This window comes from Acidihalobacter sp. (genome assembly GCF_037381185.1).
Taxonomy (GTDB): domain Bacteria; phylum Pseudomonadota; class Gammaproteobacteria; order DSM-5130; family Acidihalobacteraceae; genus Acidihalobacter_A.
Window position 1 is genome coordinate 1 of the sequence record NZ_JARRQY010000026.1, and the last position, 55,433, is coordinate 55,433.

General features: G+C 64.4%; 55 protein-coding genes, 1 other RNA gene and 2 riboswitches. Of the genes, 32 read left to right on the top strand and 24 right to left on the bottom strand.

The window, feature by feature from the left end:
* Nucleotides 1-1,328: 1,328 nt before the first annotated feature.
* The 4 genes from ilvG (at nt 1,329) to P8014_RS10145 (ending at nt 7,437) form a co-directional block, all read left to right on the top strand.
* Nucleotides 1,329-2,987 carry an acetolactate synthase 2 catalytic subunit gene (ilvG, locus tag P8014_RS10130; protein WP_337817202.1) on the top strand — a complete coding sequence of 553 codons (1,659 nt, stop codon included), beginning with the start codon at nt 1,329-1,331 and terminating at the stop codon, nt 2,985-2,987.
* On the top strand, nt 2,984-3,253 hold the full coding sequence (locus P8014_RS10135; RefSeq protein WP_337817203.1) for an ACT domain-containing protein: 270 nt from the start codon (nt 2,984-2,986) through the stop codon (nt 3,251-3,253). The genes ilvG and P8014_RS10135 overlap by 4 nt, the downstream gene beginning before the upstream one ends.
* A gap of 139 nt (nt 3,254-3,392) precedes the next feature.
* Entirely contained in the window at nt 3,393-4,967 is a 1,575-nt protein-coding gene (locus tag P8014_RS10140; RefSeq protein WP_337817204.1) for a sensor domain-containing diguanylate cyclase, read from the top strand.
* 118 nt (nt 4,968-5,085) lie between these two features.
* Complete coding sequence (locus P8014_RS10145; protein WP_337817205.1) at nt 5,086-7,437, top strand: HDOD domain-containing protein; 2,352 nt, start codon at nt 5,086-5,088, stop codon at nt 7,435-7,437.
* A 14-nt stretch (nt 7,438-7,451) separates the two neighbouring features.
* Here the strand turns inward: P8014_RS10145 and P8014_RS10150 are convergent, their stop codons facing one another.
* Entirely contained in the window at nt 7,452-8,066 is a 615-nt protein-coding gene (locus tag P8014_RS10150; protein WP_337817206.1) for a 2OG-Fe(II) oxygenase, read from the bottom strand.
* Nucleotides 8,067-8,217: 151 nt separating this feature from the next.
* Between P8014_RS10150 and P8014_RS10155 the strand changes: the two genes are divergently transcribed.
* Nucleotides 8,218-8,667, top strand: coding sequence for a cytochrome c (locus P8014_RS10155; protein ID WP_337817207.1), 450 nt, complete (start codon nt 8,218-8,220; stop codon nt 8,665-8,667).
* A 54-nt stretch (nt 8,668-8,721) separates the two neighbouring features.
* Entirely contained in the window at nt 8,722-9,252 is a 531-nt protein-coding gene (locus P8014_RS10160) for a gamma carbonic anhydrase family protein (protein WP_337817208.1), read from the top strand.
* Nucleotides 9,253-9,263: 11 nt separating this feature from the next.
* Here the strand turns inward: P8014_RS10160 and P8014_RS10165 are convergent, their stop codons facing one another.
* Nucleotides 9,264-10,697, bottom strand: coding sequence for a PLP-dependent aminotransferase family protein (locus tag P8014_RS10165; RefSeq protein ID WP_337817209.1), 1,434 nt, complete (start codon nt 10,695-10,697; stop codon nt 9,264-9,266).
* Between the two features lie 125 nt (nt 10,698-10,822).
* Here P8014_RS10165 and P8014_RS10170 point away from each other — a divergent pair, with 125 nt between their 5' ends.
* The 3 genes from P8014_RS10170 to P8014_RS10180 all read left to right on the top strand — a co-directional run bounded on the left by P8014_RS10170 (nt 10,823) and on the right by P8014_RS10180 (nt 12,946).
* A complete protein-coding gene (locus tag P8014_RS10170) occupies nt 10,823-11,404 on the top strand; it encodes a pyridoxamine 5'-phosphate oxidase family protein (protein ID WP_337817210.1) in 582 nt (193 codons plus the stop codon).
* A gap of 36 nt (nt 11,405-11,440) precedes the next feature.
* Nucleotides 11,441-11,881 carry a GNAT family N-acetyltransferase gene (locus tag P8014_RS10175; protein WP_337817211.1) on the top strand — a complete coding sequence of 147 codons (441 nt, stop codon included), beginning with the start codon at nt 11,441-11,443 and terminating at the stop codon, nt 11,879-11,881.
* 309 nt (nt 11,882-12,190) lie between these two features.
* A complete protein-coding gene (locus P8014_RS10180; RefSeq protein WP_337817212.1) occupies nt 12,191-12,946 on the top strand; it encodes an alpha/beta fold hydrolase in 756 nt (251 codons plus the stop codon).
* 222 nt (nt 12,947-13,168) lie between these two features.
* Here the strand turns inward: P8014_RS10180 and P8014_RS10185 are convergent, their stop codons facing one another.
* The 3 genes from P8014_RS10185 to P8014_RS10195 form a co-directional block, all read right to left on the bottom strand.
* Nucleotides 13,169-14,470: a hypothetical protein gene (locus P8014_RS10185; protein ID WP_337817213.1), complete on the bottom strand. Its 1,302-nt coding sequence runs from the start codon at nt 14,468-14,470 to the stop codon at nt 13,169-13,171.
* Nucleotides 14,471-14,932: 462 nt separating this feature from the next.
* On the bottom strand, nt 14,933-15,625 hold the full coding sequence (locus P8014_RS10190) for a cytochrome b/b6 domain-containing protein (RefSeq protein ID WP_337817214.1): 693 nt from the start codon (nt 15,623-15,625) through the stop codon (nt 14,933-14,935).
* Between the two features lie 74 nt (nt 15,626-15,699).
* Nucleotides 15,700-17,550 (bottom strand): sigma-54-dependent Fis family transcriptional regulator, encoded by a 1,851-nt coding sequence (locus P8014_RS10195; RefSeq protein ID WP_337817215.1) that lies wholly within the window; start codon nt 17,548-17,550, stop codon nt 15,700-15,702.
* Between the two features lie 247 nt (nt 17,551-17,797).
* Between P8014_RS10195 and adh the strand changes: the two genes are divergently transcribed.
* The 5 genes from adh to P8014_RS10220 all read left to right on the top strand — a co-directional run bounded on the left by adh (nt 17,798) and on the right by P8014_RS10220 (nt 23,633).
* Complete coding sequence (gene adh / locus P8014_RS10200) at nt 17,798-19,324, top strand: aldehyde dehydrogenase (RefSeq protein WP_337817216.1); 1,527 nt, start codon at nt 17,798-17,800, stop codon at nt 19,322-19,324.
* Between the two features lie 79 nt (nt 19,325-19,403).
* A complete protein-coding gene (gene adhP / locus P8014_RS10205) occupies nt 19,404-20,432 on the top strand; it encodes an alcohol dehydrogenase AdhP (protein WP_337817217.1) in 1,029 nt (342 codons plus the stop codon).
* 62 nt (nt 20,433-20,494) lie between these two features.
* Nucleotides 20,495-20,881, top strand: a complete 387-nt coding sequence (locus P8014_RS10210; protein ID WP_337817218.1) for a DUF779 domain-containing protein — start codon at nt 20,495-20,497, stop codon at nt 20,879-20,881.
* A gap of 51 nt (nt 20,882-20,932) precedes the next feature.
* Complete coding sequence (locus P8014_RS10215; protein WP_337817219.1) at nt 20,933-22,249, top strand: Glu/Leu/Phe/Val dehydrogenase; 1,317 nt, start codon at nt 20,933-20,935, stop codon at nt 22,247-22,249.
* Between the two features lie 109 nt (nt 22,250-22,358).
* Nucleotides 22,359-23,633 carry a S41 family peptidase gene (locus P8014_RS10220; RefSeq protein ID WP_337817220.1) on the top strand — a complete coding sequence of 425 codons (1,275 nt, stop codon included), beginning with the start codon at nt 22,359-22,361 and terminating at the stop codon, nt 23,631-23,633.
* A gap of 4 nt (nt 23,634-23,637) precedes the next feature.
* On the opposite strand, the gene P8014_RS10225 is transcribed toward P8014_RS10220, so the two are convergent.
* Nucleotides 23,638-24,099 (bottom strand): copper chaperone PCu(A)C, encoded by a 462-nt coding sequence (locus P8014_RS10225; protein ID WP_337817221.1) that lies wholly within the window; start codon nt 24,097-24,099, stop codon nt 23,638-23,640.
* Between the two features lie 295 nt (nt 24,100-24,394).
* Nucleotides 24,395-24,485, top strand: a riboswitch (glycine riboswitch).
* Nucleotides 24,486-24,505: 20 nt separating this feature from the next.
* A riboswitch (glycine riboswitch) is annotated at nt 24,506-24,648 on the top strand.
* 110 nt (nt 24,649-24,758) lie between these two features.
* Between P8014_RS10225 and gcvT the strand changes: the two genes are divergently transcribed.
* The 7 genes from gcvT to ilvA all read left to right on the top strand — a co-directional run bounded on the left by gcvT (nt 24,759) and on the right by ilvA (nt 31,924).
* Nucleotides 24,759-25,844 carry a glycine cleavage system aminomethyltransferase GcvT gene (gcvT, locus tag P8014_RS10230; RefSeq protein WP_337817222.1) on the top strand — a complete coding sequence of 362 codons (1,086 nt, stop codon included), beginning with the start codon at nt 24,759-24,761 and terminating at the stop codon, nt 25,842-25,844.
* A 58-nt stretch (nt 25,845-25,902) separates the two neighbouring features.
* The gene (gene gcvH / locus P8014_RS10235; RefSeq protein ID WP_337817223.1) at nt 25,903-26,295 is read left to right on the top strand and encodes a glycine cleavage system protein GcvH; all 393 of its coding nucleotides are present in this window, start codon (nt 25,903-25,905) and stop codon (nt 26,293-26,295) included.
* 101 nt (nt 26,296-26,396) lie between these two features.
* Nucleotides 26,397-27,755: an aminomethyl-transferring glycine dehydrogenase subunit GcvPA gene (gcvPA, locus tag P8014_RS10240; RefSeq protein ID WP_337817224.1), complete on the top strand. Its 1,359-nt coding sequence runs from the start codon at nt 26,397-26,399 to the stop codon at nt 27,753-27,755.
* Between the two features lie 52 nt (nt 27,756-27,807).
* Complete coding sequence (gene tpx / locus P8014_RS10245; RefSeq protein ID WP_337817225.1) at nt 27,808-28,305, top strand: thiol peroxidase; 498 nt, start codon at nt 27,808-27,810, stop codon at nt 28,303-28,305.
* A 49-nt stretch (nt 28,306-28,354) separates the two neighbouring features.
* Nucleotides 28,355-29,836 carry an aminomethyl-transferring glycine dehydrogenase subunit GcvPB gene (gene gcvPB, locus P8014_RS10250; RefSeq protein WP_337817263.1) on the top strand — a complete coding sequence of 494 codons (1,482 nt, stop codon included), beginning with the start codon at nt 28,355-28,357 and terminating at the stop codon, nt 29,834-29,836.
* Between the two features lie 63 nt (nt 29,837-29,899).
* A complete protein-coding gene (locus P8014_RS10255) occupies nt 29,900-30,259 on the top strand; it encodes a diacylglycerol kinase (RefSeq protein WP_337817226.1) in 360 nt (119 codons plus the stop codon).
* A 153-nt stretch (nt 30,260-30,412) separates the two neighbouring features.
* Complete coding sequence (gene ilvA / locus P8014_RS10260; protein WP_337817227.1) at nt 30,413-31,924, top strand: threonine ammonia-lyase, biosynthetic; 1,512 nt, start codon at nt 30,413-30,415, stop codon at nt 31,922-31,924.
* A gap of 30 nt (nt 31,925-31,954) precedes the next feature.
* Here ilvA and P8014_RS10265 read toward each other — a convergent pair whose 3' ends face one another.
* The 5 genes from P8014_RS10265 to P8014_RS10285 all read right to left on the bottom strand — a co-directional run bounded on the left by P8014_RS10265 (nt 31,955) and on the right by P8014_RS10285 (nt 35,126).
* On the bottom strand, nt 31,955-32,290 hold the full coding sequence (locus tag P8014_RS10265; RefSeq protein WP_337817228.1) for a hypothetical protein: 336 nt from the start codon (nt 32,288-32,290) through the stop codon (nt 31,955-31,957).
* 59 nt (nt 32,291-32,349) lie between these two features.
* A complete protein-coding gene (locus P8014_RS10270) occupies nt 32,350-33,027 on the bottom strand; it encodes a glutathione S-transferase N-terminal domain-containing protein (protein WP_337817264.1) in 678 nt (225 codons plus the stop codon).
* Nucleotides 33,027-33,479: an EVE domain-containing protein gene (locus P8014_RS10275; RefSeq protein ID WP_337817229.1), complete on the bottom strand. Its 453-nt coding sequence runs from the start codon at nt 33,477-33,479 to the stop codon at nt 33,027-33,029. The genes P8014_RS10270 and P8014_RS10275 overlap by 1 nt, the downstream gene beginning before the upstream one ends.
* 70 nt (nt 33,480-33,549) lie before the next feature.
* Nucleotides 33,550-34,722 carry an MFS transporter gene (locus P8014_RS10280; RefSeq protein WP_337817230.1) on the bottom strand — a complete coding sequence of 391 codons (1,173 nt, stop codon included), beginning with the start codon at nt 34,720-34,722 and terminating at the stop codon, nt 33,550-33,552.
* Entirely contained in the window at nt 34,719-35,126 is a 408-nt protein-coding gene (locus P8014_RS10285) for a hypothetical protein (RefSeq protein WP_337817231.1), read from the bottom strand. Before P8014_RS10285 ends, P8014_RS10280 begins: the two co-directional genes overlap by 4 nt.
* Nucleotides 35,127-35,343: 217 nt before the next feature.
* On the opposite strand from P8014_RS10285, the gene P8014_RS10290 reads away from it, so the two are divergent.
* On the top strand, nt 35,344-36,330 hold the full coding sequence (locus P8014_RS10290; RefSeq protein WP_337817232.1) for a helix-turn-helix domain-containing protein: 987 nt from the start codon (nt 35,344-35,346) through the stop codon (nt 36,328-36,330).
* Between the two features lie 6 nt (nt 36,331-36,336).
* On the opposite strand, the gene P8014_RS10295 is transcribed toward P8014_RS10290, so the two are convergent.
* The 4 genes from P8014_RS10295 to P8014_RS10310 form a co-directional block, all read right to left on the bottom strand.
* Complete coding sequence (locus tag P8014_RS10295) at nt 36,337-36,924, bottom strand: 5-formyltetrahydrofolate cyclo-ligase (RefSeq protein WP_337817233.1); 588 nt, start codon at nt 36,922-36,924, stop codon at nt 36,337-36,339.
* A 41-nt stretch (nt 36,925-36,965) separates the two neighbouring features.
* A non-coding RNA gene (gene ssrS, locus P8014_RS10300) (6S RNA) lies at nt 36,966-37,150 on the bottom strand.
* Between the two features lie 84 nt (nt 37,151-37,234).
* Nucleotides 37,235-37,525: a cell division protein ZapA gene (locus P8014_RS10305; protein WP_337817234.1), complete on the bottom strand. Its 291-nt coding sequence runs from the start codon at nt 37,523-37,525 to the stop codon at nt 37,235-37,237.
* Complete coding sequence (locus tag P8014_RS10310; RefSeq protein ID WP_337817235.1) at nt 37,522-37,755, bottom strand: TIGR02449 family protein; 234 nt, start codon at nt 37,753-37,755, stop codon at nt 37,522-37,524. The genes P8014_RS10305 and P8014_RS10310 overlap by 4 nt, the downstream gene beginning before the upstream one ends.
* 139 nt (nt 37,756-37,894) lie before the next feature.
* On the opposite strand from P8014_RS10310, the gene P8014_RS10315 reads away from it, so the two are divergent.
* Genes P8014_RS10315 through P8014_RS10335 form a run of 5 tightly spaced genes read left to right on the top strand, consistent with a single transcriptional unit; the run spans nt 37,895 to nt 42,547 of the window.
* Nucleotides 37,895-38,173: a hypothetical protein gene (locus P8014_RS10315; RefSeq protein WP_337817236.1), complete on the top strand. Its 279-nt coding sequence runs from the start codon at nt 37,895-37,897 to the stop codon at nt 38,171-38,173.
* Nucleotide 38,174: 1 nt separating this feature from the next.
* Complete coding sequence (locus P8014_RS10320; protein ID WP_337817237.1) at nt 38,175-38,732, top strand: UPF0149 family protein; 558 nt, start codon at nt 38,175-38,177, stop codon at nt 38,730-38,732.
* Nucleotides 38,733-38,785: 53 nt separating this feature from the next.
* Nucleotides 38,786-40,099, top strand: a complete 1,314-nt coding sequence (gene pepP / locus P8014_RS10325; protein WP_337817238.1) for a Xaa-Pro aminopeptidase — start codon at nt 38,786-38,788, stop codon at nt 40,097-40,099.
* A 13-nt stretch (nt 40,100-40,112) separates the two neighbouring features.
* Nucleotides 40,113-41,336, top strand: coding sequence for a 2-octaprenyl-6-methoxyphenyl hydroxylase (ubiH, locus tag P8014_RS10330; RefSeq protein ID WP_337817239.1), 1,224 nt, complete (start codon nt 40,113-40,115; stop codon nt 41,334-41,336).
* On the top strand, nt 41,321-42,547 hold the full coding sequence (locus P8014_RS10335) for a UbiH/UbiF/VisC/COQ6 family ubiquinone biosynthesis hydroxylase (protein WP_337817240.1): 1,227 nt from the start codon (nt 41,321-41,323) through the stop codon (nt 42,545-42,547). Before ubiH ends, P8014_RS10335 begins: the two co-directional genes overlap by 16 nt.
* A 100-nt stretch (nt 42,548-42,647) precedes the next feature.
* Here P8014_RS10335 and P8014_RS10340 read toward each other — a convergent pair whose 3' ends face one another.
* From P8014_RS10340 to P8014_RS10350, 3 genes are all read right to left on the bottom strand, one after another.
* Nucleotides 42,648-42,887, bottom strand: coding sequence for a hypothetical protein (locus P8014_RS10340; RefSeq protein WP_337817241.1), 240 nt, complete (start codon nt 42,885-42,887; stop codon nt 42,648-42,650).
* A gap of 190 nt (nt 42,888-43,077) precedes the next feature.
* Nucleotides 43,078-44,304 (bottom strand): HDOD domain-containing protein, encoded by a 1,227-nt coding sequence (locus tag P8014_RS10345; protein ID WP_337817242.1) that lies wholly within the window; start codon nt 44,302-44,304, stop codon nt 43,078-43,080.
* A 127-nt stretch (nt 44,305-44,431) separates the two neighbouring features.
* Nucleotides 44,432-45,013, bottom strand: coding sequence for a hypothetical protein (locus tag P8014_RS10350; protein ID WP_337817243.1), 582 nt, complete (start codon nt 45,011-45,013; stop codon nt 44,432-44,434).
* Nucleotides 45,014-45,103: 90 nt separating this feature from the next.
* Between P8014_RS10350 and P8014_RS10355 the strand changes: the two genes are divergently transcribed.
* The 4 genes from P8014_RS10355 (at nt 45,104) to P8014_RS10370 (ending at nt 48,329) form a co-directional block, all read left to right on the top strand.
* Nucleotides 45,104-45,397 carry a FeoA domain-containing protein gene (locus P8014_RS10355; RefSeq protein ID WP_337817244.1) on the top strand — a complete coding sequence of 98 codons (294 nt, stop codon included), beginning with the start codon at nt 45,104-45,106 and terminating at the stop codon, nt 45,395-45,397.
* Nucleotides 45,394-45,648 carry a FeoA family protein gene (locus P8014_RS10360; RefSeq protein ID WP_337817245.1) on the top strand — a complete coding sequence of 85 codons (255 nt, stop codon included), beginning with the start codon at nt 45,394-45,396 and terminating at the stop codon, nt 45,646-45,648. The genes P8014_RS10355 and P8014_RS10360 overlap by 4 nt, the downstream gene beginning before the upstream one ends.
* A 63-nt stretch (nt 45,649-45,711) precedes the next feature.
* Complete coding sequence (feoB, locus tag P8014_RS10365) at nt 45,712-48,045, top strand: Fe(2+) transporter permease subunit FeoB (RefSeq protein WP_337817246.1); 2,334 nt, start codon at nt 45,712-45,714, stop codon at nt 48,043-48,045.
* Nucleotides 48,046-48,047: 2 nt separating this feature from the next.
* Complete coding sequence (locus P8014_RS10370) at nt 48,048-48,329, top strand: FeoC-like transcriptional regulator (protein WP_337817247.1); 282 nt, start codon at nt 48,048-48,050, stop codon at nt 48,327-48,329.
* Nucleotides 48,330-48,496: 167 nt separating this feature from the next.
* Here the strand turns inward: P8014_RS10370 and P8014_RS10375 are convergent, their stop codons facing one another.
* The 5 genes from P8014_RS10375 to P8014_RS10395 form a co-directional block, all read right to left on the bottom strand.
* Nucleotides 48,497-49,030, bottom strand: a complete 534-nt coding sequence (locus P8014_RS10375) for a phosphatase PAP2 family protein (RefSeq protein WP_337817248.1) — start codon at nt 49,028-49,030, stop codon at nt 48,497-48,499.
* Nucleotides 49,017-50,258: a glycosyltransferase family 1 protein gene (locus P8014_RS10380; RefSeq protein WP_337817249.1), complete on the bottom strand. Its 1,242-nt coding sequence runs from the start codon at nt 50,256-50,258 to the stop codon at nt 49,017-49,019. The genes P8014_RS10375 and P8014_RS10380 overlap by 14 nt, the downstream gene beginning before the upstream one ends.
* Nucleotides 50,255-51,040 carry a lysophospholipid acyltransferase family protein gene (locus P8014_RS10385; RefSeq protein ID WP_337817250.1) on the bottom strand — a complete coding sequence of 262 codons (786 nt, stop codon included), beginning with the start codon at nt 51,038-51,040 and terminating at the stop codon, nt 50,255-50,257. Before P8014_RS10385 ends, P8014_RS10380 begins: the two co-directional genes overlap by 4 nt.
* Nucleotides 51,015-51,842, bottom strand: a complete 828-nt coding sequence (locus P8014_RS10390) for a GNAT family N-acyltransferase (RefSeq protein ID WP_337817251.1) — start codon at nt 51,840-51,842, stop codon at nt 51,015-51,017. The genes P8014_RS10385 and P8014_RS10390 overlap by 26 nt, the downstream gene beginning before the upstream one ends.
* A gap of 93 nt (nt 51,843-51,935) precedes the next feature.
* A complete protein-coding gene (locus tag P8014_RS10395; RefSeq protein WP_337817252.1) occupies nt 51,936-52,346 on the bottom strand; it encodes a rhodanese-like domain-containing protein in 411 nt (136 codons plus the stop codon).
* A gap of 104 nt (nt 52,347-52,450) precedes the next feature.
* Between P8014_RS10395 and P8014_RS10400 the strand changes: the two genes are divergently transcribed.
* Nucleotides 52,451-53,218, top strand: coding sequence for an MBL fold metallo-hydrolase (locus P8014_RS10400; protein ID WP_337817253.1), 768 nt, complete (start codon nt 52,451-52,453; stop codon nt 53,216-53,218).
* An 18-nt stretch (nt 53,219-53,236) separates the two neighbouring features.
* Here the strand turns inward: P8014_RS10400 and P8014_RS10405 are convergent, their stop codons facing one another.
* Nucleotides 53,237-55,291: a thioredoxin domain-containing protein gene (locus tag P8014_RS10405; protein WP_337817254.1), complete on the bottom strand. Its 2,055-nt coding sequence runs from the start codon at nt 55,289-55,291 to the stop codon at nt 53,237-53,239.
* Between the last annotated feature and the right edge of the window lie 142 nt (nt 55,292-55,433).

Consider the following 55,433-nt stretch of genomic DNA (forward strand, 5'->3'; position numbering starts at 1 on the left):
TTTCTTTGAAATGCGCAAAGAAACCGGCGAAAGAAACGCACCCCCAAAGCACTTTGCACCTGTGCCATTCGCGACTGCAGTGGACTGGTGTGCGTTCAGGGCAAGGCGCGGCGCGAAGACAATGGCCCGAGCCCTTGGCAAGCGCCGCAACGCCGCCATGGGCGCACACCAGCCCACCCGAAGGGCGACACCAGGCTGTCCCGCCCCGGTGTTGCGTCGCTTGTGAAGGCAACAAGCCTTCCCTGCGCGACGCGCCTTGTGGCGAAACAGCTTGGAGTCGCTGCAGCCGCCAATGGCACAGGTGCAGAGTGCTGTGCTTGTCCCTGCCGGGCAACCTCGCGAACGCACGCCTGAACGGGGCCCGCAGCCATTCGCCTCCTGCGAAGGGCTGCTTGGCCGGCGTCCTGCCGGCCATCCCCGCCCAGGCGCACGTTCCCGAGGCAAGCGATCAAGGGGGACCGAACGTCAAAACACGGCTCCCGTAGGTTGGGGTGAGTGCAACGAACCCCAACATGATCTGCACTGCCCGCGTTGGGGTGCGCTTCGCTTATCCCAACCTACGCTTCGATCGCCGAATACGTAGCCCAAGCGTTTGGCGTGTATTCTGTTTTGACGTCTAGGTTCCCGTTTGGCCTTGCCTTGAGCGTGCGCCCCGGCGCGGGGTCGGGCGGCAGGGAGGCCGCCCGAGCAGGCTTTGCCAGAGGCAAGTGCCTGCGGTGCCCCGTGACGGGGTGGACGCTCGAGGTCTGCCCGTCACCCAAGTGGAATCAAAACTGGAAACACTGATTCGCGCCCGAAACGAGCTTCAGCGCCAACAATGGAAACAGGTTTCACTGGATAGCCAACGGAAATCACTATCCCGAGTCGCGCCCGAAATAGACCACCACGGTCAGAAAGTGCGTCGCCTTCGACCACGCAAGATCAAAACCAACAACCTCGAACGACGCTCGAAACTAGCTCGAGCTACAGAGGATGGACGACCTCGAGGTAGAGTCGCTTGCACGCCAGCGCTGCCGCACGCTAGTATCGACCCATCATTCGCTTAGAGTCGTCAGATCAAACCGTGAACCGCTTGTCCGCCCTGCTGGTAGTACTACTGGTAAACGTCGTGGTAGCTCCACGGCGCGGCGGGTCTATGCGTTAACTCTCTGACGATTTGAGATTTCACCGAAGACCCCCGCGCCGAAAGGCCCGGGGGTCTTCTTTTTTGCGCCATGCATATTTCGGAGATACACCCATGATGACCGTAGTACGACTGCTTCCGCTGGTAGGAACGCTTGCCACCCGCTGTCCACACCCCGCCGGCCGACCTGCAGGAGCACAACGCAATGAACGGTGCGCAATACCTCGCTGACACCCTGAGCCGGCACGGCGTTGATACGCTGTTCGGCTATCCCGGCGGCGCCATCATGCCGTTCTACGACGCGCTGCCCGATTCCCCCCTGCGTCACATTCTCACCCGCCACGAACAGGCCGCGGCGTTCGCCGCCAACGGCTATGCCCGCGCCAGCGGACGGCTTGGCGTGTGTGTCGCCACCTCCGGTCCCGGCGCTACCAATCTGCTGACCGGCGTGGCCGACGCCATGGCCGACTCCGTGCCCATGCTGGTGCTCACCGGACAGGTCGCCAGTGGCCTGATCGGCACCGACGCTTTCCAGGAAACCGACGTGCTGGGCCTGTCGCTCGGCGTTACCAAGCACAGTTATCTGGTGCGGGATGCAACCGAACTGCCCGAGGTGCTGCCCGAGGCCATACACCTGGCACGCAGCGGACGGCCGGGACCGGTGTGGATCGATATACCCAAGGATGTACTGCTGGCTGAAGTGCACGCCGGCCCGGCCCGGCCTCTGCCGGAATCCCCGAAGACGAGACCGGATGCCGCGGCGTTGGCGCGGGCCGGCGAACTGCTCACGGCAGCGCGCCGACCGCTGGTCTACGCCGGCGGCGGGGTGGTGTTGGCCGACGCGGTCAAGGCCTTGCGCACATTTTGCGCGCGCCGCGGCGTACCGCTGGTCAGCACGCTCAAGGGGCTGGGGGTGCTCGATCCGCAGGATCCGGCGAACCTCGGCATGCTGGGAATGCACGGCGCCCCCGGCGCCAATCGTGCCGTGCAGGACTGCGATCTGTTGCTGGTGGCCGGTGCGCGCTTCGACGATCGCGCGACCGGTCAACTGGAGCACTTCGCGCCGCGGGCGCGGGTGATCCATCTCGATGCCGATGCGGCCGAAGTCGGCAAGCTGCGCGGCGCCGACGTGGCGCTGCTCGGTGATATGGCAACGACCCTGGACGCGTTGGCTACGCTGCCGCTGCAGATCGACGAATGGTGCCGGGACTGCGCAGTTGCGCGAGAGCGGGAGGGGCATGCGCTGCCGCGCGCCGGTGTGGCCATCTCGCCGCATGGCTTGTTGCGCGCCTTGTCAGAGGCCGCGGATGCGCGCACGCGCATCGCCTGCGACGTGGGTCAGCACCAGATGTGGGTGGCGCAGCACTACGGTTTCCGTGAGCCGCGCCAGCACCTGACCAGCGGCGGCCTTGGCGCCATGGGCTTTGGGCTGCCGGCGGCGATCGGTGCGCAACTCGCCGATCCGGGGGCGCGGGTGATCAACGTCAGCGGTGACGGTTCATTTCTCATGAACGTGCAGGAACTGGCGACGCTCAAGCGCTACGACCTGCCGGTCAAGATGCTGCTGTTCGACAACCAGTTCCTGGGCATGGTGCGCCAGCAGCAGGAGCTGTTCTATGCCGGACGCTACAGCGAGGTCGACTTGTCCGACAACCCGGACTTCGTCGAGGTGGCGCGCGCTTTCGGTATTCCGGCCCTGCGCGCCAGCGGAATAGATGAGACCGATGCCGTGCTGGAGGCACTGCTGGATACGCCGGGCCCCATGCTCGTGCATGTGCCCGTGGCCAGGGAGGACAACGTCTGGCCCATCGTCGCGCCGGGGTGCGGCAATCACGAAATGATCGAGGAGGCGGCAGCATCATGACCCATGAACTGCAAATCATCGTCCGGCCGCAGGCCGGTGGCCTGGAACGCATACTGCGCACGCTGCGCGTGCGTGGTTTCGACGTGCAGCGTCTGCAGGCGGATTTCGACGTGACCCGCGAGCGCTTCCAACTCGGCGTCTGGGTGGCCGGAGACCGTGCGCTGGAGGTGTTGGAGCGGCAGTTGGCTCGGCTCGTCGAAGTCGAGACGGTGCTGGCGGTGCACCGCGGAGGCAGAGGCGAGGCGGTAGGTACGACTTCATCCTGAACGGGTAGCGCGAGCCGCGCTTGTGTGTCTTATGCTAAAAACGGACTTCGGTTGCTCGAAATGAGCCTCGGTCCTTCCATGTCGCCTACGCATGGAGGTGTGTGGGTGTGGGGGGCGTTATCGATGGAGAGTCGAGCGGATGGCATCAGGCGACGGTGGGCCCGCGCAGCGTGAGGCATTGTTTTCCGTTTGGGGTTTCTTTCGGGATGAAGATGCCGAGAACGCCTATCGTACGGCGAAGGCCGACCAGATCTACCAGCGTGCCCGGCTGACGCTGCTTGTCGGCGCCGTGCTGTTCGCGGCGGCTCTTCCTTACGATTACTGGGTCTTCGCCGGTCGGACCTCCTTCGCAATTTTGCTTGCAATGCGGCTCGGGGCTCCCGTCGTGGCCCTGGCGGCATTGGCCGTCATGCGTACTCGGGGTGCAGCGAACACCTTGTGGCCGGGTCTTGCCCTGTTGGCCTTCGAGATATATATCTCCGCCGCTTTTTTGCTCGCGGTGCTGATACACGGTGGCGAAATTTCCTTCCACACCATGAGTGCCCAGGCCATCGTGCTGGTGTTCTATCTGTTTCTGCCGAATCTGCTGCCGGCGCAGTTTGTCCTGCCGCTGGTGTTCAGCGTGGTGTTTGTCGCTATGTTCCCGTCAATGATGGGGGCGCCGCCGGAGGTGCTGTTCATCCCGTTGCTGCCTTTGATGCTGGCCAATGTCCTGGGTTTGGTGTTCGCACGGCTTAACAATCGGGCGCAGCGTCTCGAGTACCGCAACCTGAACGAGCAACGCCGCCTCAACCACGCGCTGCATCTCGAAATCGAGGAACGCGAAGATGTGGAGCGTTTGCTGCGCGACAGCGATGAGAATTTGCGTCGTCTGTTCGATGCTGCTCCGGTGCCGCTGGTGCTGTCGTCCCTCGACAACGGCCGGGTGTTGCGGGCCAACGATTTCGCGCTGGAGTTGTTCGGGGCCCAGGGCATGGAACTCGCGGAGTTGCGAGCGCGGGATTTCTATCATGATCCAAAGGAGCGTGAACGGCTCGCGCAGCGCGTGGTGCAGGATGGTCATGTCAGCGGCCTCGAGGTGCGGTTGCACAGGGTCGACGGCACGACGCTGGAGGTGCTGCTTGCCGCCAGTCGGCTCGAATACCACGACACACCGGCACTGTTGGTCGGGGTGATGGACATCGCGATGCAGAAGCGTCTCGTGCGCCAGTTCAAGCGCCTGGCCAGTCTCGACCCGCTTACCGGTGTCCGCAATCGCCGCTCCTTCCTGTTGGATGCGGAGCAGGAACTGCGTCGGGCGAGCCGCACCGGGCAGACGGTGAGCATCATGGTGGTCGACGCCGATGACTTCAAACAGATCAACGACCGTTTCGGGCACGCCGTCGGCGACGTCGCGTTGCGTTCGATCGCCAGTGCTCTGCGCGGTGAACTGCGCGAGTTCGACCTGCTTGGCCGTATCGGTGGTGAGGAGTTCGCGATACTGCTTCCCAGCCTCGAGATGCAAGGCGCCATGGATGTCGCCGAGCGTCTGCGCGAATGCGTTGCGGTTCTGCAGGTCGAAACCGAGGGGGCTGAAACGGTGCGTCCGACGATCAGCATCGGTGTTGCGCCAGTCGATATTGCGAACGGCGGTCTCGATGAGGCGCTCAAGCGTGCGGATCAGGCCATGTACGTCGCCAAGCAGGAGGGGCGCAATCGAGTCTGGATGGTTTGAGTCCGAGAGGCTTTATCGCAGGCTGGAGTTGTGGGACGGCGCAACTGCCTTTCACCTCGGGCGGTACACTAGGGCCTGTTCGCGAAGAATGCCAGCTGACCTTGGGTAATGGAGTATTGTGAGTTTGACCGAGCCGCAGAAGATAGGCCGTTTCACGGTACAAGGGGTGTTGGGCACCGGTGCGCAAGGGGCGGTCTATCTGGGTTTCGACCCCAGCCTCGAGCGCACGGTGGCGATCAAGACGCTGCGTGCGGACGCGCTTGGTGATGCGCTGGCGCGTGAGCGTCTGCTCGGTGAGGCGCGCATCGTCGCTCGTTTGAAGCATCCCAATGTGGTGCCTTTGTTCGAAGCAGGCGAACTGGAGCAGGGGCAGGGGATCTATCTGGTGTTCGAGCACGTCGAGGGGCAGACCCTGGCGCGTCGGATCGACGGGGAGCCGCTGCCGCTGGCGGAGGCCGTGCGCATCATGCTGGAAGTGCTGGACGGGGTCAGTGCTGCGCACGCTGCCGGCGTTCTGCACCGCGATCTCAAACCTTCCAATATCCTGCTCGGCCCCGACGGCCGCGCGCGCGTGATGGATTTCGGTATTGCCATGACGGCAGAGGCGATCAGCGAGCAGAATCGTTTGTGGGGCTCGCTGCGTTACGCATCACCCGAACAGTTGCTCGGGGCGGAACTCAGCACACGTTCGGACGTCTTCGCCCTGGGCTTGTTGTTCTACGAAATGTTGACCGGGCAACGCGCCGTACAGGGTGAAAGCGTGGACGACATCTACGAGGAAATCACCGAAGGCAGGGTGACGCCGCCATCGCACCTGTCGGAAGGCGGCGACGTCCGCTACGACCAGATCGTGCTGCGCGCCACGGCGCGCACGCCCGACGACCGTTACGCCGATGCGCGCGAGTTCCGCACCGCGCTGGTCTCTCTGCTGGACGTGCGGCTCGAGCGCGGAAGTTCCGGCGCGCTCGACTTTCTCATGCGCCGCATCAAACGCAAACCGGATTTCCCCGGCCTGTCGCATGCCATACGCGACATCAACCGCCTCTCCGGAGATGCGGCGAACCACTCCGTCGCGCAGCTGGCGAATGCGGTGCTGCAGGATTACGCGACCACGCAGAAGCTGCTGCGCCTGGCCAATTCCTCGTACTACGGCCAGTTCGGCGGCAGCATCTACACCGTGACGCGTGCCATCATCGTGCTCGGTTTCGAGCAGGTGCGCATGGCCGCGCTGAGCCTCATGCTGCTGGAGAATCTGCGCAACGACAGCGATGCCGGTCAACTGGCCGAAACGCTGATGCGCGCGCTCTACAGTGCAATGATCGCCAAGGAGGTGGCGGACCGTATGCCCGGAGTCGGCGGCGAGCAGACCTTCATCTGCGGTCTGCTGCACAGCCTGGGCAAGGTGCTGACTGCCTATTATTTTCCCGAAGAGTATGCGGACATCCGCCTCGCAGTCGAGCAGCGACGTATTCCGGAGTCCGTCGCCGCCCATGAAGTGCTGGGCCTGGACTACGCCAAATTGGGGCAGGCGGTGCTCCACGAATGGGGGTTCCCGGCGGATATCGTGCGCACCTTGAAGCCTTTGGGGTCGGGCGTTTTGCAGAAACCCTCCGATCCGGAGCGAACCGTGGCGACCGTTTCCGCATTTGCCAACGAGCTGAGCGAGACGGTATTCGAGGCGCAGGGCGATCTGTCGGCCGGCTTGCGCGGCCTTGCCGAGCGTTTCTCCGTGGCGCTCGGCATGGATGCCAGACAACTGGACAGACTGTTGCGTGAAGCGCGCGAGAAGATGCACGAGTTCCTCGCCGGAGCCGGTCTGCCGCCGCATGCCCGAAAGGCGCTCAAGCGCCTGGAGGACAATCTGTCCGGTCAGCGTGGATTGGCCCGCAAGGCCGGACAGAAGTCCCCGCAGGAGCCGGATACCAATGTGCGCGTCGAGGCCGCGCCGCCGTTGGACGGCATGCAGAAGCTGGACGTTCTTTTGGAGGGCGTCAATGACGTGACCGCGAATCTGCTCGAATCCTTTGACCTGAACGCCTTGTTGCAGGTGGTGCTGGAGACCATGTATCGCGGCACCGGCGCGCGTTGCGTCGTGCTGTTCCTGGCCGCGCGCAGCGGACGTCATCTGACCGCGCGGATGGCATTCGGCGACGTGCCGGAGTCCCTGCCGGGTACCTCGTTCGAATATTCCGGGCAGGATGGCCATGACGTGTTTTCAGTGAGCCTGAGCGCGCGCAAGGACATTGTCGGGCAGCCCGATCAGCGCCAGCACGATCTGCCGGAAGCGCTGCGCCCGATTCTGCGCGCGGACTGTTTTCTGGTTCTGCCCCTGGTGGTGAACGATCGGGCGGTCGGCGCGTTCTATATCGATCTGGCGCCGGGCGTCGTGGTCGACGAGGCACCGATGAAAGCGCTCAAGACGCTACGCAATCAGGCGGTGATGGCGATCCGCAGCGCTTCGCGCCGCTGACACGGCGGCTGCGCTCACAGCGCCTCGACCGGGCGAATCCTGAACCAGCAGGCAATGCTCGCGCGAGGTCGGCGCGTCTGGGTGACCTCGTGGGGGAATTCCTCGCTGAGAAAGCACACGGCGCGACCGGCCTCGGGCATGACTTCCTCGATTAACGCACCCTTTGGCGTGTACAGCCGCAGCAGCCCGCCATCGTGCCGGCGCCAATGCGGATTAAGGTAGAGCACCAGGCTGACGCGACGCAGATTGTCGCCGCGGAAGCTGTCGATGTGACGCTGATAGCGCGCGCCCGGCGGGTACAGCGCGTAGTGCGCCTCGAAGTCCTCCAGGCCGATGAACAGAGTGCGGTTGAGCGTCGTGCGCAGGGTTTTGAGGTGTTCGAACAGCAGCCGTTGGGCCTCCCCAGCGCCAGTCAGCCAGCGTGTGCGGTCGCCGCGAATATCCTCGCGAAGCTGTTGCCGGGGGCCGCGTCCGATCAGCGCAGGCGTCAGCGCATCACTTCGCATGTGGGCGAGCAGCTCGGCATGCAAGGCCTCGACCAATTTTGGCTCGAGAAAGTGCTGCAGCGATATCCAGCCGGCCCCGCACAGGGCATCTGAGATTTCCAGGTACGCATTGAGAGTGGACAACGGAGTGTGTTCGGCTGGCCACGTCAGTGTGGCGGCGCGATTATGCGCCTGCCCGGACGTCCTGGCGAACCTTATTTGCGGTGCCCGGGCACGCGTGCAGAAGCCATGCAGTACACTTCTGTTTGGGCAAACCGGCGAAGGGGGATTCGCGATGAAAAAGAAGCTGTTGAGAGGTGGGTTGGCGGTGGCGCTGGTGTTGGCGCCGGCGTTCGCGGCGGCGGACAAGATCGACGATGCGATTGCCTACCGTAAGGCGGTCATGGAGGCTCAGAAGTGGAATCTGGGCCGGATGGCGGCCATGGTGAAGGGGACGGTGGCTTACGACAAGGCGGCGTTCGTACGCTACGCGCAATGGCTGGATGAATTGAGCCGCATGCCTTGGGAAGCGTTCCCGAAAGGCTCCGATGTCGGCGACACCAAGGCACGTGCGGATATCTGGAACAAGCCGGCCCAGTTCAGCGACAAAGCCAAGGCGCTGGAGACCGAGAGCGCGAAGCTGGTGGAGGTCGCGCGTAGCGAAGACATGGGCAAGATCCGCTTCCAGTTCGGCCAGACCGCACAGACCTGCAAGGCCTGCCACAAGGCGTTCAAGGATCGTTGAGCACAGAAGCGCGGGGCGAACCCGCCCCGCGCGTATCCAGAGGAGCGATGAGTGATGTGTGCGGTGCGTGCATTTGGCGAATACACGCCACGGCTCGGCGAGCGGGTCTACGTCGATCCGGCCGCCAGCGTGATCGGCGACGTCGAACTGGGTGACGACGCATCGGTGTGGCCCGGCGCGGTGCTGCGCGGCGATGTGCATTACATTCGCGTCGGCGCGCGCAGCAATATCCAGGACGGCGCCGTGGTGCATGTGACGCACGATGGCCCCTATTCGCCCGGCGGTCTGCCGTGTCTGATCGGCGCTGACGTCACCATTGGCCATGCGGCCGTGGTGCATGCCTGCACCTTGGGCGACGCCTGCCTGATCGGCATGCACGCCACCGTGCTCGACGGTGCCGTGATCGGGCCGAACGCGCTGATTGGCGCCGGAACGCTGGTGCCGCCGGGCAAGACGGTGGGCGAGGGCGAGCTGTGGCTGGGCAATCCGGCGCGTTGCGCCAGACGCCTGGACGCCGAGGAAATCGAACGCCTGCGCTATTCCGCCGCGCACTATGTGCGGCTGAAGGACCGTTATCTCGGCTGAGTGCGTTGGCGTCAGCGCGCGCCGATCTGCCTCGCTAGCGTATGCATGCCGCTGACGATCTCCGCCGGCCGGGCATTGGCGTAGCCGACCACGAAACCCGTCTCCGAACGCTCGGTGCAGTAGTACCCTGACAGCGGCGTGGAGCCGTAGCCCGCCGAGCGCATGCCGTTGCAGATTGTCTCGTCCTCGCATTCGCCGCGGAACACCAGATGCATGCCGGCGCTCTGCGCCACCGGTTCCAGCCGGCCGTCCAGTTCCTGCCGCCAGAGTGCCATGCACAGTTCCCATTTTTCCCGATAGATCTGGCGCATGCGCCGCAGATGGCGGGCGAAGAAACCCTGCGCCACGAACTCGGCGGCCACGTATTGCGGGAGCTGGGGGCTTTCTCCGCTCATGAAGCACTTGCCGGCGACCAATACGTCAAGCAACGGTTCGGGGGCGACCAGATAGCCCAGCCGCAGCGCGGGGAACAGGGTCTTGGAGAAGCTGCCCACGTAGATCACCGGCGCGTTGTCGACCAGGCCCTGCATGGCCGGAATCGGCTTCTGATAGAAATGGAACTCGCTGTCGTAGTCGTCCTCGACGATCCACGCGCTGTTGCGCCTGGCCCATTCCAGCAGCTGCAGGCGCTGTGCGGTCGGCACGATGCCGCCCAGCGGGTATTGATGGGTGGGCGTGCAGTAGAGCAGGCGCGCGTCCGGCGTTTCCGGCAGGCGTTCGGGCGCCAGACCCTGAGGGCCGACCTGCACGGGCCGTATGCGCGCACTGACGCCGGCGAAGGCGCGGCGCGCACCGCCGTAGCCGGGATTCTCCATCAGCACGCTCTCGTCCGGGTCGAGCAGCACCTGTGCGATCAGCGCGATGGCCTGCTGGGCGCCGTGCGTGATCAGGATCTGTTCCGGCGTACAGCGCAGTCCGCGGCTGCTGCGCAGGTAGTCGGCCAGCGCTTCGCGCAGCAGCGGCAGGCCCTGGTAGCTCTCAAAGCCGAGCGCCTGGCGCCGGCTTTCGTAGTGATGGCGTATACGGTTCCAGGTCCTTACGGGAAACGCCGTCAGATCGGCTATGCCCGGCGTCAGCGGCAGGCTGGTATTGCTGCGCTCGGCGCCGCCGAGTTCCTGTAGGCGTCGTCCGTAGCGTGACAGCCTGGGTATCGGCGTGGGGTCGCCGGCGACTCGAGGCGGCTCGGGGGAGCGGGGTATGGAGGGCAGGTCGTGGTGTACGTACCAGCCCGCGCCGCGTCGGCTGAGCAGCAGCCCTTCGGCGCGCAGCTGGTCGAACACCGCGTTCACGGTATTGCGGCTTACGCCCCAGCGAGTGGCGCATTCGCGGCCCGACGGCAGGCGCTGTCCGGCGCGGTAGCGTCCCGACAGGATGCGCTCGGCCAACTGCTCGTAGAGCTGGGTTTGCAGTGGCCGGCTGCGATCGAGCTGTATGTCCGAGATCATTGTCGAAATGCCCGAATTGGTCCCATTGAAAGTTGCAAAGTGGATCTTTTTATGCATCCAGTTGTGGGTATTCTGGAATGGCGGCATGCGGTCCACAAGTACATTCGAGATAGCCGGAGCAGAACATGGTCGAATCAGACGTATTCCCCTGCACTTCACGCAGCAAGGTCAGGAAAGAGAATCGCGCCAGCTACGAGCGGGCGAGCTCCTATGCGCTGGTCGACCGCCTGAAGACCGGCCATCTCGCCTTCGTCGAAAACGGCGAGCCGCGCAGCATTCCGATCACCGTCTGGCGTCATGACGACCATCTCTATGTGCACACCCTGAACAAGGGGCGGCTGGCCCGTCTCCTGGAAACCGGCTGCCTGGTGTGCCTGTCCTTCGCCGACTGCCAGGAGTGGGTGCTGGCCAAATCCGCCTATCATCACAGTGCGAACTACGAATCGGCGGTGCTTTATTGTCGCGGCGAGCGGGTGTCCGACCCGCGGGACTTCGATGAAGCCTTCAAGGCCATCATCGAGCAGCTGGAGCCGGGGCGCTGGGAGCAGGTACGCCCGCCCAACACGACCGAACGCAAGGCCACGGCATTGATCAGACTCACGGTCGAGGAGGGTGCCTACAAATCCCGCACCGGCGGACCCGTTGAGGAACCGGAGGATCTGGAACTGCCGGTGTGGCATGGGGTGCGGTCGGCGAAAGACTGTTGAGTTTTCTGGAAAATATAATCATCAAGGGTGCCACTTATGACTCTTCAAGTCCGCCCCCTGCGCGAGGGCGACGAAGCCGAATGGCGAACGCTTTGGACGGCGTATCTGGATTTCTACGAAAGCGCTGTGAGCGAAGAGGTTTACCAGAGTACCTTCGCCCGGCTCCTCGACCCGAACAGGCCTCAACAATGCGCCTTCGTGGCCGAATACGAGGGGCGTCTCGTCGGGTTGGTCCACATCATCTATCACGCCCATAACTGGCGCCTGGAAGATGTCTGCTATCTACAGGACCTCTATGTCGATCCGTCGGTACGCGGAACAGGCGTCGGACGTGCATTGATCGAAGCCGTCTACGTTGCCGCGGATGCCAATGGCACACCATCGGTGTATTGGATGACGCAGGATTTCAACGAAACAGCGCGCAGACTATATGACCGCATCGGCCGACTGACGCCCTTCGTCAAGTATCAGCGGTAGGAGGGGGTGAGAGCGCGGAGGTGGACGGTGCCAATCCGCCCAGAACTGAATCTCTGTACCGCAAGTCGCGCTCAAAAAAGTGAATGATCCGGCTGTGCATTCGTGTGTCGAGACGTAGGTTGGGGTTCGATGTACTCACCCCAGCCTACGGAACTATTGGAAAGCAGAAACTGATCCTCCCCAGCTGGCGGATGCACGGGGTGAGGCAAAAGACGAGACCTGTTGCTGTGTGTTGCGTATCCTTTTTGTCTTCGCTGAAGTCGGATGCTCGGCAGCCGATAAAATGAATAGCCACATTGAGGTTTGCCAGTGCCATATGCGAGCAACCAAGGTCTACATATTCATTATGAGGTAGAGGGCGAAGGCCCACCGCTTGTCCTTCAACATGGAAGCGCCTCAAGTATCGAGGCGTGGTATCAAAACGGATGCGTTGATTTTCTCAAGGATCGCTACCAGCTCGTCCTGATTGATGCCCGTGGACACGGTTCCAGCGATAAACCGCACGACGCGGCTTCGTATGCGTTGCCATTGCGCGTGAGCGATGTTGCCGCGGTGTTGGACGATCTTAGTATTCAGAGCGCGCATTACTGGGGCTATTCGATGGGTGGCTGGATCGGGTTCGGAATGGCAAAACACGCAGCCAATCGTGTGCAATCGCTTATCCTCGGCGGCGCCCATCCGTATGCCGAAAGCGCGGAAGTTTTTCATGATGTTGACGGCACAGACCCGGACGCTTTCATTGCGGCTATGGAAGGATATGTGGGCGTCCGCGTCACGCCGGAGATCAGAGACTGGATACTCGGTAATGATCTTCAGGCCCTTGCGGCTGCCATGCACGATCGAGACTCACTTGAAGAGATCGTTCCAGGCATGATGATGCCGTGTTTCCTGTACGCGGGAGCAGGCGATCCGCGGTGCCCCAAAGTTGAAGCGTGTGTCGCGGACATGCCGAATGCGGTATTCACCTCCATCCCTGGTCTTAATCATGCGCAAGCCTACATGCGCTCTGACCTTGTCCTACCTGATGTCGTAGATTATTTGCGGGCAGTGGGTGAAACCAAATAGGAGGCTGCGTCCTGTGCGCATGAACAAGACTGACCAGAACGTTTCCGTGATCACATCAGCGATACAAGCGACTGCTTTGCGCTGTGCATCCGCCGTTGCTGTGCTCTAAACGTCAGACCGTTCAGGGCCGCATGCAGCCGGTGCCACTTCATCATCGATGAATAGATATGCCAGGGCTTTTAGTCACGTTATGATGGGAACGCAGGCCAAGCCATCCGACCGCTACGGCATCCGAAATGTGCTAATCGCTGGATCAGGCGGCCCGAATTCAAACACCAGCCAATCATCGTCCTGGCCTGGCCCCAAGTGCTCGATTCTAACCTTCCTGAAGAGTTGGCCCGAGGCGAGGCACGAACGGAGCAGATCAGATCTATCCTCGGTCCATCCATGAACATCAGCGAATCGCTCATAGGTCATAGCGCCAGCCAGCAATTCAAGCACGGCGCGCGCTGATACTTTGATCCGATCCCCGCGCTGTTCATATCCCCCTTCCATACTGGCACTCCATTCCGAATCTAAGTTCCGTCGCAGAGCGTTGTTGGGCATCATCAGCGGCTCGGGTAACTTCATGACGGCATCGTCCAGAACACGTCTCACTGCGGCGACAACACCTGCGTTCATGTGTGCCGGCCGACGGCCCGGCGGTGCAGCAACCAACTCGCAACTCATATAACGGTGACTACGTCGACCAAAAGCTGACACGCTCTCCTCGACGACGGTCACTAGCAAGACGAGATCTATCGTCTGACTTCCTCGAAGGAAGTGCTCGGCAACTTGTTGAGCATTGAATCCCTCTAATGAGGAGGGGTGACTCAGTAACGCGCAATCACCATCGCAGACTACAAGCATGCGGATAGCGCCTTCAGGGGCACCTCGCAGCTGCCGGGTCTTGTCGTTAAGCCGATTGAACAAGGCATTGTTCTTTAGACTCAAAACGTTGTCGTACGATCGACATGAACCGCCCGAATACTGACTCGGCCCTTTGTATTCGACAACAAATCTAGCGCCAACTTCATCCACTTCTAGCTTGTGTGGGTCCGTTGGTTCTGCGGCTACTCGACGCGCGAATGGTTTGATATGCCGCTTAACAAGCCGCTCGAACTCTGGGCCAGTCGGTATCTGGAGCTGCACCTTTCCCGCACCACTGGCGCCCGCTTCTCTGTGTGAGACGGAGATATGAAATCCGCCTCCCTGCATACCTGCCTTGCGAGCCTGCTCATGCACTGCATCGGATAGCTGTTCAAATGGGTTGGCTTTGTGCAGTGTGGCATCCGAAAGGGTCGTGATGTCTGCAACCACGGGAACAACCCTTTCTTCGTCTGTAACTGAGAACCATACATCTGGTTTTCCATTTGGAAGTGGATGCTCGTGCTCGACCGGCAGGACTGATCCTAGTGCATAGAGCCAGACCAACTCCCACATTTGTGGCAGCCGATTGGTATAAGAGGCATTTAACCTACGCAGCAGTTCCGTAAACGGCTTTTCTGGCATCCATGGCGCAATCTCGTCCAACATCTGCTGCATTGCGCGTCGGCTGAATACAAACATAGACATCCCAGAGCGCGTGCTATTGACGTATATCAAGGTTCACCTGGTCACTGCCCGATGGAAAAGGGCCGGTTAACCTCCTCTCTCCCAGACCGAACCCAAGGGTTGATGTGAGTCTCAGGCGGGATCTGACCACAAGCGGTCTTCTTGGTCGCCAAATTGAATTGGCTGCCATCCCTTCATAAACCGATAAAGACTCAACTCGCCAAATGTTCACGCATTGAATAGCCACCAGTTTACTAGACACTTTTCAGTAGTTGCTGACTGCTTTGCTATATACATCGGCCATCGACGCCAAGTAACGCGACCGGCAGCTCGGGGTCGACTCCCGCCTGACGGCCACTCCTGATGAAGATCCGCTTTTACTGAACGGTCTACAGCTAGGGTCTCTGCAAAATCCCGTGCTGGGGAAAGTGAAAACACTATCTCGAAGGGTTCCTACAGCCGCAGAACGACCCAGAGCAAGCCCACAACGCATAGGAAAAGAATGACCGCCCGCAGGTTGCCGACAAAGGGGCGCTCGGCTCCTGCCAGCATGGCTGGAATGCGTTTGCGGCCGGTGAGCATGGGGGTGACCAGGTCGTCTTCGCCGACGAACAGGTGCAGGAAGACCGCGCCGATGTGTAGAACCACCAGCGCCAGTAGCAGGTTGAAGCTGATGTGGTGCACCGCGGTGAGGAAACCGACCCAATCGCTGCTGACGAGATGCGCCAGCGGACCCTCGGTGAGGATGTCGTCGCTGGAGAACAGCCCGGTTCCCGCTTGCAGGGCGATCAGCAACAGCATCAGAACCACGCTCCAGCCGCCCAGGGGGTTGTGGCCGATGATCACCGGATGCTCTTCGTGCAACAGGCCGCGCGCGTAGGTGGTCACCGCACGCGGGCCGCGCAGGAAGTTGGCGAAACGGGCGGTCGGGCTGCCTGCGAATCCCCACAGCAGGCGCCAGATGACCAGGGCGAGAATGGCGTAACCGCCCCATTGGTGCAGCCACATCCATGAGACGTCGCCGTTGGCGGTGAGCCACTGCGCGCCGATCAGCGCTACCAGCAGCCAGTGGAACAGGCGGCTGGGCAGGTCCCAGACGCGTACGCTGCGGGTGTCTTGGGCGGCGTTGGCGGGGTTTTCGGACATGGTTAGGGTTCTGCAGGGTGGGCTTGCTCCGCAGTGTAAATCAGGGCGTGATCTTTGGCCTCTTTAACGGCCTGTCAGTGTCCCAGGCGCTTGAGCTGACGATAAAGTGTGCTGCGGTGTATTCCCAACTGCCGCGCCGCGGCGCTGACGCAGCCGTCCGAGGCCTGCAGCGCGCGTTCGATCGCTTCGCGTCCGAGCGTGCGCAGGTCACAGTCGGCAGTCTGCATTTCCAGCGCGCCGCCCGAGGCGGTGGCCTGCAACTCGGCTGGCAACTGTTCGGATTCTATGGTCTGGCCCGGGGGAGTGAGTGCGAGCAGCGTGCGCAGCGTACTGACGAGCTGGCGCAGATTGCCGGGCCAGGCGTAGGCGCACAGCCGTTGCAGTGTCGCCGGGGCGAGCCGGCGGCGGCCGGTGTCGAAATGCGCGAATAGCTCCCGTATCAGCCGTTCGCGATCCATGCGCTCGCGTAACGCCGGCAGTTGCACCTTGAAGTCCTGGATACGGTAGTAGAGGTCTGCGCGAAAGCGTTCTGCCGCGACCAACTGCTGCAGGTCGCGGTTGGTCGCGCAGACCAGATCGAAATCCACCGCGACGGGAGCGCCGCAACCCAGCGGCGAGACGCTGCGTTCCTGCAGCACGCGCAGCAGCCGCGCCTGCAGGGCCAGCGGCATGTCGCCGATTTCGTCCAGGAACAGCACGCCGCCGTCGGCCTCGCGGATTCGGCCGGGCATGCCTTTGCGGCGCGCGCCGGTGAATGCTCCGTCTTCGTAGCCGAACAGCTCGGATTCGATCAGGGTTTCGGGCATGGCCGCGCAGTTGATTGCCACGAACGGTCCGTCGCATCGTCGGCTGCGCGCATGCAGGCGGCGGGCGAAGACTTCCTTGCCCACGCCGGTCTCGCCGCTGATCAGCACCGAAATGCCGGCGTCGAGCACGGCTGCGGCCTGCGCCAGCTGTTCATCCGTGCCCGGGTCGGCGACGAATTCCTCTCCAGGGGCCGGTCTTTCCCGTTGCACGCGTCGGCGCCGTGGTGGCGCGTCTGCGCGTGCAGACGCATGGACCAGGCTTCCGTCCAGCGTATGGAACAGACTCTGCGCGATTTTGCCGGTCGGTTCCAGCCAGCGCTCCGGAGGCGAGTCGAGGAGTTCGCGCCAATTGGCCTGCAGCAGTTGCAGGGCCGCGCGGTTGGCTCCGACGATGTTGCCGTCGCGCAGTACCAGCACCGCTTCGCGGTGCGTGCCGAGCAACTCCGGGCGCCGATGGAAACGCAGCAGGCAGCAGTCGTCCGGAGCGTCGCAGGCCAGGCGGTGTTCGACGATCTGGATGGCCATGCGCACCATGCCCAGCGCGTGCAGGTTGCTCAGCCGCGAGTCGCCGGAGACGTCCATGACGCCGCAGGGTTCGCCGCGGGTGGTCAGTATGGGGGCGGCGTGGCAGCTGAGGATGCCGTTGCATTCGAGGTAGTGCTCGCGCCCGAGCACTTCGACGGCGCGGCGTTCGATCAGGGCGGTGCCGATGGCGTTGGTGCCGCGGTGCGCTTCGGACCACATCGCGCCGGGCTGGAGGGCCACGCGGGCCGCCTTGTGCACGAAATCGGTGTTGCCCACGGCGTCGAGGATGAGTCCGTCGGTGTCCGCCAGCAGCACCATGCTCTGGCTGTCGTACACCAGTTCGGCAAGCGCATCGAGTTCCGGGCCGGCGGCACGGCGAAGCTGCCCCTGGGCTTCCCGGCGTATTTCCAGTTCCGGGCGCTCGGCGACCTCGATCGGTGGCTGCGCGCCGGCATCCAGCCGCTCGACGCAACGCAGCCAGGAACGGGCGATGACGTCGGCCACTTGGCCGCTGGGATCGTCTCCCAGTTCGAGCAGCTGTCGGCGGGCGGTCTCGATATCAGCCAGTCTGCCGGTTGTTTGGTCTGTGCGCATGTCTACTCCTGTCGCGACGTGCGACGTGGGCTGTCGCAAAACGCGACAGATGCATCACATTCTCATCGGCACAAGCGTAGTCGAGTCTGTTGCAAACGACCAGCCGGATACTCCGGGAGGCCTTGTCGTGGCGCCGAATGTCGCGGCCCGGGCGGTTTTGTCTGCGCCGCTGGCATGGAATCTGCCCTTATCGTCGGACAGCCTTTCGAGCTGTGCCGCATAACGACACAACGGAGGAGTTCCGACCATGTCTACCCAAGCGATCGATACCCAGGCACATGGCGCCGCGCTGCCGTTCAAGGCCCGCTACGGCAATTACATCAACGGAAAGTGGACCGCGCCGGAAGGTGGCGAGTATTTCGAGAACATCACACCGGTTACGGGGCGCGTGCTGTGCGAAGTGCCGCGCTCCAAGGCCGACGACGTGGAGCGCGCACTGGATGCCGCCCATGCGGCGAAAGACGCCTGGGGCCGCACCTCGCCGGCCGAGCGCGCGGTGATTCTCAACCGCATCGCCGACCGCATGGAGCAGAACCTGGAGCTGCTCGCCACCGCCGAGACCTGGGACAACGGCAAGCCGATCCGCGAGACCACGGCTGCGGACATTCCGCTGGCCATCGACCACTTCCGCTACTTCGCCGGCTGCGTGCGTAGCGAGGAGGGTGGAATCAGCGAGATCGATCACGACACCTACGCGTACCACTTCAAGGAGCCGCTGGGCGTGGTCGGGCAGATCATCCCCTGGAATTTCCCGATCCTGATGGCGGTGTGGAAGCTCGCGCCGGCGCTGGCCGCGGGTAATTGTGTGGTGCTCAAGCCGGCCGAGCAGACGCCGGCCTCGATCCTGGTGATGATGGAGCTGATCGAGGATCTGCTGCCTCCCGGCGTGATCAACATCGTCAACGGCTTCGGTCTGGAGGCGGGCAAGCCGCTGGCTTCGAGCAACCGGATCGCCAAGGTCGCGTTCACCGGCGAGACCACCACGGGGCGGCTGATCATGCAGTACGCCGCGCAGAACATCATTCCGGTGACCCTGGAGCTGGGCGGCAAGTCGCCGAACGTTTTCTTCCCTGACGTGATGGACAGGGACGACGGCTTCCTGGACAAGGCGCTGGAGGGCTTCACGATGTTCGCCCTCAATCAGGGCGAGGTGTGCACCTGCCCTTCGCGCGCGCTGATCCACGAATCCATCTACGACGCGTTCATGGAACGCGCGCTCGAACGGGTGGCTGCGGTCAAGCAGGGCGACCCGCTCGATCCGACCACCATGATCGGCGCCCAGGCTTCGCAGGAGCAGATGGAGAAGATCCTCTCCTATCTCGACCTTGGCAAGCAGGAGGGCGCCGACTGCCTGATCGGCGGCGAGCGCAACGAACTCGGCGGCGACTTCAAGGACGGCTTTTACATCAAGCCGACGGTGTTCAAGGGCCACAACAAGATGCGCATCTTCCAGGAGGAGATCTTCGGGCCGGTGGTGTCCGTGACTACCTTCAAGGATATGGATGAGGCGCTGGAAATCGCCAACGACACGCTGTACGGCCTCGGTGCCGGCGTGTGGACGCGCGACGCTAACACCGCCTTCCGCGCCGGACGCGCGATCAAGGCTGGACGCGTGTGGACCAACTGCTACCACGCCTACCCCGCGCATGCGGCCTTCGGCGGTTACAAGCAGTCCGGCATTGGCCGCGAGAACCACAAGATGATGCTCGACCATTATCAGCAGACCAAAAACCTGTTGGTGAGCTATAGCGAGTCTCCGCTGGGCTTTTTCTGAGCAGGCATGGCCGGAGCGGGCCGGGGTGCCTGCTCCGGTGCTGGGGGGATCGAAGGGGACCAATGCAAGGAGGATGTTGATGTCCAAGATGATGAAGGCGGCTACCGTCCGCGAATTCGGTAAACCCCTGACCATCGACGAGGTGCCGGTGCCGGAGCCCGGCGACGGCGAGATTCAGGTCAAGATCGAGGCTTGCGGCGTGTGCCATACCGATTTGCACGCGGCCGAAGGCGACTGGCCGGTCAAGCCCAATCCACCGTTCATTCCCGGTCATGAGGGCGTCGGTTTCGTTTCCGGCGTGGGCAAGGGCGTGACGCACGTCAAGGAAGGCGATCGGGTCGGCGTTCCGTGGCTGTATTCGGCCTGCGGCCATTGCGAGCACTGCATGGGAGGCTGGGAGACGCTGTGCGAGTCGCAGCAGAACGCCGGTTATTCGGTCAACGGAGGCTTCGCGGAATACGCTATCGCCGACCCCGACTACGTGGGGCGCCTGCCCGACAACGTCGGTTTCGTCGACATCGCGCCGGTGTTGTGTGCGGGAGTGACCGTCTACAAGGGTCTCAAGATGACCGAAGCCAAACCCGGCAATTGGGTGGCGATCTCCGGCATCGGCGGGCTGGGCCACATGGCGGTGCAGTATGCCCAGGCCATGGGTTTCAACGTGGCGGCGGTCGATATCGACGACGCCAAGCTGGAGTTCGCCCGGCGTCTCGGGGCGGCGGTCACCGTCAATGCCAGGAACACCGATCCGGCCGCATTCCTGAAGAAGGAACTCGGTGGCGTGCACGGGGTGCTGGTCACCGCGGTATCGCCCAAGGCCTTCGAACAGGCGCTCGGCATGGTTCGGCGCGGCGGCACGGTTTCGCTCAACGGCCTGCCTCCGGGCAGTTTCCCGCTGCCGATATTCGATATGGTGCTAAACGGAATCACCGTTCGCGGATCCATCGTGGGCACGCGGCTGGACCTGCAGGAGTCGCTCGATTTCGCCGGTGCCGGCAAGGTGGCGGCCACGGTCGAACCGCAGAGCCTGAGCAATATCAATGATATCTTCCGGCGTATGCATGATGGTCAGATCGAGGGCCGGGTGGTGCTCGACATGAATGCCTGATGCCAATGGGCGTCGCGGTGATCATGCCGCGGCGCCCCCCATGCATCGGCAGGAGGAGTTTCATGGACGAGGAGGAGAAGAGCGCTGCCATGCCGCGGGTGACGGCGACGCAGGAGACGCTGGATCTGATCGAAACGCTGCGCGCCAAGCACGGAGCGCTGATGTTCCACCAGTCCGGCGGATGTTGCGACGGCAGTGCGCCGATGTGCTATCCGCAGGGCGAGCTGATGGTGGGCGAGCAGGACCGCCTGCTCGGGCGTATCGGCGGCATGCCGTTCTATATCAGCGCCTCGCAGTTCGAGTACTGGAAGCATACGCAGCTCATCATCGACGTGGTGCCGGGGCGCGGCGGCATGTTTTCCCTGGAAGGCCCGGAAGGCAAGCGCTTCCTGACCCGCTCGCGTCTGTTCAGCGACGCCGAATACGAGGCCCTGGAACCCGTCGAGTAGTTTCGCGACGGTAGTACACTAGTGCCCCGGGCAACGGAACGAGGGCACTGCATGAGCGAATCCGGCGGCGTTTCCGAAACGGTCGAGGCCGAAGATCTCGATCCGCTGCACATCCTGCGTGCGCAGGTCGACCGGGCGGTCTCCACCCTCGATTATCTGCAGCGCGGCCTGATCGACCATCTGCGCCTGCCGCGGCGCACCGTCACCGTGACCTTCCCGGTGGAGATGGAGGACGGTTCGGTGCGCAGCTTTCGCGGCTATCGCGTGCTGCACAGCCGCACCCAGGGGCCCGGCAAGGGCGGCATACGCTTTCATCCGGAGGTGACGCTGGAGGAAGTGAGTGCGCTGGCCGCGCTCATGACCTGGAAGTGCACCCTGGTGCGGGTGCCCTTCGGCGGCGCCAAGGGCGGAGTGGTCTGCGACGCGAAGACGCTGGGCGAGGCCGAACTGCGCCACATCACGCGGCGCTACATCACCGAACTGGGCGAGAACATCGGCCCGCACACCGACATCCCGGCCCCCGACATGTATACCGACGAGCGGACCATGGCCTGGGTCTACGATACCTACGACGTGCTGCATCCCGGGCGCAACAACCGGCCGGTGGTGACCGGAAAGCCGCTCGACCTGGGCGGTTCGCTGGGACGCCGCGAGGCGACCAGCCGCGGCTGTCTGTTCGCCGTGGAGCGTTTCCTCGAACTCGAGCCCCTGCCGGGATTGACCTCGGTGCAGGGCGCGACCGTCGCCGTACAGGGCTTCGGCCAGGTGGGCGGCGGTGTGGCGGCGTTGTTTCATCAGGCGGGCGCGCGCATCGTCGCCGTCAGCGATTCGCAGGGCGCGATCCTGCGCGAGGACGGCCTCGATCCCGACGTGGTCGCGGCCTATAAGGCCGAGCACGGCACCGTGGTCGGATTGCCGGACACGCGCAGTCTGACCAACGCCGATCTGCTGGCGCTGGAATGCGACATCCTGGTTCCCGCCGCAGGCGGACAGCAGATCCGCCGTGACAACGCCGACAGCGTGCGTGCGCGTCTCATAGCCGAAGCGGCCAACGGGCCGCTGACGCCGGCGGCGGACGAGTTGCTGAGAACGCGTGGCGTGATAGTGTTGCCGGATATTCTGGTCAACGCCGGCGGCGTGACGGTGAGTTACTTCGAGTGGGTTCAGAATACGCAGAACGAACAGTGGGACCTGGAAACCGTCAACGCCAAGCTGCGCCGCAAGATGAACCAGGCGGTGGACGTCGTGGTCGAACGCTGGCGGCGGCTGCAGGGCGGGATGCCGGAGGCCGATCTGCGCGTGGCTGCGCTGGCGGTGGCGATAGAGCGCCTGGCGCGGGTCACCCTCGAGCGCGGTATTTGGCCGTGAGAGCGGCTTGATCCGATGGGGGCGGCGCATGCGCCGCAACACGCGTGCTTTTGATAAGCTCTTAACGCGGCCTTCACGGGACAGGCCGCGTTTGGGACGATAGCGATAGATGACTAAGAAGACTGTTTTGGGGCGACCTTCGCCGCGACCGGTGCGAGCGTTGATCATTCTGCTGTTCGGTATGGCTCTGGGCATCGTTGCCGACCGTACCTACCTCGCCGGAATCATCCCCGGGGCGATGGTGCCGACTGCGGCGATCGGCGATTTCAAACTCATGGCGCAGGCCTGGAACCTGATCGACGCGCACTACGTCGACCGGCCGGCGATCAAGCCTCAGCGCATGACCTACGCGGCTATCAGCGGCATGGTCGATTCGCTGGGGGATACCGGCCACAGCACTTTTCTGACGCCGCGCGAGGTGCGCATGGCCAATGCCGCCATTTCCGGGCATTTCGCCGGCATCGGCGCGGAAGTGCGGCTCAAGGGCGCACATGTGATCATTGTCACGCCTATCGACGGCACGCCCGCGCAGCGTGCGCACCTCAAGCCCGGGGATCTCATTCTCAAGGTCGACGGCAAGTCGGTGGTGGGCGAGTCGCTGAGCGCGGTGGTCGAACGCATCCGCGGGCCGGCAGGCAGCAAGGTCACCCTGCTGTTGCAGGCGCCTACTTCCAGCGACAAGCGTAGTGTGACCCTGGTGCGGGCGGACATCCCGGTGCACAGCGTCAGCTGGCACATGCTGCCGGGCACACGGGTTGCGGATATCCGCATCGCCAGTTTCAGCGACGGCACTGCCGCGGGCCTGGACAAGGCGCTGGGCGAGGCGCGCCGCGCCGGGGCGAAGGGCGTGGTGCTCGACCTGCGCAACGATCCCGGCGGTCTGCTCGATCAGGCGATCGACGTGACCAGTCTGTTAGTGCGCAAGGGCAACGTACTGCTGGAGAAGAACGTCGCCGGGCAGATCAAGCCGATTCCGGTGCGCACCGACGTGCCGAAGTTCGACCTGCCGCTGGCGGTGTTGATCAACGGCGGGACTGCCAGTGCGGCCGAGATCGTCGCCGGTGCGCTCAAGGACAATGTCGGCGCGCCGCTGATCGGCGAGCGCAGCTTCGGCACCGGGACCGTTTTGCGCCAGTTCACGCTCTCGAACGGTTCGGCGCTGCTGATCGCGGTGCGTGAATGGCTTACCCCGGACGGTCATACCATCTGGCACAAGGGTATCGCACCGACGCAGAAGGTCGCGCTGAGCGAGAAGGCGATCATGCTGCGGCCCGATGCGATGCATGGCCTCAGCGCCAGCAAGCTGCGCCACAGCGACGATGCGCAGTTGCTGGCGGCCCTCAAGGCAGTCGAGGCGCGCATCGCCAAACACAAAGGGTCCTGACGGATCAGGGCGCCGGCGCTCGCGGCATGGGCTCCCGGCCCGGCGCCGGGCGTACCCGGAAGGTCGTGCGCAGTGTTCGGCCGCCGTAGAAGCGCAGCGTGACCGCGACGTCGTCCCCGGCGTGCAGCGCGTGTCCGGGCTGTTGCAGTATGAGGTGGTAGCCGCCGGGGGCGAAGTCCAGCCGGCCGTGTGCCGGGACCACCACGCGTGCCTGCGGGATGACCCGCCCGGCGCCGTTCGAGAACACGCTCTTGCGCAACTCGACCAGCCCGAAAGCGGGGCTGGAAGCGCCGATCAGGGCAAGCGGCCGGTCGGAAGGATTGTGCAGGCGCATATAGCCGGCGGTGGTGTCGGCGCCTGCCGGTACGGCGCGTATCCAGGCTCCGCTGACGCTCGGTCCGGAGGCCAGCGCTGGCGCTGTCGCGGCTGCCAGCAGCAGCGCCGGCAGGATCATTCTTGCGTTCATCGTCTCCCCCTTTTCGTGTCGTGATCGCCCGTCTTTTGCGCTGAGTCTAGTGCCCTGTCCGGCAAATGGCTTAGGGACACGCGGATTAGATGGCTAGGCGGGCGATCTGCTACGTTGCTCGCTGTTCGCTCCTTCGCCTATCCACTTGATATGTCTCACTCGCTGCGCTGCGGGCGCCTTGCAACGCATCACGCTCGCTCATTTAATCAGCGCATCCTTGGGTTTCCGTGCTCCCGGGCGGGGGCGAATATCGTTCACATCGTGGCCGGACCCCGCTATAGTTGCAGCACGATTGAATGGCCGCCCTGGAGAGAACCCGCCTGTTGCGGGTCGCCGAAGGCGCAAACCGTCCGGAAACGCTCAGGCAAAAGGACATGGCGGCCTACGATCACGGGTGACCGTGATCGCTATCGGCTCTGGAGAGCGGCCGCCGCATTGGACGAGCGGCCCACCGAAGGGGATGGCGCGGGCCTGGGCATCGATGGGGGGAGCCCATTTTCGATGGCTGCGTGCGCCTAATCTCTCAGGTTCGAGGACAGAGGGGCGGCTGGCAGTATCGCCGGGCTCATTCCGCGGGAACGGGTCGGGCGGCGCTGAAGCCGTAGCCTCGAAGCCACCGTCTCGACGGACCGGCCTCGAAACCTTGAGGAACCTGATTCATGTCGCAGCGCACGCCACTTTACTCCGAACACGTCGCCGCGAGCGCCAAGCTGGTCGATTTCGCCGGCTGGGAAATGCCGCTGCACTACGGCTCCCAGCTCGAGGAGCACCATCAGGTGCGCCGTGACGCCGGGGTGTTCGACGTCTCCCACATGACCGTCGTCGACCTGGCGGGGGCCGGCGCCTGCGATTTCCTGCGCTATCTGCTGGCCAACGACGTGGCCAGGCTGAAGACGCCCGGTAAGGCGCTGTACGCCTGCATGCTCACGCCCGAAGGCGGCGTGATCGACGATCTGATCACCTATTGGCTGAGCGGCGAGCGCTACCGTCTGGTCGTCAACGCCGCGACGCACGACAAGGATCTGGCCTGGCTCCAGGAACAGGCCGGCGCGTTCGCGGTCACGCTGCACGAGCGCGGCGATCTGGCGATGCTGGCGGTGCAGGGGCCGAATGCGCGCGAGCGGGCCGCAGCGGTGCTGGGCGGCGATGGCGCCGAGGCCGCGCTGGCGCTCAAGCCCTTCAGCGGCGTCGAACTCGGCGAGCGCTTCGTGGCCCGCACCGGTTATACCGGCGAGGACGGTTTCGAGATCATGCTGCCGGCGGACGAGGCGGCCGCGTTCTGGCGGGCGCTGCTGGCCGCAGGGGTCAAGCCCATCGGTCTCGGCGCGCGCGATACGCTGCGCCTGGAGGCGGGCATGAACCTGTACGGTACCGATATGGACGAGACCATCAGTCCGCTGGAGTGCGGCCTGGACTGGACCGTCGCCTGGGAGCCGGCCGAGCGTGATTTTATCGGCCGCACGGCGCTGGAGAGTCAGCGCAAGGCCGGCGTGTCGCGCCGTTTCGTCGGTTTGGTGCTGGAAGGGCGCGGCGTGCTGCGCGGTCACCAGCGCGTGGTCGTCGAGGGCATTGGCGAGGGCGAGACCACCAGCGGCACGTTCTCGCCTACACTCGCAGTGGCGATTGCATTGGCACGCGTGCCGGCGGACATCGGCGAGCGTTGCGAGGTGGATATCCGCGGCAAACTGCTCTCGGCGCGCGTGGTGAAGCCGCCGTTCGTGCGCAATGGCAAGTCCTGTCTTTAGATAACGGGCCCGGAGGGCCTGCGAACCTTTCAGAATAACTTTTTCGGAGACGCAAGCGATGAGTGATCACCCATCCGATCTGAAGTACACCAAGAGCCACGAGTGGGTGCGCGACAATGGCGACGGCACCTGTACCGTCGGCATCACCGATCATGCCCAGGAACTGCTCGGAGATCTGGTGTTCGTCGAAACCCCTGAAGCCGGCTCGCGGCTGAGCGCGGGCGACGCCTGCGCCGTGGTGGAATCGGTCAAGGCCGCCTCCGACGTGTATGCGCCGCTGACTGGGGAAGTCGTGGGCGGCAACGAAGAGCTGGCCGATACGCCCGAGCTGGTCAACCAGTCCGCGCATACGGACGGCTGGCTGTTCACCATGCGCCCCGATGACGCCGATGCCGTGGCAGCGCTGATGAGCGCCGCGGACTACGACGCGTTCCTCGAATCCGAGGGTTGAGCCCCTCCATTCCACGCGCAGACGACAACGGACCACGGAGCGCCGCAAGGCGTTCCGTGGGAACCCGGGGCGCGTTGGCTACGCTGTGCCGAGACTCATTCATGCCTTTCATACCGCATACCCAAGACGAAATCGACGCCATGCTGGCCGCCATCGGCGTGCCGCAGATCGAGACGCTGTTCGACGAGATTCCAGCGGGACTGCGCAGCTCGGCGCTGCAGGCGGTGCCCGAGGCGCTGTCGGAGATGGAGGTCGCGCGTCTGATGCGCGGCCGCGCGGCGCAGGACGCCGGAGCGCTGAGCTTCATCGGCGCGGGCGCCTACGAGCACCACATCCCGGCTGCGGTGTGGGAGATCGCCACGCGCGGCGAATTCTATAGCGCCTACACCCCCTATCAGGCCGAGGCTTCGCAGGGCACGCTGCAGCTGATCTACGAATACCAGAGCATGATGACCGGGCTGACCGGCATGGAAGTCTCCAACGCTTCGTTGTACGACGGCGCCTCCGCGCTGGCCGAGGCGGTGCTGATGGCCGTGCGGCTCAACCGCAAGTCCAAGTCGCGGCGGGTGCTGATGCCGCGCAGCGTGCATCCGGCCTACCGCGCCACCGCGCACGCCATCGTCCACGCCCAGGGCATCGAGCTGGTCGATCTGCCCTTCGACGCCGCCAGCGGACGCCTCGATCCGGCCGCCCTCGAAGCCTATGCGGACCAGGACATCACCGCTCTGGTCGTGCCGCAGCCCAATTTCTTCGGTGTGCTGGAAGAGGTCGACGTCCTGACGGACTGGGCCGCAGAGCACGGCGTGACGCTGATCGCCGTGGTCAATCCGCTGACCTTGGCGGTGCTCGAGCCGCCGGGCGGATGGGGCGGCGCGGGTGCCGACATCGTGGTCGGTGACGGCCAGCCGCTGGGGGCGCCGCTGTCCTCCGGCGGCCCTTACTACGGCTTCATGTGCACGCGTCAGGCGCATGTGCGCCAGATGCCCGGGCGCCTGGTCGGCAGGGCCATCGATGCTGATGGGAAGCCTGGTTTCGTGCTCACCCTGCAGGCTCGCGAACAGCACATCCGCCGTTCCAAGGCGACCTCCAATATCTGCACCAATCAGGGCCTGGTGGTGACCGCCTCGACCATTCACATGGCGCTGCTGGGGCCGGAAGGCCTGGCACGCGTGGCGGCGGCGAGCTACGCCAATACCCATGCCCTGGTAGAGCGCCTGCGTCCGCTCGGGGCCGAGCCCGTATTCGGCGGCGAATTCTTCCACGAGGTGGCGCTGCGCCTGCCGCGCGCCGCCGCGCCGGTGCTCGAGCACATGGCTGCGCAGGGCGTACTGGGTGGCTACGAGTTGGGCGGGGACGGCTACGGCATGTCCGACGCCGTGCTCGTCTGCGCGACCGAAACCAAGACCGAGGACGACCTGCAGCGCTACGTCGAAGCGCTTGCAAGCGCACTGGAAGCCTGAGCGGGCGCGCTATGCCCGCGACGGTTTCCCCACCAAGGAAAGGAGAGAACTCATGGCGAACATCACTCTGCACGGCGCCCCCATCAATACCAACGGCGAGCTGCCTGCCGTCGGCAGTCAGGCGCCCGATTTTCACCTGGTCGACGGCGATCTCAACGACGTGAACCTGGCGACCTACGCCGGCAAGAAGAAACTGCTCAACATCGTGCCCAGCCTGGACACGCCGACCTGCGCGACGTCCACCCGCAAGTTCAACGAGTTTGCTCGTCAGCGTGCCGATGTCGTGATGCTGGTGATTTCCGCGGACCTGCCTTTCGCGCAGAAGCGCTTCTGCGGGGCCGAGGGCGTGGACAACGTGCTGCCGCTCTCGCTGATGCGTACGCGCGGTTTCGCCAAGGATTACGGCGTGCTCATCGAGAACGGCCCGCTGGCCGGCATCACGGCGCGCGCCGTGGTGGTGCTGGATGCGGACGACCGTGTGCTGTACACCGAACTGGTGCCCGAAATCGGCGACGAGCCGAACTATGACGCCGCCCTCGCGGCGCTTTGAGTGGTTGGGAGCCGCGGTTTGACCGCCGCGGCGCCCCACCAATGACCGAATCGAGTCTACCGAGATGTTGATCTTCGAACATTCCAAGCCGCAACGCCGCGCCGCCGCGCAGGCGCCGCTCAACAAAGCCGCGCTGGACGGCCTGCCCGAGCGCTTCCGCCGCACCACGGCGACGGGTCTGCCCGAGGTCTCGGAGCTGCAGGCGGTACGCCACTACACGCGCCTGTCGCAGAAGAATTTTTCCATCGACACGCAGTTCTACCCGCTGGGTTCGTGCACGATGAAATACAACCCGCGCGGCGCGAACACCCTGGCAATGTTGCCCGGCTTCCTGGACCGGCATCCGTATGCGCCCGAGGGCTTCAGCCAGGGCATCCTGGCTACGCTGTTCGAGCTGCAGACCATGCTTGAGGACGTCACCGGCATGCGCGGCGTGTCGCTCACGCCCATGGCCGGCGCGCAGGGCGAATTCGCCGGCGTGGCCATGATCCGGGCCTACCACCAGGCGCGCGGCGACGCTGCCCGCAGCGAGATCATCGTCCCCGACGCGGCGCACGGCACCAATCCGGCGACTGCGACCATGTGCGGCTATGCGGTACGCGAGATACCCACCGATGCCGACGGTGACGTCGACATGGATGCGCTGCGCGCGGCGGTCGGTCCGCAAACCGCCGGCATCATGCTGACCAACCCGTCCACGCTGGGCGTGTTCGAAAGGCGTATCCACGAGATTGCCGGGATCGTGCACGAGGCCGGCGGCCTGCTGTACTACGACGGTGCCAATCTGAACGCCATCCTCGGCAAGGTGCGCCCGGGCGACATGGGTTTCGACGTTATCCATATGAACCTGCACAAGACCTTTTCCACGCCGCACGGCGGTGGCGGGCCGGGTGCCGGTGCGGTGGGCGTGAGCGAACGGCTGCTGCCCTTCCTGCCGGTGCCGCTGGTGGCGCGCGATGGCGAGGGCTACCGTCTGCTCGACGAAAACGACCGGCCGCAAAGCATCGGCCGCCTGTCGGCATTCATGGGCAACGTCGGAGTTCTGCTGCGTGCCTATGCCTACATGCGCATGCTGGGCCGCGAAGGCATGAGCCGGGTGGCCGAGTTCGCCACTCTCAATGCCAATTACCTCGCCAAACGCCTGGACGAGGCGGGGTTTGCGCTGGCCTATCCGCGGCGCCGCGCCACCCACGAGTTCGTGGTCACGCTCAAGCGCGAGGCCAAGGAAACCGGCGCGACGGCGATGGATTACGCTAAGCGCCTGCTGGATTTCGGTTTTCACGCCCCGACCACCTATTTCCCGCTGCTGGTGCCCGAGTGCCTGCTGATCGAGCCGACCGAGACCGAGGCCAAGGATGCGCTGGACGGTTTCGTGGCCGCCATGGCCGCCATCCGCGCCGAGGCCGAGAGCGATGCGGCGCGGGTCAAGGGTGCGCCGTACACGCAGCCCAACCGCCGTTTCGATGAGGTGCGCGCCGCGCGCGACCCCGATCTGCGCTGGCAGCCAGCCGCTTCCGACCCGGGGACGTAACGGCCGAGTAATGCATATGACACCTTTCCTGGATAGGCTGGGAGCCGAACCTGGGAGAGGTGGATGAGTAGCGGCTGCAATACGGGCTTCAGGCGTATTCTCAAATCCTTCGTCTACTCGTGGCGCGGCCTGCGTGCGGCGTTCACGCACGAGGAGGCGTTCCGGCAGGAACTGGTGCTGGCGGCGCTGTTGGTGCCGCTGGCGCTGTGGCTGGGGCATGATGGCGTGCAGCGTGCCCTGCTGGCCGCCAGCGTGATTCTGGTGCTGATCGTCGAACTGCTCAATTCGGCCATCGAAGCGGCTATCGATCGCTTCGGCGGTGAGCGCCATCCACTTTCCGCGCGGGCCAAGGACATGGCTTCGGCAGCGGTGTTTCTGAGTTTCATCAACGCCGCGGTGATCTGGGCGGTAGTGCTGCTTTGACCTCGCCCGAGAGGGTCTAGAGGGGGAGGCAGGCGCGTCCCCGGCTCTTTCCGGACTGTCCGGCGCCCATTTCAAGAGCAAGCTTCGGCAACACTCCGCGACAGGCTCCCAAGCGGCTTGCGGGGTGCCGCCCCCGCCCTGTATCTTCGTCCGATGGACGATTACGTAAGACGCATTCTCACCGCCCGGGTCTACGATGTGGCGCAGGAAACGCCGCTGGACCCGGCCCGCTCACTCAGCCGCCGCCTCGACAATCAGGTGCTCCTCAAGCGCGAGGACCTGCAGCCGGTGTTTTCCTTCAAGCTGCGCGGTGCCTATAACCGCGTTGTGGCGCTGACCGAGGAGGAGCGCGCGAAGGGGGTGATTACCGCTTCGGCCGGCAATCATGCTCAGGGCGTGGCATTGGCTGCCCGGTACCTCGGCGTGCGGGCGGTGATCGTGATGCCGCGTACCACCCCGGCGATCAAGGTCGACGCGGTGCGTGCGCTGGGTGGCAAGGCCGTGCTCGAGGGCGACAATTTCGACGAGGCCTTCGCACACACGATGACCTTGGTCGAATCGGAGGGGCTGGTGTTCGTGCCGCCCTTCGATGATCCGCTGGTCATCGCCGGGCAGGGCACCGTGGCGATGGAACTGCTACGCCAGCAGGCGGGCCTGATCGACGCGGTGTTCGTGCCGGTCGGCGGCGGTGGCCTGATCGCCGGTATCGCGACCTATATCAAGTCGCTGTCGCCGCAGACCAAGGTGATCGGCGTGGAGGCCGACGAGTCGCCGTCCATGTACGAGGCGCTGGCGCGCGGGCGGCGCATACGCCTCAAGCAGGTCGGGATCTTCGCCGACGGCACTGCGGTGCGCCAGGTCGGCAAGGAGCCGTTCCGCTTGGCGCGCAAGTACGTGGACGAGGTGATTCTGGCCAACACCGACGAGATCTGTGCGGCGATCAAGGACATTTTCGACGACACGCGGGCCATCGTCGAGCCTTCGGGCGCGCTGGCCGTGGCCGGACTGAAGAGCTGGGTGGCGCGCGAGGGCGCTCAGGGCAAGACGCTGGTGGCGATCAACAGCGGCGCCAATATGAACTTCGACCGCTTGCGCCACGTCGCCGAGCGGGCCGAGATCGGCGAGCGCCGGGAGGCGATGTTCGCGGTGACCATCCCGGAGCGTCCCGGCAGCTTCAAGCGCCTGTGCCGGATCATCGGCAAGCGTCCGATCACCGAGTTCAATTATCGCTATGGCGCTGCCTCCGAGGCGCACGTGTTCGTGGGCTTGCGCATGAACGAAGGCGACGCCGAGCGGCAGGCGATCATCGAGCGGCTGAGCGACAAGGGCTACGATGTGTTGGATATGACCGACAACGAGATGGCCAAGCTGCACATGCGCTACATGGTCGGTGGCCACGCCCCGCCCACGGATAACGAGATCGTCTACCGCTTCGAGTTTCCGGAGCGGCCGGGCGCGCTGCTCAGTTTCCTCTCGCACATGGCCGAGACCTGGAACATCAGCCTGTTCCACTACCGCAACCACGGCATGGACTTCGGCCACGTGCTGGTGGGTATGCAGGTGCCGCGGGACGACTACCCGGCCTTTCGCCAGTTCCTGGACGAGATGGGATATCCGTACTACGAGGAGACGGACAACCCGGCGTATCGTCTGTTCCTGTCCTGAGCCGCCGCCGCGGGTTGCCCGCGGCGCGTCTTACTTGCCCCGTTCGCGCAGGGCCTCGTCGTTGTAGGCGGCGTCGATGCCGGCGATGAACTTCTCCACGAAGCGCAGGCCGTCGACCGGAGCGTCGTCGGCGAAGTACTTGAGCCGGGTCTGCCCCAGCGCGTTGATGACGCTGGTACGCTCCGGCAGCACGGCGTCGGCGTCGGCCAGCTCAAGGCGTTCGGCGAGGGTGCGGACCATCTCCGCGGCATAGTCGCCGGCGGCGACTTCCCCGCGCGCCGCCGCCAGGGTGTCGGCCGGGCTGCCGGCGAGAATGGTCAGGTCGGTGCGCTGGTCGATGTGGCTGAGCAGTTCGGCGAAGGTCATGCTGTTCTCCTGAAAGTGCTGAATGCGAAGGTGTCGGAATTTGGATGCCGCGCCGGAGGTCAAGCGGCGATCAGCCCTTCCTCGAGATCGAGGCCGCAGGCTTCGCCGACCCGCTGCAGGTAGTACATCATGTCGATCGGCAGGCTGACGCCGTCGAGTACTTGCAGCGGGAACAGGTCGGCGGCGAGCAGCAGATCGGCGATGCTGGGCTGACCCATGTAGAAGCGCTGTTTGGCCAGGTGACGGGCGAGTTCGTCGAGTCGGGACATGCGGCTGAGCTGGCTGAAGCCGTCGTAGCGGTCGTTGGCCAGGGCTTCCAGCGACATGCCGAAACGATTCTGCACCTCGCCTTTGTAGGCGGCCAGGGCCGCGGCATCGCGGCCGATGTCGGCAAACGCCGGCCTGCCTGGGACGTAGAGACGTTCGAGCACGTGCGCCACGCCGGCGCGCCATTCGAGCAACGCCTGCCAGGCGGCCTCGTCGATGCGCCCGGCGACCAGAGGTGGGCCGTCGGGGAAGAGATCGTCGATGTCGCGCAGGATCTGCACCGAATCGGTGAGCAGGCTGCCGTCGTCGAGGCGCAGTACCGGTACGCTGCGGGCGACGCCGAGTTCGAAAAAGGTCTCGTCGTCGTCGTAGACGAGCGGATGGTCCTCGAAGTCGGCGCCCTTGAAGCCCAGAGCCAGACGCACGCGCTGCGCTTCGGGCCAGGACCAGAAGTGGTAGAGCGCGGGCATCATTCGAGCCCGAGGATGAATTCCCAGTGTTCAGGCTCGACCGGCATGATCGACAGGCGGTTGCCCTTGCGCAGCAGCGCCATGCTTTCGAGTTCTGGATATTCGCGCAGTTCGGCGAGTGTGATGACGCGTTTGAGCTTGCGTTCGAACTCGACGTCGACCAGCTGCCAGCGCGGATTGTCGGGATCGCTCTTGGGATCGTAGTACTTGGCTTCCGGGTCGAAGGCTGTCGGGTCCGGATGCGGTGTGCTGGCGATGCGCATGATGCCGGCGATGCCGATCGGATCGGCATTCGAGTGATAGAGGAAGGCCTTGTCGCCGAGCTGCATCCGGTCGCGCATGAAGTTGCGCGCCTGGTAGTTGCGGATACCGTCCCAGGGTTCGCGGCCTACGTGTTCAAGGTCGTCGATGCCGAACACGTCGGGTTCGGATTTCATCAGCCAGTACTGCATGTCCGCCTCGTCTTGGTGTCGTGCACGATGGCGCAGTATAAACCAAGCGCATTGCTGGGTTGATGGCGGTTCAGCGGCCGAACAAGGCCGGCAGGCACGCGCCGAATGCGCAAACGGCTAGGATGTTCAGCGCAGCGTTCATGCCTACCGCAGCGTTGGCCAGCGGACCCAGGAAACTGGCCAGCGCGAAGGTTCCGAACAGCAGGCCGAAGGCGGAGTCGGCATGCCCCTGTTCGACGACGTACGAGGCCAGCGCGGGAAGTTTGCCGGCCATACCTCCGAAGCTCAGGCCGATGAGCAGCGGATAGACGGCGAACAGCCGTGGCCCCGCGCCATGCCATGCGGTCAGGAGCAGCAGTCCGGCTACGGCGTTGATTGCCAGCACGGCATTGCGGCTGAAGCGTGCGCCCAGCGCATCGGCGAGAATTCCGAAGCCCAGGCGTCCGAGGCCGTTGCCCAGGGCCATCAGAGAGACGGCGGCGACGGCGAACGAAGCGCTGAAGCCGAGGCCGCGCGACAGCTGCCCGATCGCGGCGAACGAGGCCGAGCCGAGCGGGGCCGCCGCCAGCACGCCGATCAGCGCCCAGCGCAGGCGTGCATGTCTGACCATATGCCACAGGGTGATGCGTGTGGCCGATCCCTTGCTGGAGACGGCGGGCGACGTGGCGGGCAGCCGGAGCCAGGCCAGCCAGCCGAGTGCGGCGTAGCCGAGGAGCAGCACGGCGAGGGCGGGCCGCCAGCCGAGTTGCGCGTTCAGGCTGTCGAATACCGGGGCGCTTACGGTCGACGACATGCCGTACAGGGCCAGCAGGCCGCCGCCGAGACTGCCGCGCCGGGCGGGGTAGAGTCGCGCGACCAGGGCGATGCAGGCGGCCGTCGACAGCCCGGCGCCGACCCCGAGGGCGATGATGCTGTAGCCGAGCATGAAGGGCAGCGGCGAATTCCAGGCGATGGCGATCACGCCGCCGGCGGTAAACAGCGCGAGCGCCGCTGCCAGGAGCGTCTTGGGCGATATCCGGGCCAACTGGCGGCCGGCAAAGACGACCGATGGCAGCAGCGCCAGCGGCGTGAGCGAAAAGGCCAGGTTGAGCGTGGCGTGGGACCAGCCGCTTTGCAGGTGGATGGCCGGCGCGATGGCGCCCCAGGAATAGATCAGTCCGAAGATGAACTGGAACGGGGCGAGCAGCAGCAGCGCAAACCAGCCGCGTGCGGCGCCTGGCTGCGCCGCGTCGACGGCGCTCACGCGATTTCCATGGCGATATCCGAAAACAGCCGCTCTGAAGCGGCCGTGCCCAGCACCAGGCCGCGCTTCACGTGCAGGCGGGATTGCGGCCCGGTGGTGACGATCCTGTCGTGGATGAGTCTGTCCAGGGCGGCGCTGTGCTCGGCGTCGCACACGCGGTGCAGGTCGATCATGTCCTCGTCCCGCAAGGTCAGGAGCAGGTTGCAGGCGTAGGCGAAAAGTCCATATACGGTATGTGCGTAGTATTTGAACGTTCGCAGCAGTCGTGCGGGATCTTCGCCGATCAGCTGATGCTCGACGACGAGGCCGGTATGCAGGCTCATGATCTGCTCGATATCGGATGTTGTCGCGAGCTTGGTGTGCATCGCCGCCTGGGCGGTCTGTTTATGCAGTTCGGCAGCCATTGGTGTGTTTCCTTGGTGGTTGTCGGGACCGGTTGGTAGACCGCATACATCGTAGACATGGTGCCCAGGCGCGATTTGTCCGTGCCGGTACCTGGCTGTTGACCCTGAGTGAACTCGTACGCCGCTGGGAACTCCAAACACAGAGGCGTTGCTGCGCGGAGTAGGAGGAAATCCCCGCCGCCGACGGGCAAGCCTTAGAGCGACAGGCAGAAGGAATATGAACGATTCGAATGGGAATGCCGGTGTTGCCGAATCCGGTTACCGGCGTCGGTGGGAACGGCTGCTGGACAACATCTTTGCACCGGGGCGGGTCACCGGGTTCTCCGGCGGGCGTATCGAACGCAAGTTCCAGACTCCGCGCCTGCTGGCCGCCCAGATCTCACTCGCGCCGCAGATGATCGAGCATAGACCCTCGGATCTGCAGTCGCTGCCGGCCGAGAGCAGGGCCTCGGTTATTGCGCATGTGGTGCTCGAGGGCAGTGGGTTTATCGAGCAGGGCGGCAAGAACATCTCCTTCGGCCAGGGCGATGTTTCCTTTCGCAGCTTCGATGCCCCGTCACGGGTCGTGTTTGCGACGCCGGCGAAAATTTTTGCGATAAAGCTGCCGGCCGGCGCCCTGGGGCTGACGATCGGCGGCCGCCCGGGCTCGCTCCTCGCATCGCCCAAGGTCGTTGGCCGAAGCCGCTTGCTGGTCGATGTCGCACAGCGCCTGTTGTGCGGTATTTCGGATGGAGCTGCTTCCGACATCGAGCGTTTGTGCGCCTTGTCGGCGGTGTCATGGCTCGTCGCCGGTGCATATCACGGCGATGCTCCGCCCCGGGCCGATTCGCCGACGCGCAATGCCTTGCGTTGGCAGATGGCGATGGCCTATGTCGAGGGGCATCTGTTCGAGTCGGAGACGGTGTCGCCGACTTCGTGCGCCGAAAACATCGGCATTTCGACACGCTATCTGCACAAGCTGTTTGCGCAGCAAGGGCTCAAGTTCTCAAGGTTCGTGCTGGAGCGACGACTCGAGGCGGCGTACGCCTTGCTGCGCGACACGGCCTACCGTTCCCATTCGATCGCGTCGATTGCCTACCAGTGCGGCTTCGCTAGTGCGGCGCACTTCAGCCGCAGTTTCCGCGGCCGTTTCGCGATGTCGCCGAAACAATGCCGAAACCTGCCCATTCTGCGTTTCGAGGGGCCGCTGGATTCGGCCAGGTGATGGAGCTTATCTGAAGAAACGAAACGTACGGCTCGGCGTGACCGCCCCGTCCAGCACCACGTCCCAGTATGCGCGGTGCAGTTTGCGCACGAACTGGAAATCGTATGCCAGGCCGATCAGGCGCGGGCTGAGCGGCAGCGGCCGCTGGCGCAGCCAGGCGAAGGTGCGGTCGTAATAGCCGCCGCCCATGCCGAGGCGGTTGCCGCGTGGGTCGAATCCGACCAGCGGCATGAACACCATGTCTAAGGTCTGCGGAGGTAGGTGGCCTCTGGCCGAGGTGCGCGGTTCGAGGATACCGAAGCGGTTGCGCCGCATCGGGGTTGCCGGAGTCCAGCGTCGGAAGAGTATGTGGCCGTCGGGTTGTATGCAGGGCAGGAAAATATGCTTGCCCTGCCTGTGCGCGGCATGGATCAGTGGCGAGCAGTCGATTTCACCGTTGATGGCCAGATACACGGCGATGCGTCGGCTGCGTCGATAGTGCGGGGACAGGGCCAGGCGCCGAGCGATGGATTGTGCGGCACGTTCACGGGCCGGTCCGGACAGAGCGCTGCGGCGCTTGCGCAATTCGAGCCTGAGGTCGCGGCGCGAGAACATTGCTCAGTAGGCGGGGCAGTGGAAAGGGCAAAAAATAAGGACACACTCCGTAAGTGCCGTGGCGACCTTCGACCTTGAACCAAGGGTTCAAGTGGGAACTTCGGCAGGGGAACTTAGGCTCTCCGCCAAAGGCGGATATGCGCATGCCCTCCTACAAACCGGCTCCCGGGGTAAGCAATTAGGCTCAAGGGTACTACCCAGCCGCTCACGAACACCACAGAGGTGTCCATGGACCAACTATAACACGTGAGGCCGGTGGCGGGAGAAGATGCAGACGCGATGGATATTCCCGGAGTGGGAGCGGGGTGTCTCAGGCCAGCGCTTCGTCTATGCGCTGGGTCAGGCGGCGCAGCCGCTTGCCTAGGTCCTGGTCGAATTCGTGCTGGTTGGTTTCGCGCTGCATCAGCTCGTGCACGAAGTTCAGCGCGGCCATGACGGCGATGCGTTCGGTTCCAATGACGCGCCCGTGGTCACGGATGTCGCGCATGCGGGCGTCGAGTTGGCGTGCAGAGGCGATCAGTGCGTCGCGCTCTTCCGGAGGGCACATCACCCGGTATTCCTTGTCGAGAAGGTGTACGTCGACCGCGACGGACTGGCTCACGGAGCCTCCTCCATGGCTTTCAGACGATTGATCATGGCTTCGACGCGGCTCTTGGCAATTTCGTTTTTCTCCAGGAGAGAGCCGCGTTCGTGTTGCAACTGCTGCAGTTGGCGCTGCAGACCCTGGTTTTCCTCGCTCAGGCGCGTGCAGCGCCGCGCGAGTTCGGTCACGCGCTCTTCCAGAGCGGAAAGCGCCTGTTCGGTAGGCGAATTGTCGGCGTGCGCGGACATGCGGCAAATATAGGCGTGCACAGGTGTCGAATCAACCACGGCCTTGCCCAGCAGGGTGTGGCGGCGGGGGAGTGGGTGCTAACATGCGCGGCCTGCGGAAGGCTATGGCGGACGGTATATGGTGCCAGACGATTCTTCAATGCAATGCGATAATGACAAGGCGGTGGTGATCGAAGGCGTCGCCCACAACGGCAAATCCTGCCGGATCGTCGACAATACCGGCACGGTGGCATACGAAGAGCTGGAAGCGCTCTTGGCGGAGTTGATCGAGCAACGCAGGTTCGGCTTGTCGGGGCGTTCTCTGGCGGGCGGGGACAGTATTCGTCTGGGCGAACCGGACTTCACTCATATTCAGCTCGGCGGTGAGCTGTACCGTTTCATCCTGCTGCCTTACGAGGCACGCATCGAGGTATTTTGAATTGACTGACCCTTACGCGATTCTGGAAGCGCAGCTAGGCCGTTCGGGCGCAGACTTGGGGCCCGCGGAAGCGCATGGATTGCTCTGCGGCCTGCTTGCCGTGGATATCGCGACGCCCTCGGAGCGCTGCATGAACGAGGTGATGAAGGGCGTGGTTCCACAGGATGAGAGCGCCGCGACTACGAGCCGGCTCATGGATGCGCTGATCAAACAGGCGCGTTCCAGCCTGGTCGATGAGGACTTCGAGTTTCAGCCCTTGTTGCCGCGCGCGGATGCACCGCTGACCGAGCGGGTGCAGGCGCTCGGGCGCTGGTGCGAGGGCTTCGCCGCGGGAGTCGGTCTGGCCGGGATGAGTTCCCAGCGCGCCGCCGCCCTGCCGGAATCGGTGGACGAGTTTATCCGCGACATCGGAGAGATTGCCCGCGTCGAGCCCGCCGACGAAGACGACGAGGATGCCGAGGAGGCGTACACCGAACTCCTCGAGTACGTACGCGTTGGCGTGTTGGTGGTCGGGGAGGAACTGCGTCCGCCCTCATCGCCGCTGCCGGGCGTACACTAGGTTGCAAATAATTTGCATTTCTGAGGGTCCATACGGTTTAACGAGGATTTGCCATGCCGATCAATGCCAAGGAATTCGCCCGCCGCCGCCGCCAGTTGATGCGCATGATGGGGGATGGGGCAATTGCCGTGCTGCCCGCCGCGCCGGTGCGTGTACGCAACCGCGATGCCGACTACCGCTATCGCCAGGATAGCGATTTTCTGTATCTGACCGGCTTCCCCGAGCCGGAGGCGGTCGCCGTGCTCATTCCTGGGCGCCCGCAGGGCGAGTACATTCTGTTCTGCCGTGAACGGAACCCGGAAATGGAGACCTGGAACGGGCGCCGGGCCGGCCAGGCGGGGGCGGTGGGGAAGCATGGCGCCGATGATTCCTTCCCCATCGACGACATCGATGAAATCCTGCCGGGCCTGCTGGAGAATCGTGCGCGTGTCTACTACAGCATGGGCCGGGATACCGAATTCGACCGTCGTTTGATGGCGTGGATCAACGTGATCAGGGCGCAGTCGCGTACCGGGCGCCAGCCCCCTCACGAGTTCATTTCGCTGGAGTATCTGCTGCACGAAATGCGCTTGTTCAAGTCCAGCGCCGAACTCAAGACCATGAGCAAGGCGGCGGAGATCTCGATCGAGGGGCACAAGCGCATGATGTCGACGTGCCGCCCGGGCATGCACGAGTACGAAGTCGAGGCGGAGTTCATCTACACCGCCCGGCGCCACAATGCCGATCTGGCCTACCAGTCGATTGTCGGCGGCGGCGCCAACGGCTGCATTCTGCATTACGTGGACAACGACGAGTTGCTGCGCGACGGCGAATTGCTGCTGATCGACGCCGGCGCCGAGTACGATGGCTACGCCAGCGACATCACTCGCACCTTCCCGGTCAGCGGGCGCTTCAGCGAAGCCCAGCGCGAGGTCTACGAAGTCGTGCTGGCCTCGCAGGAGGCGGCGATCAAGAAGGTCAAGCCCGGCAACTCCTGGGACGATCCGCATGCGGCGGCGGTGCGCGAACTGACCAAGGGTCTGATCGACTTGGGGCTGCTCAAGGGCAAGCCGGCGAAATTGATCCGCGAGGGCGCCTACCGCCGGTTCTACATGCACCGCACGGGACACTGGCTGGGCATCGATGTGCACGACGTGGGCGAGTACAAGGTGGATGGCGAGTGGCGCCTGCTGGAGCCGGGCATGGTGATGACCGTTGAGCCGGGGCTCTACATCACCGCCGAGGCCGACGTGCCAGATCGCTTTCACAACATCGGCGTACGCATCGAGGACGACGTGGTGGTGACCAAGGACGGCCACAAGGTGCTGACCGAGGACACGCCCAAGAGCGTGGCCGAGATCGAAGCGCTGGTCGGTACGGCGGCCTGAGCGGCGAATACTCGTGGAAGACGCTTTCGACATCCTGATCGTCGGCGGCGGCATGGTCGGGGGTACCCTGGCCGCAGCCTTGGCCGGCGGACCCTGGCGGGTAGGGGTGATCGAGGCTCGGCCGTACGGGGCACCCGACCAGCCGAGTTACGACGAGCGCAACATTGCGCTGGCCTACGGTTCGCGCCGGATCCTCGAAGCGGTGGGCATGTGGCCGATGATATCGGCGGAGGCCGCCCCGATCACGCATATCCACGTCAGCGACCGCGGCTATTTCGGCGCTGCGCACGTGGATGCGCGGGAACAGGGCGTGCCGGCACTGGGATACGTGGTGGCCAACCGCCTGGTTGGCGCGGCTCTGATGCCGCTGCTGGAGGCCGCGGATGCGGTGGAGCTGCTCGCGCCGGCAGCGGTGGAGACCGCCCAGGATCTGGGCGATGAGGTAGAGGTTCGCGTGAACACGTCCGATGGCGCGCGCTTGCTGCGCACGCGTCTGCTGGTGGCCGCCGACGGCGCATCCTCGCCGGTACGCCAGGCGCTGGGGCTGACGGCACGGACCGAGCGCTACGGCCAGAGCGCGGTGATCGCCAACGTCAGCGTTGACCGGCCGCGCCTCGGCACCGCCTACGAACGCTTTACCGACAGCGGGCCGCTTGCCCTGCTGCCGCTGGGTGGCGAGCGCTACTCGCTGGTCTGGACGCAGCGCGAGGAGGCCGCCGCCGCGGTGCTGGAGTGGAGTGACGCGGACTTCCTCGCCGCGCTGCAGGAGCGTTTCGGCTGGCGTATGGGGCGCTTCGTCGCGGTCGGCCGGCGGGCAGCCTATCCACTGCTGATGGTGCGTGCGGAACAGGCCTGGAGTGGGCGTACTGCGCTGGTCGGCAATGCGCTGCACAGCCTGCACCCGGTCGCCGGCCAGGGATTCAACCTGGCGCTGCGCGACGTGGCGGCCTTGCTCGAGGTACTGCAGGATGCGCGCGACCCCGGCGCTGCGGAGGGTTTGAACCGCTATCAGCGCCTGCGCGAACCGGATATGGCGCGCGTCATCGCCTTCACCGACCTGCTGGCCAGGTTGTTCGCGCGCGAGGCGCCGCTGCTCGGGCATCTGCGCGCGACGGGATTGCTCGCGGCCGACTGGCTGGCGCCGCTGAATCGGATCATGGCGCGCCAGAACATGGGCTTGATAGGCCGGCCCACGCATCTCGGCAGCGGACAGGAGCCTGCATGGCATCGGACCTGAAGGAATTCGACGTTGTCGTGGTCGGCGGCGGCATGGTGGGCGCCGCGCTGGCCGCCGCGCTGGGGCAGGCCGGGCGTTCCGTGGCCGTGGTCGAGGCGCGGCTGCCGCCGGCTTTCCGTGCCGAGGACGATTACGACTTGCGGGTATCAGCGGTCAATCGCGCTTCGCAGCACCTGTTGGAGAGAGTGGGCACATGGCCGGGAATCATCGAGCGCCGCGCCAGCGCCTATCGCTGCATGAGGGTGTGGGATGCCTGCAGTGCGGGCGAGATCGAATTCGACGCGGTCGAAATGGGCGAACCGGATCTGGGACATATCGTTGAGAACCGGGTCATCCAGGAAGCGCTGCTCGAGCGCCTGGAGCAGCTCGACAGCGTGCGGCTGCTGGCGCCGTTCGGCGTCGAGACGCTGGAGTTGGGCGAGCGTGGCGTGTGCGTCGGCTTGAGCGATGGCAGGGAGCTGCAGGCGCGCCTGGTGGTGGGTGCGGACGGCGCGCGCTCGCGTATCCGCGAACTGGCCGGCATGCAGCGCAGCGCCCGGGACTACGGACAGACGGCGATCGTGGCCACCGTGACCACCGAGGTGCCGCATGAGTCGACCGCCTGGCAGCGGTTTCTGCCGACGGGACCTCTGGCATTTCTGCCCTTGGGCGATGGCCGTTCTTCCATCGTCTGGTCAGCGACCGGCACCGAGGCGGAACGGCTGTTGGGGCTGGACGATGCCGATTTCCGGCATGCGCTGGCACGCGCGGCGGATCTGCGTCTGGGCCGCATTACGGCCTGTAGCAAGAGAGCCGGTTTTCCGCTGGTGGGGGGGCAGTCCTATCCCTATGTGCGAGCGCGCGTCGCATTGATCGGCGATGCGGCGCACAGCATTCATCCGCTTGCCGGGCAGGGTGTCAACCTCGGTTTCATGGATGCGGCCGAACTGGCCGGTGTGCTGGATTCCAGCTTTCGCGATCCTGGTTCGATGCTCGTGCTGCGCCGTTACGAGCGTGCCCGCAGGGGCGAGAACGAGACGATGATGCGGCTGATGGAGGGGTTCCGGCTGCTGTTCGGCAGCCAGTTGCCGCTGTTGCCCTGGGTGCGCGGGCGCGGCATGGCTCTGACCGGTACGGTACAGCCGCTCAAGCGGCACTTGATGGCGCACGCGCTGGGTACGGCCGGGCGGCGTCCCGAGCTGGCGACGCCGTTCGTCGATCCGGTGCGCTAGAAGCTTGTTCTAGGGGCGTTTCGGGCGACTCATCCACGATTCGCGCCCGGCACCTGCCCCGCATTCAGAAGAACGGCAGGCCGGCTGATGCCGACAGGTTCTAGTGTTCGTGCCCATCGGGACCGTGCACATGCCCGTGCTCGAGTTCCTCGGCGTTGGCTGCGCGCACTTCCACTACGGTAACGTCGAAATTCAGCGGTACGCCAGCCAGCGGATGGTTGCCGTCGATGGTGACCTCGTCGCCCTCGATGGCGGCGATGCGTACGACCTGCATGCTGCCGTCGTTGGCCTGGGCGTGGAACTCCATATCGACGGCCAGTTCGTCGACGCCCTGGAACATGCTGCGGTCGATGACCTGAATAAGCCCCTCGTGATGTTCTCCATAGGCTTGGGCATAACGACGGCGTCGTTGCAGATTTGCATGTCAGGCCTCGTGGCTTTTCGTGAATTGACTGCGCCGGGCGCAGTGCGCACAGTCTACGCGATGGTGCGGCGACCTTCATACCCCGCAGGGCCGCCGGCAATGCTCTTCAGGCGGCTTGTGGTGTCAGCAGGTTCTTGATTTCGGCGAGCTGCTGCTGGCCTTCCTGCAGCAGTGCCTGGATGCGTTGGGGGTCGGGTGGGCCAAGGGCGAGGCGCGCATAAGAGGGCATGTCCTCGAGCGCGGGCAGGGTGGCTTCCGGGGGGGCGAGCATGCGTTGCGCGACTATGATCAGGTCGGCGTAGTCGGTCGTGTTCAGCAGTGAGTCACGCCGCCATTCTTCGGCGTTCTGGATGATTTCCCCGAAACTGTTGTCCAGATCCCAGTAGTCCAGCACCAGCAAGCCGACTGGCACGCGCAGGTGGCGCAGGGCGCTTTCGATGGCTTCGATATCCCCAAGGAGAGACTCGCGTTCGGCGTAGAGCAGGATCGGTACGCAGCCGATGTCGTGCAGCAGTCCAGTCAGCTGTGCATGGTCGGGGTCGAGTTTGCCGTAGTGCCGGGCAAGCACGGAAGCCAGTGAGGAGGTCTGCACGCTGTGTTCCCACAGCGCATGCATGCGCTCGCGGACCAGGGGGGTGTGCGCGTTGAATATCTGACTGACGGCTATGCGGGTCGCCAACGAGCGGGTCGCCTCGAAACCCAGGCGGACGACTGCCTCGGTTAGACTGTTGATCGGCTGCGCGCCGCGCACGGCGGCGCTGTTGGCGGAACGCAGCACGCCGCCGGCTACGACGGGATCGATCTGCACGATTTGGGCGATTTCCTGTACCGAGACGTCGGGGCGCATGGCGGCGTCGCGAATACGCATGGCGACTTCCGGCATGCTCGGCAGGTTCAGCGTGCCGTCCTTGACGGCCTGGTAGATGTGGTAGAGCAGTTTGCCTTCTGCGTCGTTGATGGGGGTGTCCTGGACTTCGTAGTCGGACACTCTCTGTTCCCGCAGCAGGAGGTCGAACATCGCTCGATCGAGACGCAGCAGGCGGACCGGGCCACGGCTCTGTGCGGTCAAGGGGCCCCGGCGAGTTTCGAGCGGGAACAGTGGGCGTTTCGCGCGGGCGCTACCGGCCTCGATGGTGTCTTCCCGTGTGCCCTCGGTCAGGTACAGAGTGCCTTCCAGGAGGTAGGTCATCCAGCGCCCCGGATTCGTGTCCTCGATCCGTCGGCGTGAGGGCAAATCGATGACGGTAGCCTTGTCGGCCAGGCGGGAACGGTTCGCCGAGGTTAGTTCATGCAGGGGGATGAATTTGTCGAGTAGTGCCGGGTCCGTGCTCATTAAGCATCCAGAAATGTTGGGTGGCGCTTCGCGCAAGCCGTCCGGGCTGCGTCGGCTTGGTAGTAGACATGGAGAATACGATGCCAGCTCACGATGCGCGAGTGGTGTTGTTGCCGTATGGTGTGTTTCACGACGCGAAATGTCTTTGCCGGCGGCCCGGTTGCACCCGCGGCTGATCTGTCCGGCCGTAGTGGGAACAGGGGCCGGTTCCTTGCGATAATGGGTCAAACCACGCCGGTACCAGTGAATGTCGTTGTGTCTTTCCGAACAGTCCCGGGAGCAGCGTCTCGATGACGCCGAGCGATTGTGCGCGCAGCGCGGCGTGCGTTTCACGCCGCTGCGGCGGCGCGTATTCGAACTGCTGCTCGAGCATGCCAAGCCTGTCGGCGCGTACGATCTGCTCGATGAACTGCGCAATTCCGGCTATGCCGATGCACCGCCGACGATTTACCGAGCGCTCGAATTCCTGCGCGCGCAGGAATTCGTGCACCGCGTGCGTAGCACCAATACCTTCGTAGCCTGCACTCATCCAGGCGCGAAGCATGATGGCCTGCTGTTGCTTTGTCACGGCTGCGGCCGGGCCGAAGAGGTCGATGCCGCTCCGGCGGTGGGCGCATTGCAGCGTCAGGCGGCGCGTCTGGATTTTCAACCCGACAGCCAGCTGATCGAAATCGATGGTTTGTGTCAGGAGTGTGTGCAGTTGCAGCAAGAAGAAAATCTTGAATAAGAATGGTTCTCATTTATGCTGTTTGATGTATACTGCGTCTATCGCAGCATCCCGTTATCGTGGAGTTCAGTCATGCGTTTGTTCCAGGCCGTTTCCGAGGTTGAAGTACAGACCGCTCCTCCGCCGTCCGTATCGGCGTCGAGTTTCCCTCTTGTGCTGGCTGCTGCGGGTGAACGTGTGCGCATCATGGAGTTGGCTGGGGGCTGCGGCATGGTCAGGCGGCTGGAGGCGATGGGCCTGCGAGCCGGCAGCGAATTCGAGGTGCTGCAGCGAGAGGGGCCCGGCGGCATGCTGATCCAGTTGGCGGGTACGCGTCTGGCGCTGGGTATGGGGATGTTGCACCGCATCCGGGTCATCCGGCTATGACGGCGGAAGCATTCAACGAGGCGCTGACGCTCGCCGGGCTCAAGATCGGTGAGAGCGGCAGGGTGCTGGGCTATGCCAAGACCGAGGCGGTCTATCGCCGCCGCCTGCTGGCGATGGGGCTGACGCCGCGTACCGAGTTCACCGTGGTACGCGTAGCGCCGTTGGGGGATCCCGTTGAGATCCGCGTGCGTGGCTCCGCGCTGACTCTGCGCAAGGACGAGGCGGTGGCTTTGCGCATCGAGCGGTGCTGAGAAGCGGTTTTTTTCGGGGCTTTTGATGTTAATAATTCTCAATAGCTTTGGGGTTTTGCTGCAATGAGTCGCTATACCATCGGTTTGATCGGCAATCCCAATTGCGGCAAGACGACCTTGTTCAACGCGTTGACGGGCTCGCGCCAGAAGGTGGGTAATTGGCCCGGCGTGACCGTCGATCGCAAGGTCGGTTTGTTCGACCTGGGCGACGATCAGGTCGAGGTAGTCGATCTGCCCGGGACCTATTCGCTCGATGCTGTTTCAAGCGCTTCGCTGGACGAGGCCATTGCGCGCGATTACGCGCTGTCCGGGGAAGCCGATCTCATCGTCAACATCGTCGATGCCTCGAATCTGGAACGAAATCTCTATCTCACCACCCAGTTGATGGAAATGCGTGTGCCGGTGGTGTTGGCGCTCAATATGCTGGACATGGCCCGCGAGGGTGGCGTGCGCATTGATCTGTCCAAGCTTGAGAAGAGGCTGGGTTGTCCGGTGGTGCCTCTGGTCGCGGCCAAGGGCGAGGGTGTCGAGGGGCTCAAGCAGCGGGTGGTGGAGTTTGCGAAAACGGGACTCAAGCGCGGCGTGGAACTGGAATACGCGCCGCCGATAGAAGAGGCTCTGACCGCCATCGAACCTCTGCTGAACGATTTCGCTGCCGAGCATGAAGTCGACGCGCGTTGGCTGGGCGTGAAGCTGCTGGAAAACGACCCCGGCGTCTCTGCGGCAGTGGGTGCGCAGGTACGCACCGAGGCCGAACGCCTGCAGGCTGCGATAGAGGAGCGTCTGGGCGAGGAGGCGGACGTGATCATCGCCGACGCGCGCTACACCTTCGTCCATCAGGCGCTGAGCGAGACGATGCAACGCCAGGGCGAGGTCAGGCGCACGCTGACCGACCGTCTCGACCGCATTGTGCTCAACCGGTTTCTGGGTATCCCCATCTTCCTGGGCGTGATGTATTTGCTGTTCGTGCTGAGTTTCAACGGCGGCAACATTTTTTTGGATTTCTTCAACGGCATCACCCATGCGGTGTTCGTCTCGGGGCTGGGGCATGTGCTGGCGAGTCTGGGTAGCCCGCAGTGGCTGATCGCGCTGCTGGCGACGTCGGTGGGCGGCTCCATCGAGCTGGTGTCGACCTTCATCGCGCCGATCGGCATGACGTTCCTGTTCCTGTCGATACTCGAGGATTCCGGCTACATGGCGCGGGCGGCTTTCGTCATGGATCGTTTCATGCGCCGCATCGGCCTGCCCGGCAAGGCTTTCGTGCCCATGATCGTCGGCTTTGGCTGCAACGTGCCTGCGGTGATGGCCACGCGTACGCTGGAGGAACCGCGTGAGCGGCTGGTGTCGGCGCTGATGCAGCCGTTCATGTCTTGCAGCGCGCGGCTGGTCATCTACATGGCCTTCGTGACGGTGTTCTTCCGCCAGCACGGCGGGCAGATCGTTTTCGCCCTGTATGTGCTGGGCATCGTTGCCGCCATCTTTACCGCGTTCCTGCTCAAGCGCACGGCCTTGAAAGGCGACGCCACGCCGTTCGTGATGGAAATGCCGACCTATCACGTGCCGACGCTGCGCGGCATGACGCGCAGCACCTGGGAGCGGCTTTCCGTGTTTCTGCTGCGGGTGGGCAAGGTGATCATCATCGCCTCGGTGGTGGTGACCGCATTGTCCAGTTTCAGCCCCACGGGCCGGCCGTTGTCCGATGCGCAGGTCGGCGATTCGGCGCTGGCGGCGATCGGCAAGACGATCACGCCGGTGTTCCATCCGATGGGGATCACGCAGGAGAACTGGCCCGCCACGGTCGGTCTGCTCTCCGGCGTGGTGGTCAAGGAAATCGTCGTCGGGACGCTCAACGGCGTGTATAGCAAGATGGATGCAGGGGCGGCGGCGCAGGCCGGTGAAACGCCGCCCGCCTTCGACTTCTGGGGCGAGATCGGCGCGGCCTTCGCAACCATACCCGAGAATGCGCGGGCCTTCGCCTCCGGCTTCTTCGACCCGCTCGGTTTCAGTAACCTCCACAGCGCCGAGCAGAGCAATCTCGAACAGGCTGCAGCAGCGCAGGGAGTGGAAACCTCGACGCTGACCCGCATGGGGGCGCTGTTCACCGTGCCGGCGGCGATCGCGTATCTGATTTTCGTGCTGCTGTACCTGCCCTGCGTGAACACCATGGCTGCGATCTACCGCGAGACCGGCAGCCGCGCCTGGACCGCATTCTCCATCGCCTGGGGTATCGAACTCGCCTACGGGCTGGCTGTGCTCTACTACCAGATCTCTACCTTTGGTGAACACCCGGCCCAATCACTGGGCTGGGTGGTTGGGGTACTGGCGGTGTTCGTGGGGACGGTATGGGCGCTGCGGCGCAACGGACAGCGTCGCGAACTTGCTGCCGCACAGGTGTAATCGTGAGTCCCAGCGAGGTCAAACGCTATCTGCAGACGCGCGGCATCGCGCCGTTGAGCGATCTGGTCAACCGCTTCGGCTGTGACGCCGAGGCGATGCGTGGCGTGCTCGAATTCTGGGAGCGCAAAGGACGTGTAAAGCGATTGGAGACCCGGGTAGGCTGCGCATCGGGTTGCTCCGGTTGTCCAGGTGGGACGTGCTCGACACCGGCGTTGAGTGCCGTCTACCAGTGGGTGGAAAGCGCCGGGGAACACCCGCGCCGGGTCATCTCCATCGCATCCTAGGGATACGCTGATTAGATGGCTACGCGGGCAGTTTCTGCTACGTTACGCGCCGCTCGCTCCCTCGCCTATCGACTTGATATGTCTCACTCGCTGCGCTGCGTCGGCCGTGCAGCGTATCTCTAAAGTTCTCCCGGAGCGGACTGGAAAACCCCTTCGGCGCCGTCTGCTCAGTGTGGCGTTGTCAGCAGCAGGCTCAGTATGGCGGTCGTACTGCCGATCAACGCGCCGGCAATCACGTCGCTGGGGTAGTGCAGGCCCAACACCATTCTCGACAAGGCCACCAGCACGGTGAATGGGATCACGAACACCGCCCACACCGGATAGTAGGCCACCAGGATGATGGTGAAGGCGACCGCATGCATAGTGTGCCCGGACGGGAAGCTGAATTCGTCCAGCGGCGCCACGCTGTGCAGGATGTCGCCCTCGAGCCGCTGACATGGGCGGACTCGGCCGGTGGCGCGTTTCAGCCACCTGTAGAGCAGATACGAACTCAGGCCGACGGCGATCATCTGCAGGCTGACCAGGGCGGCGCCCGCGCCGTGTACGAATGGCAGCGCCAGAATGATGCTGTACCAGAGCACGCCGTCACCGAGCCGGCTGACGATGGCGAACAGTCGAGCCGGCAGGCGCAGGTGATTGATGCGGTTGAACAGCAGCGTGGTGTGCTGGTCGGCAGCCGTCAGGCGTTCAAACAAGCGCATGGCGCTTCTCCTGTGCGGGCGGGTCGGCCGGCCGCGCGTATTCGTACATAAGGCTCTCCAGCAGGTCGGTGACGTGCGGCCAGTCGAGGGCGGCTGCGGTCGCACGTGCCGGGCGACGCAGGCGGGCGAGCAACGCAGGGTGTTCGGCCAGGTTGATGGCCTGCTGGATGAACGCGGACGCGTTGTCCCTCGGTGCGAGCAGCCCGTTATCGCCGTGGCGCAGGTGTTCGCGGCCGGCGGCGTAGTCGAAGGCAACGATGCCGAGCCCGCTGGCCATGGCTTCGATCACCACGTTGCCGAAGGTTTCGCTGAGGCTTGGGAACAGGAAGATGTCGCCGCTGGCGTAGTGGCGCGCCAGGCCTTCGCCGACCTGCGGGCCGGCGAAGATCAGATCCGGGTTGTCGCGCTTGAGACGCTGCTCGTCCGGGCCGTTGCCGACCAGTACGAAGCGCAACTCGGGGTTGCGTACCTGCATGGCGCGGTAGGCGCTGATCGCCAGGTCGATGTTCTTCTCCGGCGCCAGCCGCCCGACGTAGAGCGCCACCGGCGTGGTTTCGGTCACGCCCCAGGCTGCGCGCAGCCCGGCGTCGCGCCGTTCCGGCGTGAACAGACGTGCGTTGACGCCGCGCGAGACGATGCGGGGGTTGAGAAAACCGTGGCGCGACAAGAGATCCGCCAGTTCGCGGGTTGGCACCAGGGTAGCGGCGGAGCGATTGTGGAAACGGCGCAGGACGGTACGTATGGCCGGCTCCAGCCAGCCCAGGCGATAGTGCCGGCTGTAGAAGTCGAAGCGGGTGTGGAAGCCGCTGATGGCGGGGATCTCCATGCGCCTGGCGATGCGCAGTGCGCTGCCGCCCAACGGCCCTTCGGTGGCGATATAGACCAGGTCGGGTGTGAAGTGCGCCCATTCGTGATGCAGCACGCGCGGCGCGGGCAGCCCGAAGCGCAGGCCGTGGTAGCCGGGCAGCGGCAGACTGTGCACCAGGCGTTCCTCGATGCCGCTGCCCGCGATTGGCTTTTCCCCCGTGTGCTGTCGCGGGCGCGTGAGGTGGATACGGTGGCCGCGCTCGACAAGGCCGCCGACCCAGTGATGAAGGGTGTTCGCCACGCCGTTGATCTCGGGCGGCCAGGTTTCGCTGACCAGTGCGATGTGCAGGCGTCGGTCGTCGCGTCGGCGCTGGGGATCGCGTTCCTCATCCATCGGCACGGCTTCGGTTGCGGCGCTCACGATACGTTCCCCTCGCGGTTCTCGCCGGGGACTCCGCCGACCACCTGAGCGATCTGCTGCTGAGCGGCCTGTGCGAGCGCTTTGCGCTCACGGCCCTGCGTGTTGATCGGAGCCAGGAACTCGAGTTCCACAACAATGCGGCGCTCGCCCAAGACCCGCCACAAATGGGACGGGAAGGTGTCGTCGCCGATGAATGGTGCGCTGGGGTGGGGCGTGCCATGGGGCTGGCCTTGGGGCCGGGTATAGCGCAGGGCGATCGGTTGAACTGCTACGTTGGCCAGCAGCGCGGCGGCGAACAGACGGGGGTGGAAGGCACGTACGAGGCCACCGTCGGTCGTGGTGCCTTCGGGGAACAGCAGGACCTTCCGCCCCCGTATCAGATGCCAGGTGATCTGTTCGGCGGCGGTGTCGGCCCCTCCGCGTTCGCCGCGGCGAATGAACAGCGTACCTCCGCGGGCGGCGAGCCAGCCAATGACCGGCCAGCGGCGGACTTCGGCCTTGGACAGGAAGCTGATGGTCGGGATCCAGCCCAGCACCGGGATGTCCATCCAGGATACGTGATTGGCGACGAGCAGCGCCGGGCCGTCGACGGGGCGCCCGCGCACCCGCAAGTCCAGACGCAGAATGCGTGCGATGCGCGCGCGCCACCAGCAGGCGATGGCGTCGAATACGGGACCGGGAGCTGCCTGGCGCGGTCGGGTCAGCAACAGCGTCAGGGCGATGCCCAGGGCCGCATGCAGCAGCAGGAGCGTGACTCTATAAATGCGTCTCGCCGTAGGCATGGCTCGGAGCCCCGGAAGCGGCATTCATGAACGTAGGGGGCGGCACCGCGGCTGCCCTGTTGCGCACGAAATGCCTCATGTAGCGTGGATTGAGGCGGTCGACATCGAGCAGGATCGGCAGATCCGCCACGTTGAACTCCCGGTCTAGACAGGGTTCCCCGCACACCCATGCTCCGAGCCGCAGGTAGGCCTTGAGGAGCGGAGGCATGATGATGGCGGCCGGGCTGGCGGCGCCTGTGCTGAGCGGGTGATGGGGGTAGGTGCGCAGAGATTCAGGCGCGAAATGGCGCTTGCGTACGTGTTCTGCGATGGCCTGGGCGCCGTCGCAGCCGTCGCGCAGACTGATGCTGGCGCAACCGATCATGTAGTCGACCCGGTGGATGATCATAAAACGTGCTAGCGCGGACCAGAGTACCCCGATTGCGGCGCCATTGCGACAGTGTGGTGCGACGCAGGTACGGCCGATTTCGATGAAGCGGCCGGGCCGGGCGAGTACGGACGAAAAATCGAATTCGGATTCCGAGTAGAAACCGCCGCAAAGCCGTGACTGCGTGTCCGTGAGAATCCGGGTGCTGGCTACGACCTGACCGTCGTGGCTGTTGCGCACCAGCAGGTGGTGGCAGTAACGGTCGTAGGCGTCGGCCTCGTGTCCGGGCGATGCAGTGTGTACATGCGCCCCCATTTCCTCGGCGAAGACGCGATAGCGCAGGCGTTGCGATTCGTGTACCTGTTGCTGGCTGGCGGCCAGTTCCGCCACTAGCGCAGGGCGGTCGGTCTGATGTGCGACCTGAGGGCTCGGCATGGTCGATTCCCATTCTGTATGTTGTAGACCATGCTAGAAATTTCGTCTTTCACCCGCGTTACGCAGGGATGATGTTTGGGTGACCGGCCGGTCTCAGGGTAGCGCCCCGGCGTATTCGCCCGCTTCGACGTCGTAGTCTTCCGCTTCCCACAGTTTCAGCCCGCCGGCAAGGTTGCGTACGTCTGAAAATCCCATCTCCTGCAGTACGGCAGTGCCCATGGCGCTGCGTGCGCCGGTGTCGCAGTACAGCACGACGGTTCTTTCACGCGCGCCGTACAGCGCCTCCACGCGCCGCGCGTTGTTGGGATCTGCGGCGCTCTCCAGCACGCCGCGCGGAATCAGCAGGGCTCCGGGGATATGACGTACGGCGTATTCGTAGGGTTCGCGCGTGTCGACGAGCAGTGGCTCGGTGCCATCGTCCAGCAATTCGGCCAGGTCGTCGGCGCTGATTTCCTCGATATGGGCGCGGGCTTCCTGGATGAAATCGCTTAGTGTTTTCGGCATTTCGGTTCTCGGCGTACGGTATATCCGCAGTGTGGATTAGGTTTCCATGAAAGCGTATTCTAAGCTTTTTGCAACATTCGAACACCAATAAGGATCATTCGGAGATGGGTGTAGAGCTCTACAAGGATGCGCACCATAGTTGCCTGGCGTTCGGCAACCTGGTGACGGGCTCGGCGGTGCAGGCCAACCAGTTCGTCATCATCGATCACGACGAAGTTGCGTTGCTCGACCCGGGCGGGGAACTCACATTTACGGCGTTGTCGAACGAAGTGGCCCGGCATACGCGCATGGAGAACGTGAGGTACCTGATGGCATCGCATCAGGATCCGGACATCATTACTTCAATGCAGAGTTGGGTGACGCGGAGCAACGCGTCCATCGTCTGTTCCCAGTTGTGGGCGCGATTCATTCCGCATCTGCTGCCGATGTACATGGGCGACAAGGTGGCCCAGCGCTGCATGGCGGTGCCGGACAAGGGGATGGACGTACCGCTGGGGACGTCGCTGGTCAAGGTGGTGCCTGCGCACTTCCTGCATTCGGTCGGCAACTTTCAGTTCTACGATCCGGTCAGCCGTATCCTGTTCTCCGGCGATATGGGAGCTTCGGTCGGAGGAGGCGACGTCAGCGAGCCTGTGACCGACTTCGAGGCGCATATTCCGCGCATGCTCGGTTTCCACCGCCGCTACATGTGTTCGAGCCGGGCCTGCCGCTTGTGGGCCAATATGGTGCGAGACATGAACGTATCCATGATCGTGCCGCAGCATGGCCAGCCGTTCAAAGGTCCGGAAATGGTCGGTCAGTTCCTGGACTGGATCAGTGAACTGAAGTGCGGTGTGGACTTGCTCACCCAGGCGGACTACGTCGTCCCCTGACGTTGCGCCGGCGGGGGCTCAGTCGAGCGCCCCGCGCAGTCCGGCGAGTTCGTGGATGGGCGCCTCGCAATGCGTGCCCCGGCATAGATAGGCGAGAACGCCTTCCGACGGCACCGTCTTGTCCGCCAGCGCAGCCGGCAGTCCTTCGGCCATCGCCGGAATCGCCAGCGTGAGCCGCTGCGGCGCGTAGCCCTGTTGTGCGGCGTTCTGCCACGGTCCCAGTTCGGCCGCGGCCCCGCGCAGGATCAGTAGGATCGGCGGTGACAGCTGTTCCTCCAGGGCATCGAGCAGCGTGCAATGTGCCGAGGGTGCCTGTTCGATGACGCCCGCCGAAGCCTGCAGCGTGCGCTCGGCGGCGCCGAGGTAGCGCGACTCGCCCAGCAGATGGCCCAGGCGCGTGAGCGCATAGGCCGCTACGCCGTTGCCCGAAGGCAGCGACTCGTCGGCGGTCGGTTTGGGGCGTTGCAGCAATTGCTCGTGATCGTCCGCCGTAAAATAGAAGCCGCCACGGTCGCGGTCCTCGAAGTGTTCCAGCATGACATCGGCCAGCTGAATGGCGAACTCGATGTCCTCAGCGCGCCAGCGCAGCGCGAGCAGTTCCAGCGTGGCGTCGAGCAGGAAGGCGTAGTCGTCGAGGTAGGCGGCAAGGTGGGCGCGACCATCCTTGTAGGTGGCCAGCAGGCGTCCGTCGCGCCACAACTGCGTGCGCAGGAAATCCAGCGCGCGTTCCGCACTGGCGGTCCACTCGGGGTGATCGAGGTGGCGCGCGGCGATGGCCATCCCGCGAATCATGAGTGCGTTCCAGGCGGTCAGTATCTTGTCGTCCAAGCCCGGCCTTACGCGTTGTTCGCGGCGTTCGAACAGTCTTGCGCGAGCCCGGTCGAGACGCGCATGCAGCGTCTCGGCATCCAGCCCGCCGTCGGCGGCCAGGGTCTCGAGGGGGGTGGCGCCGTGCAGGTGCCAGCGGCCTTCGAAGTTGGCCGGGCGATCGAGGCCGTAGCGCGCGGCGAACAGCGCATAGTCATCGTCGCCGACGACTTCGCGGACCTCCTCCTGCGTCCATACGTAGTAGACGCCCTCGTGGCCTTCCGAGTCGGCATCCAGCGCGCTGTAGTAGCCGCCCTCGGGCGATTGCATCTCGCGCATGACCCAGGCGGCGGTCTCCTCGGCGATACGGGCGGGAGCCGGGTTGCCGGTGGCGGCGTGCGCCTCGGCGTAGAGTGCCAGCAAGGGGCCGTTATCGTAGAGCATTTTTTCGAAGTGCGGGATCATCCACTGCTCGTCCACCGAGTAGCGGGCGAAGCCGCCGCCGAGGTGGTCGTACAAGCCGCCCTCGGCCATACGTTCGAGGCTGAAGCGGGCCATGTGCAGGGCGTGCTCGTCGGCACGGCCGTCACGGGCCGTGGCCGCCCAATGGCGCAGCAGACGGTTGAGCGTGGGCGGGTGGGGGAACTTGGGGGCACTGCCGAAGCCGCCATGCAACTGGTCGAAGGACTTGGCCAGTTCGCCGCGGGCGCGGTCCAGTGCTGTGGCATCCAGCCTGCTGCCGCCCATGGCCGCGCGGTGCTCGATGCGCTGCATCGCATCCCGCAGGGAAACCTTCTGCTGGTCGATGTCGGCGCGGCGGGTGCGGTAGAGTTCCTCGATGCGCTGCAGCAGTTCGGGGAAGCCGGGCAGGCCGTAGCGCGGTTCGCGGGGGAAGTAGGTGCCGGCGAAGAAGGGAGTCTGGTCGGGAGTCAGGAACACGGTCAGCGGCCAGCCGCCGGTGCGTTCCGAGAGCAGGGCGTGGGCGGTCTGGTAGATGCGGTCCAGGTCGGGGCGCTCTTCGCGGTCGACCTTGATGTTGACGAACAGCTCGTTCATCACTCGCGCGACCTCCGGTTCTTCGAAGGATTCGTGGGCCATGACGTGGCACCAGTGGCAGGCCGAGTAGCCGATCGAGAGCAGAATGGGTTTGTCTTCCTCACGCGCTTTCGACAACGCCTCTTCGCTCCAGGGGTACCAGTCGACGGGATTGTCGGCGTGCTGTTGCAGGTAGGGGCTGGTTTCCTTGGCCAGGCGGTTGTGTGGCATGAAGTCCTCTGCAGTGGTCGGTTGGCGCTTTCCGCACCCACTGTAGCCGAGGCGGGGCGGCTTGTCGCCCAAGTCGGTTGTCCGCGCCGCTCGAAAGTCGTATCTGGGCAGGTATCCGGGACCGTTGGATTGTCTGGAGGCA

What these genes read in the sequence shown, in the direction of transcription:
- P8014_RS10210 (WP_337817218.1), top strand. Translation starts at nt 20,495, where the DNA reads ATGGACGAGGAGGAGAAGAGCGCTGCCATGCCGCGGGTGACGGCGACG.
- ilvG (WP_337817202.1), top strand. Translation starts at nt 1,329, where the DNA reads ATGAACGGTGCGCAATACCTCGCTGACACCCTGAGCCGGCACGGCGTT.
- tpx (WP_337817225.1), top strand. Translation starts at nt 27,808, where the DNA reads ATGGCGAACATCACTCTGCACGGCGCCCCCATCAATACCAACGGCGAG.
- P8014_RS10135 (WP_337817203.1), top strand. Translation starts at nt 2,984, where the DNA reads ATGACCCATGAACTGCAAATCATCGTCCGGCCGCAGGCCGGTGGCCTG.
- P8014_RS10185 (WP_337817213.1), bottom strand. Translation starts at nt 14,470, where the DNA reads ATGCAGCAGATGTTGGACGAGATTGCGCCATGGATGCCAGAAAAGCCG.
- adh (WP_337817216.1), top strand. Translation starts at nt 17,798, where the DNA reads ATGTCTACCCAAGCGATCGATACCCAGGCACATGGCGCCGCGCTGCCG.
- gcvH (WP_337817223.1), top strand. Translation starts at nt 25,903, where the DNA reads ATGAGTGATCACCCATCCGATCTGAAGTACACCAAGAGCCACGAGTGG.
- P8014_RS10315 (WP_337817236.1), top strand. Translation starts at nt 37,895, where the DNA reads ATGCAATGCGATAATGACAAGGCGGTGGTGATCGAAGGCGTCGCCCAC.
- P8014_RS10140 (WP_337817204.1), top strand. Translation starts at nt 3,393, where the DNA reads ATGGCATCAGGCGACGGTGGGCCCGCGCAGCGTGAGGCATTGTTTTCC.
- P8014_RS10405 (WP_337817254.1), bottom strand. Translation starts at nt 55,291, where the DNA reads ATGCCACACAACCGCCTGGCCAAGGAAACCAGCCCCTACCTGCAACAG.
- gcvPA (WP_337817224.1), top strand. Translation starts at nt 26,397, where the DNA reads ATGCCTTTCATACCGCATACCCAAGACGAAATCGACGCCATGCTGGCC.
- P8014_RS10285 (WP_337817231.1), bottom strand. Translation starts at nt 35,126, where the DNA reads ATGGCTGCCGAACTGCATAAACAGACCGCCCAGGCGGCGATGCACACC.
- P8014_RS10220 (WP_337817220.1), top strand. Translation starts at nt 22,359, where the DNA reads ATGACTAAGAAGACTGTTTTGGGGCGACCTTCGCCGCGACCGGTGCGA.
- P8014_RS10335 (WP_337817240.1), top strand. Translation starts at nt 41,321, where the DNA reads ATGGCATCGGACCTGAAGGAATTCGACGTTGTCGTGGTCGGCGGCGGC.
- feoB (WP_337817246.1), top strand. Translation starts at nt 45,712, where the DNA reads ATGAGTCGCTATACCATCGGTTTGATCGGCAATCCCAATTGCGGCAAG.
- P8014_RS10175 (WP_337817211.1), top strand. Translation starts at nt 11,441, where the DNA reads ATGACTCTTCAAGTCCGCCCCCTGCGCGAGGGCGACGAAGCCGAATGG.
- P8014_RS10265 (WP_337817228.1), bottom strand. Translation starts at nt 32,290, where the DNA reads ATGACCTTCGCCGAACTGCTCAGCCACATCGACCAGCGCACCGACCTG.
- P8014_RS10295 (WP_337817233.1), bottom strand. Translation starts at nt 36,924, where the DNA reads ATGTTCTCGCGCCGCGACCTCAGGCTCGAATTGCGCAAGCGCCGCAGC.
- P8014_RS10375 (WP_337817248.1), bottom strand. Translation starts at nt 49,030, where the DNA reads ATGCGCTTGTTTGAACGCCTGACGGCTGCCGACCAGCACACCACGCTG.
- P8014_RS10395 (WP_337817252.1), bottom strand. Translation starts at nt 52,346, where the DNA reads ATGCCGAAAACACTAAGCGATTTCATCCAGGAAGCCCGCGCCCATATC.
- adhP (WP_337817217.1), top strand. Translation starts at nt 19,404, where the DNA reads ATGTCCAAGATGATGAAGGCGGCTACCGTCCGCGAATTCGGTAAACCC.
- P8014_RS10290 (WP_337817232.1), top strand. Translation starts at nt 35,344, where the DNA reads ATGAACGATTCGAATGGGAATGCCGGTGTTGCCGAATCCGGTTACCGG.
- P8014_RS10215 (WP_337817219.1), top strand. Translation starts at nt 20,933, where the DNA reads ATGAGCGAATCCGGCGGCGTTTCCGAAACGGTCGAGGCCGAAGATCTC.
- P8014_RS10225 (WP_337817221.1), bottom strand. Translation starts at nt 24,099, where the DNA reads ATGAACGCAAGAATGATCCTGCCGGCGCTGCTGCTGGCAGCCGCGACA.
- P8014_RS10195 (WP_337817215.1), bottom strand. Translation starts at nt 17,550, where the DNA reads ATGCGCACAGACCAAACAACCGGCAGACTGGCTGATATCGAGACCGCC.
- P8014_RS10360 (WP_337817245.1), top strand. Translation starts at nt 45,394, where the DNA reads ATGACGGCGGAAGCATTCAACGAGGCGCTGACGCTCGCCGGGCTCAAG.
- P8014_RS10160 (WP_337817208.1), top strand. Translation starts at nt 8,722, where the DNA reads ATGTGTGCGGTGCGTGCATTTGGCGAATACACGCCACGGCTCGGCGAG.
- P8014_RS10355 (WP_337817244.1), top strand. Translation starts at nt 45,104, where the DNA reads ATGCGTTTGTTCCAGGCCGTTTCCGAGGTTGAAGTACAGACCGCTCCT.
- pepP (WP_337817238.1), top strand. Translation starts at nt 38,786, where the DNA reads ATGCCGATCAATGCCAAGGAATTCGCCCGCCGCCGCCGCCAGTTGATG.
- P8014_RS10385 (WP_337817250.1), bottom strand. Translation starts at nt 51,040, where the DNA reads ATGCCTACGGCGAGACGCATTTATAGAGTCACGCTCCTGCTGCTGCAT.
- P8014_RS10275 (WP_337817229.1), bottom strand. Translation starts at nt 33,479, where the DNA reads ATGCAGTACTGGCTGATGAAATCCGAACCCGACGTGTTCGGCATCGAC.
- P8014_RS10345 (WP_337817242.1), bottom strand. Translation starts at nt 44,304, where the DNA reads ATGAGCACGGACCCGGCACTACTCGACAAATTCATCCCCCTGCATGAA.
- P8014_RS10155 (WP_337817207.1), top strand. Translation starts at nt 8,218, where the DNA reads ATGAAAAAGAAGCTGTTGAGAGGTGGGTTGGCGGTGGCGCTGGTGTTG.
- P8014_RS10400 (WP_337817253.1), top strand. Translation starts at nt 52,451, where the DNA reads ATGGGTGTAGAGCTCTACAAGGATGCGCACCATAGTTGCCTGGCGTTC.
- P8014_RS10310 (WP_337817235.1), bottom strand. Translation starts at nt 37,755, where the DNA reads ATGTCCGCGCACGCCGACAATTCGCCTACCGAACAGGCGCTTTCCGCT.
- P8014_RS10390 (WP_337817251.1), bottom strand. Translation starts at nt 51,842, where the DNA reads ATGCCGAGCCCTCAGGTCGCACATCAGACCGACCGCCCTGCGCTAGTG.
- P8014_RS10255 (WP_337817226.1), top strand. Translation starts at nt 29,900, where the DNA reads ATGAGTAGCGGCTGCAATACGGGCTTCAGGCGTATTCTCAAATCCTTC.
- P8014_RS10165 (WP_337817209.1), bottom strand. Translation starts at nt 10,697, where the DNA reads ATGATCTCGGACATACAGCTCGATCGCAGCCGGCCACTGCAAACCCAG.
- gcvT (WP_337817222.1), top strand. Translation starts at nt 24,759, where the DNA reads ATGTCGCAGCGCACGCCACTTTACTCCGAACACGTCGCCGCGAGCGCC.
- P8014_RS10270 (WP_337817264.1), bottom strand. Translation starts at nt 33,027, where the DNA reads ATGCCCGCGCTCTACCACTTCTGGTCCTGGCCCGAAGCGCAGCGCGTG.
- P8014_RS10170 (WP_337817210.1), top strand. Translation starts at nt 10,823, where the DNA reads ATGGTCGAATCAGACGTATTCCCCTGCACTTCACGCAGCAAGGTCAGG.
- ilvA (WP_337817227.1), top strand. Translation starts at nt 30,413, where the DNA reads ATGGACGATTACGTAAGACGCATTCTCACCGCCCGGGTCTACGATGTG.
- P8014_RS10340 (WP_337817241.1), bottom strand. Translation starts at nt 42,887, where the DNA reads ATGTTCCAGGGCGTCGACGAACTGGCCGTCGATATGGAGTTCCACGCC.
- P8014_RS10190 (WP_337817214.1), bottom strand. Translation starts at nt 15,625, where the DNA reads ATGTCCGAAAACCCCGCCAACGCCGCCCAAGACACCCGCAGCGTACGC.